Source organism: Mycetocola zhadangensis (genome assembly GCF_003668565.1).
Taxonomy (GTDB): domain Bacteria; phylum Actinomycetota; class Actinomycetes; order Actinomycetales; family Microbacteriaceae; genus Mycetocola_A; species Mycetocola_A zhadangensis.
Genome location: NZ_RCWJ01000002.1, coordinates 114240 through 171910, shown reverse-complemented (window position 1 = coordinate 171910; position 57671 = coordinate 114240). Strand labels below are relative to the sequence as shown.

General features: G+C 62.2%; 52 protein-coding genes and 1 tRNA gene (1 of these 53 only partly in view). 22 read left to right on the top strand and 31 right to left on the bottom strand.

Translation table 11 applies throughout. The features are described 5' to 3' along the window. Positions 1-191 precede the first annotated feature (191 nt). Genes D9V28_RS07290 through D9V28_RS07280 form a run of 3 tightly spaced genes read left to right on the top strand, consistent with a single transcriptional unit; the run spans position 192 to position 1941 of the window. Entirely contained in the window at positions 192-860 is a 669-nt protein-coding gene (locus D9V28_RS07290; RefSeq protein ID WP_121659082.1) for a hypothetical protein, read from the top strand. After that, positions 857-1270: a phage holin family protein gene (locus D9V28_RS07285; protein ID WP_121659081.1), complete on the top strand. Its 414-nt coding sequence runs from the start codon at positions 857-859 to the stop codon at positions 1268-1270. The genes D9V28_RS07290 and D9V28_RS07285 overlap by 4 nt, the downstream gene beginning before the upstream one ends. Beyond that, positions 1267-1941 (top strand): DUF3618 domain-containing protein, encoded by a 675-nt coding sequence (locus tag D9V28_RS07280; RefSeq protein ID WP_121659080.1) that lies wholly within the window; start codon positions 1267-1269, stop codon positions 1939-1941. The genes D9V28_RS07285 and D9V28_RS07280 overlap by 4 nt, the downstream gene beginning before the upstream one ends. Positions 1942-2298: 357 nt before the next feature. Here the strand turns inward: D9V28_RS07280 and pknB are convergent, their stop codons facing one another. Genes pknB through D9V28_RS07245 form a run of 7 tightly spaced genes read right to left on the bottom strand, consistent with a single transcriptional unit; the run spans position 2299 to position 11203 of the window. Beyond that, on the bottom strand, positions 2299-3996 hold the full coding sequence (pknB, locus tag D9V28_RS07275) for a Stk1 family PASTA domain-containing Ser/Thr kinase (protein ID WP_121659079.1): 1698 nt from the start codon (positions 3994-3996) through the stop codon (positions 2299-2301). A gap of 59 nt (positions 3997-4055) precedes the next feature. Beyond that, positions 4056-5783 carry a protein kinase domain-containing protein gene (locus D9V28_RS07270; RefSeq protein WP_121659078.1) on the bottom strand — a complete coding sequence of 576 codons (1728 nt, stop codon included), beginning with the start codon at positions 5781-5783 and terminating at the stop codon, positions 4056-4058. Next, positions 5780-7234, bottom strand: coding sequence for a peptidoglycan D,D-transpeptidase FtsI family protein (locus D9V28_RS07265; RefSeq protein ID WP_121659077.1), 1455 nt, complete (start codon positions 7232-7234; stop codon positions 5780-5782). Before D9V28_RS07265 ends, D9V28_RS07270 begins: the two co-directional genes overlap by 4 nt. After that, the gene (locus D9V28_RS07260; RefSeq protein ID WP_121659076.1) at positions 7231-8652 is read right to left on the bottom strand and encodes an FtsW/RodA/SpoVE family cell cycle protein; all 1422 of its coding nucleotides are present in this window, start codon (positions 8650-8652) and stop codon (positions 7231-7233) included. The genes D9V28_RS07265 and D9V28_RS07260 overlap by 4 nt, the downstream gene beginning before the upstream one ends. Continuing rightward, the gene (locus D9V28_RS07255; protein WP_121659075.1) at positions 8649-9911 is read right to left on the bottom strand and encodes a Stp1/IreP family PP2C-type Ser/Thr phosphatase; all 1263 of its coding nucleotides are present in this window, start codon (positions 9909-9911) and stop codon (positions 8649-8651) included. The genes D9V28_RS07260 and D9V28_RS07255 overlap by 4 nt, the downstream gene beginning before the upstream one ends. Before the next feature lie 3 nt (positions 9912-9914). Next, a complete protein-coding gene (locus D9V28_RS07250) occupies positions 9915-10460 on the bottom strand; it encodes an FHA domain-containing protein FhaB/FipA (protein ID WP_121659074.1) in 546 nt (181 codons plus the stop codon). After that, positions 10457-11203 (bottom strand): FHA domain-containing protein, encoded by a 747-nt coding sequence (locus D9V28_RS07245; RefSeq protein WP_121659073.1) that lies wholly within the window; start codon positions 11201-11203, stop codon positions 10457-10459. The genes D9V28_RS07250 and D9V28_RS07245 overlap by 4 nt, the downstream gene beginning before the upstream one ends. Positions 11204-11408: 205 nt before the next feature. Here D9V28_RS07245 and D9V28_RS07240 point away from each other — a divergent pair. After that, positions 11409-11492, top strand: a tRNA-Leu gene (locus D9V28_RS07240). 239 nt (positions 11493-11731) lie between these two features. On the opposite strand, the gene D9V28_RS07235 is transcribed toward D9V28_RS07240, so the two are convergent. Beyond that, the gene (locus D9V28_RS07235; RefSeq protein WP_121659072.1) at positions 11732-12502 is read right to left on the bottom strand and encodes a hypothetical protein; all 771 of its coding nucleotides are present in this window, start codon (positions 12500-12502) and stop codon (positions 11732-11734) included. Between the two features lie 425 nt (positions 12503-12927). Between D9V28_RS07235 and D9V28_RS07225 the strand changes: the two genes are divergently transcribed. The 4 genes from D9V28_RS07225 (at position 12928) to D9V28_RS07205 (ending at position 22908) form a co-directional block, all read left to right on the top strand. Then, on the top strand, positions 12928-13362 hold the full coding sequence (locus tag D9V28_RS07225; RefSeq protein WP_121659071.1) for a hypothetical protein: 435 nt from the start codon (positions 12928-12930) through the stop codon (positions 13360-13362). A gap of 493 nt (positions 13363-13855) precedes the next feature. After that, the gene (locus D9V28_RS07220; RefSeq protein WP_147440937.1) at positions 13856-20659 is read left to right on the top strand and encodes a PA14 domain-containing protein; all 6804 of its coding nucleotides are present in this window, start codon (positions 13856-13858) and stop codon (positions 20657-20659) included. A 1230-nt stretch (positions 20660-21889) separates the two neighbouring features. Then, the gene (locus tag D9V28_RS15930; RefSeq protein WP_147440936.1) at positions 21890-22270 is read left to right on the top strand and encodes a hypothetical protein; all 381 of its coding nucleotides are present in this window, start codon (positions 21890-21892) and stop codon (positions 22268-22270) included. Between the two features lie 269 nt (positions 22271-22539). Then, the gene (locus D9V28_RS07205) at positions 22540-22908 is read left to right on the top strand and encodes a hypothetical protein (RefSeq protein ID WP_121659067.1); all 369 of its coding nucleotides are present in this window, start codon (positions 22540-22542) and stop codon (positions 22906-22908) included. A 197-nt stretch (positions 22909-23105) separates the two neighbouring features. Here D9V28_RS07205 and D9V28_RS07200 read toward each other — a convergent pair whose 3' ends face one another. Then, complete coding sequence (locus D9V28_RS07200) at positions 23106-23408, bottom strand: hypothetical protein (RefSeq protein WP_147440935.1); 303 nt, start codon at positions 23406-23408, stop codon at positions 23106-23108. A 283-nt stretch (positions 23409-23691) separates the two neighbouring features. Here D9V28_RS07200 and D9V28_RS07195 point away from each other — a divergent pair, with 283 nt between their 5' ends. Beyond that, positions 23692-23886, top strand: coding sequence for a hypothetical protein (locus tag D9V28_RS07195; RefSeq protein WP_147440934.1), 195 nt, complete (start codon positions 23692-23694; stop codon positions 23884-23886). Positions 23887-23928: 42 nt separating this feature from the next. Here the strand turns inward: D9V28_RS07195 and D9V28_RS07190 are convergent, their stop codons facing one another. Continuing rightward, entirely contained in the window at positions 23929-25272 is a 1344-nt protein-coding gene (locus D9V28_RS07190) for an ice-binding family protein (protein ID WP_147440933.1), read from the bottom strand. A gap of 554 nt (positions 25273-25826) precedes the next feature. After that, positions 25827-26855: a LacI family DNA-binding transcriptional regulator gene (locus D9V28_RS07185; protein WP_121659063.1), complete on the bottom strand. Its 1029-nt coding sequence runs from the start codon at positions 26853-26855 to the stop codon at positions 25827-25829. A 122-nt stretch (positions 26856-26977) separates the two neighbouring features. Here D9V28_RS07185 and D9V28_RS07180 point away from each other — a divergent pair, with 122 nt between their 5' ends. Then, positions 26978-28744 carry a glycoside hydrolase family 35 protein gene (locus D9V28_RS07180; protein WP_121659062.1) on the top strand — a complete coding sequence of 589 codons (1767 nt, stop codon included), beginning with the start codon at positions 26978-26980 and terminating at the stop codon, positions 28742-28744. Between the two features lie 66 nt (positions 28745-28810). Here the strand turns inward: D9V28_RS07180 and D9V28_RS07175 are convergent, their stop codons facing one another. The 10 genes from D9V28_RS07175 to D9V28_RS07130 form a co-directional block, all read right to left on the bottom strand. Continuing rightward, positions 28811-29731 (bottom strand): carbohydrate ABC transporter permease, encoded by a 921-nt coding sequence (locus tag D9V28_RS07175; protein ID WP_121659061.1) that lies wholly within the window; start codon positions 29729-29731, stop codon positions 28811-28813. Next, a complete protein-coding gene (locus D9V28_RS07170; RefSeq protein WP_229727927.1) occupies positions 29728-30720 on the bottom strand; it encodes a carbohydrate ABC transporter permease in 993 nt (330 codons plus the stop codon). The genes D9V28_RS07175 and D9V28_RS07170 overlap by 4 nt, the downstream gene beginning before the upstream one ends. A 92-nt stretch (positions 30721-30812) precedes the next feature. Continuing rightward, a complete protein-coding gene (locus D9V28_RS07165; RefSeq protein ID WP_121659059.1) occupies positions 30813-32120 on the bottom strand; it encodes an ABC transporter substrate-binding protein in 1308 nt (435 codons plus the stop codon). 346 nt (positions 32121-32466) lie between these two features. After that, the gene (locus tag D9V28_RS07160) at positions 32467-34857 is read right to left on the bottom strand and encodes an ATP-binding cassette domain-containing protein (RefSeq protein ID WP_121659058.1); all 2391 of its coding nucleotides are present in this window, start codon (positions 34855-34857) and stop codon (positions 32467-32469) included. 81 nt (positions 34858-34938) lie between these two features. Further along, entirely contained in the window at positions 34939-35349 is a 411-nt protein-coding gene (locus tag D9V28_RS07155) for a VOC family protein (protein ID WP_121659677.1), read from the bottom strand. A gap of 5 nt (positions 35350-35354) precedes the next feature. Next, positions 35355-35804 (bottom strand): helix-turn-helix transcriptional regulator, encoded by a 450-nt coding sequence (locus tag D9V28_RS07150; RefSeq protein ID WP_121659057.1) that lies wholly within the window; start codon positions 35802-35804, stop codon positions 35355-35357. Next, positions 35801-36658 carry a cytochrome c oxidase assembly protein gene (locus tag D9V28_RS07145; RefSeq protein ID WP_121659056.1) on the bottom strand — a complete coding sequence of 286 codons (858 nt, stop codon included), beginning with the start codon at positions 36656-36658 and terminating at the stop codon, positions 35801-35803. The genes D9V28_RS07150 and D9V28_RS07145 overlap by 4 nt, the downstream gene beginning before the upstream one ends. Before the next feature lie 5 nt (positions 36659-36663). Further along, a complete protein-coding gene (locus D9V28_RS07140; RefSeq protein WP_121659055.1) occupies positions 36664-37164 on the bottom strand; it encodes a DUF2243 domain-containing protein in 501 nt (166 codons plus the stop codon). Between the two features lie 111 nt (positions 37165-37275). Continuing rightward, a complete protein-coding gene (locus D9V28_RS07135) occupies positions 37276-37971 on the bottom strand; it encodes a hypothetical protein (protein WP_121659054.1) in 696 nt (231 codons plus the stop codon). A gap of 106 nt (positions 37972-38077) precedes the next feature. Further along, a complete protein-coding gene (locus D9V28_RS07130; protein ID WP_121659053.1) occupies positions 38078-39157 on the bottom strand; it encodes an SDR family NAD(P)-dependent oxidoreductase in 1080 nt (359 codons plus the stop codon). Between the two features lie 56 nt (positions 39158-39213). On the opposite strand from D9V28_RS07130, the gene D9V28_RS16410 reads away from it, so the two are divergent. The 6 genes from D9V28_RS16410 to D9V28_RS07095 all read left to right on the top strand — a co-directional run bounded on the left by D9V28_RS16410 (position 39214) and on the right by D9V28_RS07095 (position 44054). Further along, positions 39214-39771 carry a TetR/AcrR family transcriptional regulator gene (locus D9V28_RS16410; RefSeq protein WP_121659052.1) on the top strand — a complete coding sequence of 186 codons (558 nt, stop codon included), beginning with the start codon at positions 39214-39216 and terminating at the stop codon, positions 39769-39771. 178 nt (positions 39772-39949) lie between these two features. Continuing rightward, positions 39950-41059, top strand: coding sequence for an SDR family oxidoreductase (locus D9V28_RS07120; protein ID WP_121659051.1), 1110 nt, complete (start codon positions 39950-39952; stop codon positions 41057-41059). Positions 41060-42013: 954 nt separating this feature from the next. Continuing rightward, positions 42014-42169, top strand: a complete 156-nt coding sequence (locus D9V28_RS16070) for a hypothetical protein (protein WP_183086458.1) — start codon at positions 42014-42016, stop codon at positions 42167-42169. A gap of 189 nt (positions 42170-42358) precedes the next feature. After that, complete coding sequence (locus D9V28_RS07110; RefSeq protein WP_147440932.1) at positions 42359-42562, top strand: hypothetical protein; 204 nt, start codon at positions 42359-42361, stop codon at positions 42560-42562. A gap of 769 nt (positions 42563-43331) precedes the next feature. Next, on the top strand, positions 43332-43841 hold the full coding sequence (locus tag D9V28_RS07100; protein ID WP_147440931.1) for a hypothetical protein: 510 nt from the start codon (positions 43332-43334) through the stop codon (positions 43839-43841). Positions 43842-43868: 27 nt separating this feature from the next. Continuing rightward, positions 43869-44054 carry a hypothetical protein gene (locus tag D9V28_RS07095; RefSeq protein WP_121659046.1) on the top strand — a complete coding sequence of 62 codons (186 nt, stop codon included), beginning with the start codon at positions 43869-43871 and terminating at the stop codon, positions 44052-44054. A 147-nt stretch (positions 44055-44201) separates the two neighbouring features. Here the strand turns inward: D9V28_RS07095 and D9V28_RS07090 are convergent, their stop codons facing one another. The 3 genes from D9V28_RS07090 to D9V28_RS07080 all read right to left on the bottom strand — a co-directional run bounded on the left by D9V28_RS07090 (position 44202) and on the right by D9V28_RS07080 (position 46575). Continuing rightward, positions 44202-44630 carry an ACT domain-containing protein gene (locus tag D9V28_RS07090; RefSeq protein WP_121659045.1) on the bottom strand — a complete coding sequence of 143 codons (429 nt, stop codon included), beginning with the start codon at positions 44628-44630 and terminating at the stop codon, positions 44202-44204. Between the two features lie 215 nt (positions 44631-44845). Further along, positions 44846-45412 (bottom strand): hypothetical protein, encoded by a 567-nt coding sequence (locus D9V28_RS07085; RefSeq protein WP_121659044.1) that lies wholly within the window; start codon positions 45410-45412, stop codon positions 44846-44848. Between the two features lie 17 nt (positions 45413-45429). Continuing rightward, positions 45430-46575, bottom strand: a complete 1146-nt coding sequence (locus D9V28_RS07080) for a zinc-dependent alcohol dehydrogenase (protein ID WP_121659043.1) — start codon at positions 46573-46575, stop codon at positions 45430-45432. Positions 46576-46709: 134 nt separating this feature from the next. On the opposite strand from D9V28_RS07080, the gene D9V28_RS07075 reads away from it, so the two are divergent. After that, on the top strand, positions 46710-47171 hold the full coding sequence (locus tag D9V28_RS07075) for a hypothetical protein (RefSeq protein ID WP_121659042.1): 462 nt from the start codon (positions 46710-46712) through the stop codon (positions 47169-47171). Positions 47172-47239: 68 nt separating this feature from the next. Then, a complete protein-coding gene (locus D9V28_RS07070) occupies positions 47240-47893 on the top strand; it encodes a TOPRIM nucleotidyl transferase/hydrolase domain-containing protein (RefSeq protein ID WP_121659676.1) in 654 nt (217 codons plus the stop codon). A 15-nt stretch (positions 47894-47908) separates the two neighbouring features. Here the strand turns inward: D9V28_RS07070 and D9V28_RS07065 are convergent, their stop codons facing one another. Then, positions 47909-48373, bottom strand: a complete 465-nt coding sequence (locus tag D9V28_RS07065) for an iron chaperone (RefSeq protein ID WP_121659041.1) — start codon at positions 48371-48373, stop codon at positions 47909-47911. 181 nt (positions 48374-48554) lie between these two features. Here D9V28_RS07065 and D9V28_RS07060 point away from each other — a divergent pair, with 181 nt between their 5' ends. Then, positions 48555-49775, top strand: a complete 1221-nt coding sequence (locus D9V28_RS07060; RefSeq protein ID WP_229727929.1) for an MFS transporter — start codon at positions 48555-48557, stop codon at positions 49773-49775. Between the two features lie 14 nt (positions 49776-49789). After that, positions 49790-51253 (top strand): YibE/F family protein, encoded by a 1464-nt coding sequence (locus D9V28_RS07055; protein ID WP_121659039.1) that lies wholly within the window; start codon positions 49790-49792, stop codon positions 51251-51253. Between the two features lie 47 nt (positions 51254-51300). On the opposite strand, the gene D9V28_RS07050 is transcribed toward D9V28_RS07055, so the two are convergent. From D9V28_RS07050 to D9V28_RS07030, 5 genes are all read right to left on the bottom strand, one after another. Further along, positions 51301-52680 (bottom strand): FAD-binding oxidoreductase, encoded by a 1380-nt coding sequence (locus tag D9V28_RS07050; RefSeq protein WP_121659038.1) that lies wholly within the window; start codon positions 52678-52680, stop codon positions 51301-51303. Between the two features lie 78 nt (positions 52681-52758). Continuing rightward, on the bottom strand, positions 52759-53919 hold the full coding sequence (locus D9V28_RS07045) for an AI-2E family transporter (RefSeq protein ID WP_121659037.1): 1161 nt from the start codon (positions 53917-53919) through the stop codon (positions 52759-52761). A 146-nt stretch (positions 53920-54065) separates the two neighbouring features. After that, entirely contained in the window at positions 54066-54578 is a 513-nt protein-coding gene (locus D9V28_RS07040; RefSeq protein ID WP_121659036.1) for a CarD family transcriptional regulator, read from the bottom strand. Positions 54579-54663: 85 nt separating this feature from the next. Then, on the bottom strand, positions 54664-55281 hold the full coding sequence (locus D9V28_RS07035) for a TetR/AcrR family transcriptional regulator (protein ID WP_121659035.1): 618 nt from the start codon (positions 55279-55281) through the stop codon (positions 54664-54666). A gap of 75 nt (positions 55282-55356) precedes the next feature. Next, a complete protein-coding gene (locus D9V28_RS07030; RefSeq protein ID WP_121659034.1) occupies positions 55357-55713 on the bottom strand; it encodes a hypothetical protein in 357 nt (118 codons plus the stop codon). A gap of 195 nt (positions 55714-55908) precedes the next feature. On the opposite strand from D9V28_RS07030, the gene D9V28_RS07025 reads away from it, so the two are divergent. Both D9V28_RS07025 and D9V28_RS07020 read left to right on the top strand, forming a co-directional pair. Beyond that, on the top strand, positions 55909-56895 hold the full coding sequence (locus tag D9V28_RS07025) for a M23 family metallopeptidase (RefSeq protein WP_121659033.1): 987 nt from the start codon (positions 55909-55911) through the stop codon (positions 56893-56895). Positions 56896-56957: 62 nt separating this feature from the next. Next, the gene (locus D9V28_RS07020; RefSeq protein WP_121659032.1) at positions 56958-57569 is read left to right on the top strand and encodes a class E sortase; all 612 of its coding nucleotides are present in this window, start codon (positions 56958-56960) and stop codon (positions 57567-57569) included. A gap of 8 nt (positions 57570-57577) precedes the next feature. On the opposite strand, the gene D9V28_RS07015 is transcribed toward D9V28_RS07020, so the two are convergent. Beyond that, positions 57578-57671, bottom strand: the end of a protein-coding gene (locus D9V28_RS07015; protein WP_121659031.1) for a coiled-coil domain-containing protein. 1199 nt of this gene lie beyond the right edge of the window; 94 of the gene's 1293 nt are visible here — the last part of the coding sequence; the start codon falls outside the window, past its right edge; the stop codon is at positions 57578-57580.

The window sequence follows — 57671 nt, the reverse complement described above, 5'->3', positions numbered from 1 at the left end:
GGGTTGTGAGTTCGCCTATTTCTCGGTTCTCGCAGCCGCGCGATACTCCCCTCTTCGCAGGGTGTCAAGCCTTGGTTGAAAGCTTGGCTTAACTTCCGAATCGGGCGAAGATTCTTGACACACGACTCGAGACCATAACGCCACCGTTCACACCGATGCGGTGGCTCGGTCTCCTCCGAGGAGGAAGAATCATGACCCAAACTTCAACAGGTGCAGACGATACATCCACCACCGATCGCGTTCGCGGAGCCGGAAGCCACGTCGCGTCTACTGCGGCAGACGGCGCATCAAACGTCAAGCAGGAAGTCGGCGCGCAGGCGAAGAACCTGTTCGGCGAAGTTCGCTCGCAGCTCAGCGGGCAGGTAACAACCCAGCAGGAACGCGCCGCAAGCGGCGTCCGCACGGTGAGCGACCAGCTGCGCACAATGGCAGACTCGTCCGAGACGCCGGGCATGGCATCCAACCTGGTCTCGCAGGCCGCTTCGCGTGTCGAAGGTGTCGCAGGCTGGCTCGAAGACCGCGACCCGGCAGGGCTGCTCGACGACGTCAAGCGTTTCGCACGTCAGCGTCCCGGCGTTTTCATCGCCATCGCCGCCGGTGCGGGAATCGTCGTTGGTCGGCTGGCAAAGTCGCTGACCGGTGGAGATGACTCGACGAGTACCTCATCGTCGTCAACATCGAACGGGTACGCGGCACCGACCCAGACCTTCGACTCGACGGCCGCTGACCTCGGCTACGTCGCTCCGCCGGCATACGCCGACACAACGACAACCGTCACTGAGCCCGGCTACACGACCGACACCGGTTACGTTGAGCCAGTCACCACTGGCGGTTACACCGAATCCGGTGATCTTCGATGACCGACCCTTATGTACCAGACCCCAATGGGCAGACCGAGTCCCTCGGCCAGCTCCTCGGCGAGGTGTCCAAAGATATCTCGACGCTGTTCCGGCAGGAAGTAGAACTCGCCAAGGCTGAGTTGTCCGAATCGGCCAAGAAGGCCGGTAAGGGTGCCGGGATGTTCGGTGGAGCTGGAATCGCCGGTTTCTTCGTTCTCCTGTTTCTTTCCATCGCACTCTGGTGGGGCCTCGGCTACCTGACAGGCAATGTCTGGTCGGCGATTATCGTCGCCGTCATCTGGGGCATCGTCGCAGCAGTTCTGGCGATGCGCGGAAAGAAGGAAGTCGAAGAGATCAAGGGTGCGCCCAAGACTGCAGAAACACTGAAAAAGGTGCCTGAGGCATTCAAGACAAGTGAGGATCAGAGATGACGAACAACCCCGAAGCAATCCGCCAGGAAATCGAGGAAACACGCCGTGAACTCGGCAACGACGTCGACGCCCTCGCCGACAAGGTAAGCCCGTCGAGCATTGCGCACCGCCAGACCGAAAAGGTCAAGGGCTTCGGCCGTAAGGTTAAGGACAACGTCATGGGCGTCGCGGACAACGCCACGTCTCACCTGAGCGACGCTGCCTCGCACGTCGGTGATAAGGCGTCCCACGTCGGCAACATGCCCTCCTCCGCAGTCAGCAAAGCGAAGGGCAACCCGGTCGCCGTCGGCGTCATCGCCTTCGGCATTGGCCTGCTTGCGGCCTCGCTGATTCCTGCCTCCAGCAAGGAGAGGCAGTTCGCTCAGACCGCGAAGGACAAGGCAGCGCCCCTCGTCGACGACCTCAAGGAGACCGCAAAGGGCTTCGCTGAGGACCTCAAGGAGCCGGCAAAGGAAGCGGCTGAGTCCGTGAAGGGGGCGGCTGCCGAAGCCGTCTCCAACGTCAAGGACGACGCTAAGTCCCAGTCTGACGACATCCGCGGTGGCGGAGACGACTCGTCGTCCGACACCACGTCTGGCACGGACACGTACTCCACCGAGGGTTATGTTTCCCCGGACGGCGGCGGACTGCCTAGCACGACCGACTACTCGAGCGACAACACGCTCCGGTAATCAGTTCAGACAAGAAGCGGTGGCCGCGACTCACGTCGCGGTCACCGCTTTTCTTGTGTCGTGGCATCCGCTCGCAAAATCACCTCGGCGCTGCGAGAACCCCGAGGCGGAACATCACCGATGCGCGGGAGCACAGTCGGCGATAGGCGCGGGCCTCGTAGACCGCATAGCTGCTTGTGGGGCGCCAGCGATGCGGGCGACGGCTTACGGTGTCAGCCGGTCGGCGCTGGTGTCGAGAGCGAGCGCGCCGACCCCGATTGCAAAAAGCTTGTCGCACGCCGAGACGACCAACACGAGGCGCGTGACGCCCCCGCACTCAGTCGAGCATGGCGGTACCCGCGGGTTCGCGCCGGAGGACTAGCCGGTGCAGTAAGTGAGTTCGATTTCCGACTGCTGGGGGACGTCGCCGGGGGCCAGGGACTGGTTCGTGACGGGGTTACCCGGTTCGGTCACACAGGCGGGGTCTGGCTTCGGCAGGACGCTGAGGCCCACTGTCGGGTCCTCCAGAAGGTCGGTGGCCACGTTGAGGCTCTGACCGCGAACATCCTGGATGGTGACGAGACCGCTCGAGACGAGCAGGTTCACAGTTGTACCCTCGGCGACCTCTGTTGCGGCGACGGGGTCTGTGCTGATGACGGTCCCCGCAGCTTTGTCCGGAGAGTTCTCGCGGTTGATGGCGCCGACGGACAGTCCGGCACCCGTGAGATCCGTTTGCGCCTGCTCAGTCGACTTATTCGATACATCGGGAACCGCCACGGTCGGGGCGCCAGTGGAAACAACAACACGAACAACGGTCTTCGGCGGGACCTTGCTTCCCTCACCAGGATCGGTGCGGATGACGGTGCCCTGTGCAACATCGGGGCTGATCTCGTTGACGACGCTCGCCACGAGGTCGAGCTCGCTCAGGGTATCGACTGCGCTTTGTTCGCTCACGCCAGCGAGATCGGGAACGGCGCGTGATGCTGCCGGAAGGGGCTGCGCCGAGCCCAGCGAGAGAACCCAGATCATGACGGCGATCATCACAACGGCGACAGAGGCGATGCCCGCCCAGATCCACACCACTGGTGGGCGGCGCTGCGTGCGAGTGACAGAGTCGTCGCTGGTGAGCTGGCGAAGCGCCTGCTCGGTGCTCGAAGCGGCGGTCGGCGACGGGCCGAAGAGGGCTGTGGCAACTTCGTCGTTGTCCCGGTGCACCGGGATCTTGCCGCTACCGGCAAGTTCGACATCGTCACGGAATTCAGCCGCAGTCTGGTAGCGCTCGTACCTGTCCTTCTTGAGCGCGCGCATGACAACGCTGTCGAGGGCCGGTGAGACCTTGGAGTTCACACTCGACGGCTTCACCGCTGTTTCGCTCACGTGCTGATAGGCAACGGCCACAGCGGTGTCGCCACGGAAGGGCGCGCGACCCGTGAGCATCTCGAAGAGGACCACACCGGTTGAGTACAGGTCGGTTCGTGCGTCGACGGTCTCACCCTTCGCCTGTTCCGGCGAGAAGTACGAGGCTGTGCCGAGGATCGCGGTGGTCTGTGCGACGGTCGATGACGAGTCGGAAACGGCGCGGGCGATGCCGAAGTCCATGACTTTGACGTTGCCCTCAGTCGTGATCATCACGTTGCCGGGTTTGATGTCGCGGTGGACGACGCCGGCACGGTGCGAGTACTCGAGTGCCGTGAGGATGCCTTCTGCGATCGTGACGGCGCGTGAGGCCTCGATCGGCCCTTCGGCGATGACCGTTTTCAGGGTTTCACCGTGGACGTACTCCATCACGATGAACGGTTCGCGCGTCACGCGACCGTCGTCACTCTTGACGGTTTCCTCGCCGGCGTCGAAGACCCGCACAATCGTGGGGTGCGCCATGCGTGACGCCGCCTGTGCTTCCTGGCGGAAGCGCGTACGGAACGCGGGATCCGTTGCCAGATCGGCCTTGAGGATTTTGATCGCGACTGTACGTCCGAGCTTGGTGTCTGTCCCGCGGTAAACGTTGGCCATTCCACCGCGACCGATCAGGTCGCCGACGAGATAGCGCCCCGCGAGCAGGCGTTGTTCGTCAGCCACTCATGAACTCCTTCAGCAGTCACATTTCACTGGGTACAGCTTAGTCGGGTGGAAAAGCGTCAGTTACTTGGCTCCGTTGCGGGCGCAGCCTGCACAGTCGCGTTCGCTGCCGGTGACTGGCCGGTCTCTTCGGAGCCGCAGAACGCACTGTAGGTCACGCTGAACGGACCTTCGGTTGCGCCGACGGTGACCTTGGCGGTGTTGGACTGCACTGCGCCGCCAGCGGCCTGTGACGTTCCGCCTGTGACCGTGATGCGGTAGCCGAGCTGCTGCATTCCGGCCGGGCAACGAGTGAATGCGGCCCAGTTGACGGTGACTTCTGCACCTGGCTTGAGAGTGGTGCAGCTGGTGTCTGTGCACGCGTCGCCAGACAGGGTCGGCGTTGCGGTTGGTGTCGGAATCTCCGCCATCGCGCTGTACACGGTGACTTTGACGATGTGGCCCTTCTCGAGGTTTCCCTCCGGGTTGATCGCGTAGACGATTCCGACCTCATCCTGCGAGCTCGCGGCGTTCCCGTCGACCCGTTCAGACGCGAGTCCGAGCGAGGAAAGTTTTGCCGCGGCTTCATCGTAAGAGAGACCGACGAAATCACCCTGGCTGACCGAAATCAGGTTCGACGTCGGTTCAGGCGTCGGTGTCTCTGACGGGGGAGGAGTCGCTCGTGTTGGTGCGCTCGACGTGGTCTCGACCGGAGGCTCGTTGCCATTCTGATTGACGAGAGCGATCACCGTGCCAGTGAGGACCACGGCAAGGATGGCGATGAGAGCGATGAGCGGCCAGGTCCACGGGCTTCGCTTCTTCTTCTCAGTGACCGGGACCTCGGCTGTCGAGGTCGTGACCTCGGTTGAGTCGAGGCTCGACGTCCCGAGCAGTGTTGTTTCAGCATCCGAGTTCGCGCCGAGAAGAGTGGTTGCCGCTGTCGGCAGGTCTCCAGCGACGGCGGGGACGGCCACAGTGGCCGCCGAGACGTCACCACGACGCAGTGCCTGCGCCGCACGGGCTACGTGGGCAGCGGATGCCGGACGATCAGCGGGGTTCTTCGCGATCATCGAAAGCACGAAGTTGCGAACAGGCTCGGACACCGTCACGGGGAGTGGTGGTGGAGTCTCATTGATCTGCGCCATGGCGATCGCGACCTGCGACTCACCGGTGAACGGGCGCTTACCTGCGAGGCACTCGTACGCAACGATGCCGAGGGAGTAGATGTCGGTGGTCGGCGACGCGGCGTGACCTGAGGCCTGCTCCGGCGAGAGGTACTGGACGGTGCCCATGACCTGTCCGGTTGCCGTCAGCGGAACCTGGTCCGCGATGCGGGCGATTCCGAAGTCGGTGATTTTGACCCGACCGTCTGGCGTGATGAGCAGGTTTCCCGGCTTGATGTCGCGGTGAACGAGCCCGGCCGCGTGGGCAGCCTGAAGAGCGGCGGCGGTCTGGGCGGTGAAGTCGAGGACCTTGTCGGTCGACAGCACGTGTTCGCGTTCGAGCATGGTGGACAGCGCTTCGCCAGGAACGAGTTCCATGACGAGGAATGCACTGCCTTCTTCTTCGCCGTAGTCGAAGACGTTGGCGATGCCCTCGTGGTTTACAAGGGCGGCGTGACGCGCCTCGGTTCGGAACCGTTCGAGGAAGTTCGGATCGCCCAGGTACTCGTCCTTGAGGATCTTGATGGCAACACTGCGTCCGATGACGAGGTCTGTGGCATTCCACACTTCACCCATGCCACCGATGGCAATACGGGACTCGAGCTCGTAGCGCCCCCCGAAGGTGACCCCAGCTGTGGGTCTCATTTGTTCAGCACCGCCTCTATGACTTTCTTGGCTATGGGAGCGGCCACGATGTTGCCCGAGCTGTGATGCCCAAGGTTTCCATCATTTTCGACGACGACCGCGACCGCGACTTCCGGGTTCTCCGCTGGCGCAAAACCAGTGAACCACAGTGAGTATGGTTCGTCCGTGCCGTTCTGCGCTGTTCCGGTCTTTCCAGCCACATCGACCCCCTCTATTCTTGCACCGTTGGATTGCCCGTCTGAGACACTGTTGACCATCATTTGGGTCAGCTCGACGCAGCTCTCCTCATCGAGAGTTTCCGCCATGACTTCCGGCTCGAAGCTCGAGAGGACCTCAAGGTTTCGGCCGGTCACCCTATCGACCAGGGTGGGAGCCATCAGTTCGCCGTCGTTGCCGATGGCTGCTGATGTCATCGCCATCTGCAGCGGTGTCGTGCGCACCTCGTACTGTCCGAAACCGGTCAGACCGGTTTTGGCGTCGTCGAGACCTGACGGGTAGATGCTTTTGCCAGCGGGGAATGGCACTGAGACCTCCGAGTTGAAGCCGAACTTCTCTGCCTGCTCGCGGATGGCGTCGTCGCCGAGCTGGATCGCGAGCTCGGCCATCGGAACGTTGCAGCTCTGGCGGAGTGCTTCGCGAAGAGTGACAGTTTCGCCGGGGCCGCAGGCGGCACGGGTCCAGTTAAAGACCTCGGAACTGCTTCCAGGGAGCTGGAGGCTGACCGGGTTGGGGAACTCACTGTCTGCTGTGTACTTCCCGCTCGCGAGGGCAGCGGCGGCGACGATGATCTTGAAGGAGGAACCCGGCGGGTTCATGTCTCCGCTCGTTGCGCGGTTGGACAGCGGCTTGAGGTCATCCGCCTGAAGCGCCTTGTATTCGTCGATGACCGCCTGCGAGTCGTGGCTTGCCAGCACATTCGGGTCGTAGGTGGGTGTGCTCACCATGGCGAGGATGCGGCCGGTCGACGGCTCGATGGCGACGACACCGCCCTGGCGATCACCGAGCGCGTCGAACGCGACCTGCTGGACCACCGGGTCGATGGTCACTTCAACGGCAGCGCCCTTGGGGGCCTGGCCGGCAATGATGCGGTTTATGGTGTCCAGGAACTGGGAGTTCGAGGTGCCGGAGAGGTAGTCGTTCATGTACCGCTCGATGCCAGCCGAACCCTGAGTCGGGTTGAAGTAGCCGGTGACGGGTGCGTACAACTCGCCCTGCGGGTATTGCCGCTGGAACGCGTACTGGTCACCGGTTGGGACCGACTGGGCGATGACCGTTCCTCCGGCGAGGATGGGCCCCCGCTCGGTGTCGTAGCTGTCGTAGAGGGCACGGGTGTTCCGCGAGTCGAGGCGAAGCGCGTCGGCCTGCGCCACCTGGATGACTGTGGTGGAGAGGAACAGGGCTGCGAACATCGCGAGCACCACGATGCTCACCCGTCTGAGTTCTCGGTTCACGCTGACACCTCCGATGCTGGCCCGGTTTTCACACTGTCACTCACTCGGAGGAGCAGGGCGACGATGATCCAGTTAGCCACGAGTGATGAACCGCCGGCAGCCAGGAACGGGGTGGTCAAACCGGTGAGCGGGATGACCCGGGTGACTCCACCGACCATGATGAACACCTGCAGCGCGACGGTGAACGCCAGGCCGATCGCGAAGAGCTTGCCAAAGTCATCCTGTCCGGCGAATCCAATGCGAAGGCCGCGCGAGACGAACAGCAAATACAGTCCGAGAATCGCGAACAGGCCGGCCAGGCCGAGCTCCTCGCCGAGGCTCGCGATGATGTAGTCGCTCTGGGACAGGGGCGTGAGCTGGGGGCGTCCCTGTCCGAGTCCTGTGCCAATCAGCCCACCCTGGGCAAGCCCGAAGATTCCCTGAACGAGTTGGTAGCTCCCGCCGGTGGCGTCGTAGACAGCCGGGCTGAAAGCATCCAGCCAGTTCTGAAAACGTCCCTGCACGTAGGTAAGCGTTTGCGCCGCGAAGAAGGCGCCGGTGCCGAAGAGGCCGAATCCGATGAGGATCCAACTGAGGCGCCCAGTTGCAATGTAGAGCATGACCGTGAACAGGCCGAAGTAGAGCAGCGCTGTCCCCATGTCGTGCTGGAACACGATGATGAGCATCGACAGGGCCCAGACCACGAGGATCGGGCCGAGGTCGCGCAGCCGGGGGAAGCGAACGCCGAGGAACTTCTTGCCGACCATCGACAGGCTGTCACGGGTGCGCACGAGGTATCCGGCGAAGAACACAGCCAGTGCGATCTTCGCGATCTCACCGGGCTGGAAGCTGCCGAAACCGCCGAGGCTGATCCAGACACGGGCGCCGCTGACCTCGCGGCCGAGCCCGGGCACCAGGGGCAGGAGCAGGAGGACGAAGGCCAGCGCACCGAAGACGTAGGTGTAGCGGAAGAGCACGCGGTAGTTGCGAATGACGAGGATCACGACGATGGCCGCGAGAATCGCGACAGCTGACCAGGTGATCTGTCGCGTGGACGCCGCGGCCCAGCCGGAGAGGCTCTTGGCCAGGTCGATCCGGTAGATCATGGCGATGCCGAGGCCGTTGAGCACGGTGGCGATGGGCAGGAGGAGCGGGTCGGCTCGCGGCGCCACGTACCTCAGGCAGATGTGCAGCCCGATGACGAGCACAGACAAACCGGCGCCGAGGTAAAGGAGATTGAGGTCGATCGCTCCGGTTGCGCCGAGCTGGACAAGGAGGATGGCGACCGAGTTAATGGCGCAGGCGAAGAGCAGGAGGGCCAGTTCGCGGTTGCGAAGCTTCTGGGGCAAATGCAGTTTGCGCATGGTGCGCAGCACGCCGGTGTCGGGAGCGAAGGAGGGCTTGACCGTTGCGGCCGTCGGGTTGGTGGTGTTCGTCATTCGCCTCCCTCTCCTTCCTTGGACGTTGTCGTTCTCAACCGCGACACGATCTCTTCAGCTTCCTCGAGCGATGAGGCGCTGAGGGTTTGCTCCACCTGCTGGCGGTCATAGGTAGAGAGGAGAGACACGGGAATGCCGGTGTCCTTGAACTCATGCGACAGGCTGAACGGTCCGATGTCCTGCTGGATGCCCTGGTAGATGACAACTGTGTTGCTGTCTTCTCCGACGAAGTAACGCGACTGCGTCCAGGCGTAGCCGAGGAGCCCGGCGAGAAGCAGCGCGAGCACGAGCGCGATGGTTCCGACCAGCCAGGTCAGCCGCCGGCGGCGCGCGCGGCGGGCATCTTCTTCGATGAGCTCGTCGAGGTAATCCTCAGACGCCGGTTCGAAGTGGCTCGAGGCGAGCGGGTTCGGGCGTGCCGAGTGCAGGCGCAGTGACGGCAGCAGGCCCGATCGCTTCGGCGCTTCGTTCTGATAGGCGAGCGGGCGAGATGCTGACCCGACGATAACCGGGGTCTGAGCGTTCGCCGACCGCTCAACACCGACGTCGTAGATGACGACCGTGACGTTGTCTGGTGCGCCACCGTCGAGCGCTTTGCGGACGAGCTGCTCGCCCACCTGCCGCGCCGGCAGTTCCTGGGCGAGGGTGGCCTCGATGGCATCCTTGTCGACGACACCTGACAGCCCGTCGGAGCAGAGCAGCCATCGGTCGCCCGGGTGGGTTCCCATCACCATGGTGTCGATCTCGGGATTCGAGTCGACGTCGCCGAGCACGCGCATCAGCACCGAGCGGCGGGGGTGGACCATGGCTTCTTCCTCGGTGATGCGGCCCGAGTCAACGAGTCGCTGCACGAAGGTGTGGTCTGTGGTGATCTGGCTCAGTTCGCCGTCACGGAGCAGGTAGATGCGTGAATCGCCGATGTGCGCAATGGCGATCTCGTTACCGACCGCGGCGATCGCGTCGACCGTTGTTCCCATTCCGCCGAGCTCCGGGTGCTCGAACACGGCATCAGCGAGCTCGTTGTTTGCGGCGATAATCGCGGATTGCAGGGCCGCTTCGGCGTCTTGCGCGCTGGTGTAAACAGCATCCGCTTCAATAATTCTTTTCAGTGCAATAGCGGATGCCACGTCGCCGCCTGCGTGCCCACCCATGCCGTCGGCAACAATAAACAGGTGCGAACCGGCGTAGCCGGAGTCCTGATTGTTGGACCGAATCTTCCCGACATGGGAGAGGGCCGCGGAGTCGCCCGCCTTCGTCATCGCCTACCGCCGCAGTTCGAAACTGGTCGCGCCGACTTTGATCGGGGTGCCGAGTGTGATCTGCGTTGGTGAACTGATGCGCTTGCCGCCGAGGAAGGTGCCGTTGGTGGAGTCCAGGTCCTGAACCATCCACTCCTCGTTCCACAGCAGGAGCTTGGCGTGGTGGGTCGAGGTGTAGTCGTCGCGGATGACGAGGCCGGAGTCTGGGGCACGACCGATGGTCAGCGGGTCGCGGCCGAGTGAGACCTCGAGGCCTTCCTTAGGACCGGCCGTGATGACGAGACGGCTGACGTTGTGGATCGTCGCCTTCTCGTGCTTGCGCGGTGGCACAGGGAGCGAGGGCGGTGGAGCGGCGGCGTGCGGCGGAACGATCGGAGCGCGCGGCGCCGCGTTGGGCGCCGATGGCGTTGCTGCAGCGGCGGCAGCAGGGGTCTTGCGGGTCGATTGACCGAAGAGGTCAGAGCGCAACGCATAGACGATGGCGAAGACAAAGAACCACAGCAAAAGGAGGAAGCCGATCCGAAGGACCAGCAGAGTGAGTTCACTCACCGGGCGGGCCCCCAAAATCCGTCGCCGGCTTCGTAAGCGCGGGTCGAATCATCGGGTTCCGCCGGAGAGTTTCGGGTCGTAGCCTGTGCCAACACTCGGAATACAATACGCGTCCGACCGATCTGTACGACCGAATCGGGGTCAAGGGCCGCTTGGCTGAAGGCCTGACCGTTGAGTGTCGAACCGTTCGTCGAACCCAGGTCGCGGGCCTGTGCGCGCTCGCCATCCCAGAGGATTTCGACGTGCTTGCGGCTCGTGCCTGAGTCGTCGACGGTGATGTCTGCGTCGCTGCCCCGACCAATGATCGTGCGGCTTTTGGTCAGCGGGTGGCGTTTGCCACCGATGTCGAGAACCGGTGTCCAGGACACCTGTCCCTTGACGTTGACCGAGTCAACCGACAGCATCCCGTCACTGAGTGACGAATCCTGTTTCAGACGGATGCTGATTCCTCCGGCAAACGAATAACCCTGGTTTTTCGCGTGCTTCTGAAGAACTCCGGTGATCTCGTCGATGAGGGCCGGCCCGATGGCTGACATCCGTTCGTGGTCGGACGCCGACATGTGTACTACGAACTGATTGGGGGCGAGGATTCGCTCGCGGCTGACGACAGCCGCTTTCGTGTCGACTTCGCGTTTGAGAGCCGAGGTGATTTCGACCGGTTGCAGCCCCGAACGGAAGGTCTTGGCGAACGCACCGTTTACGGCACGTTCGAGACCCTTCTCGAAGTTGTCCAGAATGCCCACAGGTCTCCCGATCGCGTCAAATGGCTATGCACATGTTAGTAGGCGGGGCTGTGAGTGACACTCAAAAGGGTGAGGAGACGCCTGTGAAGCGCGGAATCGCGCCGTTTTTCCGTTCGTTTGCTCAAGAGTGGGTAGCTCTCGAATGGCGAATGGGCTCGCGCCATGCTAATCTCGCTGAGTTGACACGCACGCGTGTCGCAACACTGCGCGAGTGGCGGAATTGGCAGACGCGCTGGCTTCAGGTGCCAGTGCTCGAAAGGGCGTGGGGGTTCAAGTCCCCCCTCGCGCACAGTGGGTAGTTCAGCTTTCTTGATCGGTTAGTTCAGGAAACTCTGGAAAAGCAAAAAGGCCACCGAATTTCGGTGGCCTTTTGTGTTTGTTAGCGGCTCTTTGTAGCCCGTTTCGCGTCGTCCGGGACGTCACGCTCATCAGCATGACCCGAGGACGGGGATATTGGCGCGACGATTAGTCCGTATAAAAGGTGAAGGGCTCGAGGCGAGCTATGAGATTTGAGACGCCGGCTGAACGTTAGCCCGGTGGTGCCTTGGCCTTCGTGCGAGGAGCGGTTGCCCAGGGAGATAACGGGGTAAGTTCACGTCGCCGGGCGCGCTTTTGGACCTTCTTCTCTGGCGTTATCGCGGAATTGATACCGTCGAGGAAGGTGCTGATTTTCCGGAGGTTGGCGGCGGCGACGAGAAGTGTTGTCAGAAAGTACTGTACGGTCACGCCGCGGAGTCGCCGTCGGGCTGCAGCGTCGAGCGCTTCGCGGCCGGGGTCCTTCACGAAGGCGTTAAACCCTTCAATGGTGTTCCGTGCGGTTGAATACATGGCTCGCCAATCCTCTGTGCCGTACTGAAGGTGCTGAAAGTATTTCGCTCCGGCCTTCGGCGGAAATTTCACCGATGTCTTGTTCGTGCAGATGGAGTTGCCCTTTAGCTGTCGGGGCATATTTATGACCGGCATCAGGCTCTTCCTTCTGCCGATGTTGTAGGGAGAAGCTGGGTCGTTGACTCCCATGTTGGTTTTGATGTCGCAAGTGAGGGTCGGGTTGCGGCTGCCTGCAGGGCACATCCATGTGCTGTAGCCGTCGGTGTCTTCGCTTCCGTTCCTTTTTAGTAGGTATGGCGTACGCGCGTCGACCCGCTTGTTGTACAGCTCGAAGTCACCGTACTCTCGGTGGCTGCTGTCGCGGAATATTCCATCTTCATCTAGTCCGAGTTCCGCCGATAGGTAGGTCAGCGCTCGGATGAGGTCATTTGCAGCCGTCATGGTGCGATAGACGGCCGCGGCGATGTCCACCCGCGAACTACGTTTCGACTCATTGAGCTCGACTCGAAGATGCGCAATCGCGTCCCCGATGTGAACTCTGTGTGACAGTGGAGGAGGCGCGTGCTTTGTCGTGTGTTGCTCAATGCGGTGAGCAACCACGGCAAGCAGTGGGCGGCGAATTGATCGTTTACGAAGTGCGGGAGACACAGAAGGCGGCTACCGTGCGGGCCGACGTCGGGCGATTCGACGAAGCGTGCGAAGTCTTTTGCGGAGCGCTGTGATCACGGCCATAACCCATTCAGCATTTCGGTTTCTTGTTGAAGCCGCGCGGCAGGCCGCAGAAGAATTCAACCACCCACTCCAACTGCCGTCGGCGCTGGAGCGCTGACGTACGAGGTGCGACCTGGAGCCCACATGCGCTGAGTCGCTCCGACCAACAGCCATACACTACAAAAGTGATTAACAATAGCCAGATTGGCCGCATACTCAACAGCGGAATGACGATAATCGGCGCCGTAGCCGCATGGAGCATTGCGAACGCGTCGGTTGAGCTGGTACTGAACAGTGATCCTGCGTCGCTATCTCTAGGCCCGCTTATCTGGGGTTCGGCACTGATCGCATTCGCAGTTGCCGTCTCGCGAGCTTTCCCCGGATTCTTTATGCCAGCGACCCGTCGGCGCTGGCCGCTCGATCTCCTCTGCATCATAATCGGTGCGGGGGTGGGATCAATCGGCGTGTTGGTGAATAATGTCTCGCCCTGGGTTCTTGCTGCAGCAGCATTTGCCGGAGTTGGGCTGATAGTGCAAGACGTGATGACGCCTGATCAGCCGACTGGCCCGGCGGCGGTTGCGGAGTTCGGCGACGATACAGAGCTGGTAGCTTCGGCCTGAAATTTTAGGCCGCACGGTGACAGGACGCTTAGGGTGTCGCGGTTTGTCGAGCGGGGATTCCATCGCGCCCACTCAGCCGGGTGGAGTGTTATACCAACGCAGTTTCGGCAAGCGGGCATCGCTGGTTCGCGAGCTCGCGCAGAACGAGGACTTAGTCTGAGCGTCAGGCTTCGTTCGACCTCGTTGCCACCCGGCAGTTGTTGGCCGCGTCGCCTCGGGCAGCCAACGGCGCCCATCGCCTCTTACCATTCGCGAACTCTTCCCCGTCGCGGCGACGGTTCCTCCACCGCAGGTCTGCACTGAGGCCCCAACGCCCAGAAGGTTGCTGAGCGACGAAAAAGGCTCCGCATGGGCCCGTACACGGAGGCTGGCGAGTGGCCCTCCTTTGGGGATGGAGACAATGTGAGTTGCCCCTGTGTAACCTTCGAATCAGCTGAGTCCTGGGGGATTCACGGCGTGTGTCGGTGCGATATCGTGCCCAGCGTCCAACCGAGTGGCGGTATTTGTGCTGGGCAAAAAGTGGTTCGCTCCGGGTATCGGAGTATTGATGGCAGCTGTTCTTGCTGTCCTTCCTGTCGATCCCACCGCTGCGAGCGTGATGGCTGGGTGGCGAACAGTCGAAGAGGTCAAGAACGACGATCTTAAGGTTCCGGGCAACGGTCAGCTCACCACCGGCGATGTCGAGCTTCTCGGACTTCCTGACACGGAAGGCGACGAGGGGTCACCAGATATGCCGGCCGGCTCGTTCGACACCATTCTTTCGGCGGACGAGATTGACGCTGCCCATGACGAGCAACCAGCCGCTGTGGAGGACCTGCCGAACCAGAAGGAACTGGCTACGGAAACTGACAAGCTACCCGTTGCCGAACAGGACGAGTTCTCGACCACGTTCGAGCGGGAGGATGGATCACAGATCCGCCAAATGTCCACCGACCCCATCAACGTCGAAACTAAAACCGGATGGGAGGCGATCTCGACGGAACTCAAGAACGTCAAAGCTGGCGGTTGGAAAGTTGACGCCCACCCGCTTGCCCCCAGATTCGCGAAGAACGCGAACGCCCCCAACGCGGTTACGGTAACCAGCGAAGGACACAAGGTCGGGTTCACGCTAGAAGGCGTGGCCAAGGGGTCCGCGAAAGTGCTCTCGACGGACGAGAACGAGTCCCCGGATGACACTCTCATCTACGAGGAAGTGGAACCGGACGTTGACCTGCAGTACATCGTGGAGAACGCTGGCGTCAAAGAAGCTCTCGTCCTCCATGACGTCCCCTCAGCGACGTCATGGTCCTGGCTGGTCGATGCAGGTTCGCTCACCCCAGAAACACGGGAAGGCGGACTCGTCGAATTCCTCGACGACGACGGAACAGTTGTGATGACGATTCCTGCACCCGTTGCATGGGACTCCTCTGGTAAGGATGAAAAATCCTCTGACACCCTGATCAATCCCGCAATGACTCTGGAACGGATCAACGATTCCGAGTGGAAATACACTCTCAAAATGGAGCGCGAGTGGCTCGCCGCCCCTGAACGAGTGTTCCCCATTTATGTGGACCCCACCATCCAGCACGGACCGTCCTACAACAACTCATTCAAATCTGACGGCGCGACGTACAGCGGGCAGCTGCACGTCGGTAACACCCGGCAGAACAACCAGAACGTCTTCTGGCGGGCTCTCGCGAGCTACAACTACGCCGACGTTCCCGGCAAGTTCATTAACTATGCGCAGCTCGGCATTGCTTTCAACGGAGTGGGTACCACCACGCTTCAGAACGGTGAAATCAGCCACGCCAATTGCCTCGGCTACAACTGCGTTGGCACAGGCCTGACCAGCTACGCAATCAGCAATAACTCCACGTGGACGTCTGGAGACGCAATCCGTGGGCGCCTCGCGTCAGCGTTCGCCCAAGGCGATACCGGAGTCACCTTCATGTTCCGCGGCAACGAAAGCGCGGCATACACCCACAAGAAGATCGCAACGGAAATCTTCATCGAGTACTGGCCGTATCCGACAGTCGGCCAGACGTCACCGAGCAACGGCACCACCGGAGCCTCTCTCACACCGACTCTCTCGCTCACCGGGCAGGGATACTCGCCGTATTCCACTCCGAGCTACTTCTTCCGGGTCTCACCGAACGCCGACATGAGCGGACCCGTGTGGGACTCCGGTTGGCTCGATGCTAAGCAAGCCACTGTCCCGGAAGGTCGGCTTCGACCGGACACCACCTATTACTGGCAAGTTCGAACGGTCGACGGGCACAACGGACAAGCAGGGCAAACCACGGAACGCGTGAGCAGCACTTGGAACCTGAAAACAGAGAAGGTGCCGGTAACGCCGCCAGAAGTGTCCGCAACACCGGGGAACACTACAGGGCTGCCAGAAACGCTGACCACGCTGACGCCCACTCTTCAGGTAGACGCCGTCACCGACCCGGACGCCATCCCGGCGGGCGGCCAAGTGACGTACGAGTTCAAGCTGGCAACCGGGCAGGACGGAAAAACCGGCGCCGTCTACACCTCTGGTCTTATACCGGCCAGCGCGGACGGCAAAGCCCGCTGGACGGTGCCTGATGGCACACTCCAGGATGGCGGTCTCTATTCCTGGATTGTGCAGCCCCACGACGGGCTGAGTAAGAACGTGTACCCGACCTGGACGAAGAAGTTCAAGGTCGACATGCGCCTCGGATCGACAGGCCCATCGCCCTTTGACTCCGCGGGCCCCGTCACCGTGAATATGGCTAACGGCAACGCGAACGTGTCATTCACTTCTCCGACGGTGGAGACGTTGGGCGGCCCTATGGGAATGTCCTTCGTCTACAACTCTCAATCAGTTCGTGCATCAACCCACGGCTTGACGGGTTCCTACTTCGACGCCCGGGACGCTGCGGGGAACATACCTACATCCGCTGCCGGGTACACCTTCGACGGTAAGACTCCACTGATTGTCCGCAACGACCCCACTGTGTCCTTCGATTGGGGGACCGGTTCCCCGGGCGGGGCGGTGCCCGCCGATCAATTCCTTGCGCGCTGGACCGGGTTCATCCGCGTGCCCCATGACTCCACCAAGTGGCGATTCGGAGTGAAACACGACGACGGGGTTCGGCTTCGCGTCAACAACCAGTTGATCCTCGACAAGTGGGCGCACGGTGCTGTCCCTGTTGAATGGACCGGCGGAACGAACATGACCACATCTCAGGTCCCGATTCAACTCGATTTCTTCGAAGGTGTTGGCGGGGCTGGGGTCGAATTGTGGGCCGATGACCTCAACGATTCCGAAGGTCCAGTACCCGTCCCCGCGAACTGGTTAAGCCGAAAACCCACCATCCTTCCCGAAGGGTGGTCCGCCTCAATGCCCATCGCGGGTGACGCCACCACTTGGTCCAGCGCATCAATCACCGAGTCCGCCATTATTCTTACCGACGCAAGTGGGGCGACCCACACCTACACGAAGACCTCCACGGGCGGGTACACGCCACCCACCGGAGAATATGGAATCGCCAGCCTCGACGGACGCGGCCGAGTGGTCTTCACAGACGAAGACGGAACGGTGTACCAGTTCGCGAACGACGGCCGGATCGAATCTGCGACACCCGCGGCCGACGGTCAACGCCCCGCCACACCGATCACAATTCGCGACAGCGCTGGTCGGGTCTCTCAAATCGTTGATCCTGCGTCAAAAGACGGCGCCACCTATCACCGGAAAGTAGAACTCATCTACTTCAACGGTGAAGAGTCATACGACGCGCAGAACTGCCACGGCCTAGCACCAAGCTATTGGTCTCCACCGGAGGGCATGTTGTGCAAAATTAAATACCCAAACGGTGATGAGACCAACCTGTACTACGGCCCCAACGAATCCCTGTGGTTAATCGAAGACCCCGGCGCGGAACGAACCTGGTTCGGATACAACAACCGCATTCTCACTCAAATACAGGACACCGTCGCCAGTGACTACTTGCTCAGCCTCGCGGAACCGGCGTCGTTCGATCCTCCCTTCCTAGAAATCGAATACGCCGACGGTCGCGTTAGCTCCGTCATCCAGCCGTCGCCTGACGGGCAGGAAGCCCGGATGAGCAAGACTTACGCCTACAACATGGCCGCTCGGACAAGCACCGTAGCGTTAGGCGGAGTACCCAACTCGACATCGACAGTGACGTATGACGCGGGGTGGAAGCAACTCTCTTCGACTAGTCCGATGGGTGTGGCAACAACCAATGAATGGCATCCAACGAAAGATCTGTTGCTCTCGACCACCGCATCTACCGGCGTTAGAGAGACAACGGTTTACGACCCCATCACAGACCGACCTCTCCACACATACGGGCCGGCGCCAGCGGCGTGCTTCACTGCCGGGGGGACGCCCGTGGCCAACCCGGTCGCCACGAATGGGTGCGGGGTGGTTCCGGGCCACGCCGCCACCATTTACGACGGTGGACTACAGGGCCTCCATGCTGCCTACTACACCGACACCCAACAACTCGCCGGTCAGCCGCGTCTATACAATCTCGGCTTAGCAGGTGCGGTAGGAGGTGCGGTCGACCGTGACTGGGGTACAAGTGCGCCAGCCACCGGTATCAGCGCAGACAACTTCTCCATTCGTCTGACCGGCCTCATCACTTTTCCTGAGACGGGAACCTATCGACTGCGCACGACCAGCGATGACGGAATCCGGCTGTGGTTGAACGACGCCCTCACCCTCGACCAGTGGATTCCCCAGGCGCCTACGGACGTTACCTCGCAAGGCTTCACCGTCACGGCCGGAGAGACCCGCCGGATACGACTCGAATACCATGATGTCTCCGGCGGGGCGAGCCTACAGCTGAAATGGTCTACGCCGGCGAGCTCAGCGTTCGTCCTTGTCCCAGGCGTCGCACTCCGCCCTGACTACGGGGCCGTTACTTCGAGGACCGTTGACGATTCCGCACCCGGCGGCGTCGCGGGTATCTCCGACAGCCTCGCTCCGGGTATCCACACCACCTTTCAGTACTCACACCCCTGGCTCGGTCAAACGTCCACCGCAAATATCGATCCCGGGGGTTTGAGCCTCACAACGAGCACCACGTATGAGCAGCCCGGCGCGGGAGGATGGTTACGTCGCCTTAGCCGCACGCTCCCGGCCGCGAACACAACCGCGGCCCCCAGCACAGCGAGGACGACCGCTTCATACTGGGGTGAACTTGAAACGGCGCCGAACGTCTGCGAAGCAGGCGGAGTTCGGCAATTTGGGTTCCTTAGAACGTCAACCAGTCCAACACCCGCCAGCGGGAACGCAGTTGTCACGGAATACGTGTACGACGTTATGGGACGGATCGCGGGAACGAGGTCCAGCGGGGACACCGACTGGTCCTGCACGAAGTACGACGCTCGCGGACAAAAGATCAAAGAAACTGCCTTTGGTGGTTCAGGGGTGCCGCCGCGCACCGTCGTTACCAATTCGACTCCAGCAACCGAGGTTGGGGAAAAAGTCACCGTTTCAGACGGGGCCGTGTCGGGATCGCCCAATGGATCCACAATCACGACCATCACGAACCTCATCGGCCAGACCATCAAGTATGAAGACGTCTGGGGCACAGTCACCACAGCCTCCTATGACCCGCGAACGGGTCGATTGGTTAGCAGCACGACTACGCCCGTTGGCGGAATTCCGGTTGTTACCGAATACACCTACGACCGTGATGGCAAGGTCACTGCGATCGAAGTCGACGGCGAGATCCTGGCATCGCCCATATACGACGGCGCTCAGCAGCTGACATCGGTCGCCTACGCCGGCGGGAGCAAATTGGCTTCCATCAGTCGTGATGCTGCGTCCAGACTGAAGGGAATGGACTGGACCTTTCCCTCGTCCGCCGCCATCAGCGATACTGTCATTCGATCCCAGACCGGCCGGATCATTCGTGACGTGGTCACCCGTTCCGCGGTTACCCATAGCTCAACATACGGGTATGACGCGGCTGGGCGATTGGTGTCGGCCGATATTCCATCTCACAGTCTCCTCTACGGTTATGGGAGCACGGGGGGCTGCGGTCTCAATCAGTCCGCTGGCGCCTCAAGCAGTCGTTCGACCGTGAGGGATGCGTACACAGCTCCGGGAACAACCGCGGCCGTCACTACAATGTCAACGTATTGCTATGACTGGGCCGATCGACTCACTTCCAGCATGGTAACTAATCCGATTGCGGGCTCGCATGCTGTCGCAGACGGCCTCAGCTCGAGCGAGATTGCCTACGGCGTCACTGGCAACGTCACCCGGCTCGCTGACATGACGTTCACGTATGACGCAACAAATCAACACAGGAGCATCACCTACGCCAACGGAGCCACGGTCAACCTCACCAGGGACTCACTCGGTCGGGTCGTTGGCAGGACGATCACCGCAACCGGCGGGGCGAGCTCAACCACAAAATATCTCTACGGGGGCGACGGTGATCAACCATGGGCCACGATCGATGGATCCACCGTCACAAGGCACATCAACCTCCCTGGTGGTGCGACAGTGGCAATTACCGGTGCTGCGAAACAATGGGCGTACGCAGGAATTCTCGGACACACTATTGCGACAGGCCAAGGCACTTCGACAGGCGAACTGAAAGTGTTTGACCCCTACGGTCAACCGCTCGACCCGACTACTCAATCAATTGGGACTACGGTCGCCGACGACAGCAATCGGACAGCAGACCGTTCAGGTTGGCATCAGGAGAGTCTCAAGCTCCCGCATACGACGGGAAGCGTAACGCTGCTAGAGATGGGTGCCAGGCTATACGTGCCGGCTCTCGGCAGGTTTTTGCAGATGGACCCTATCGAGGGTGGCGTCGACAACGACTATGTCTGGCCAACGGACCCGATAGGTTCTTCGGACTTGGATGGTCGATTCGACTGGCTCCTCGCGGTCGACATCGCTTCCACAGCGATCATGTTCGTACCCGGCGTTGGCACGGCGGCAGGTCTTGCGATCAAGGGCGCTGTGTTAGCGACGAGGGGAGTAATATTCGCAGCGCGTTATGTAAAAATTGCTGCCGGAATCAATAAGGCACAATACCGCTCGCATGCTGTGATCAAGTTTGCAGCCTCGTCCAAGAACTACCGAGCAATAAAAAAGACCTGGGACAAGGGCTCATTTCGCAGCCCGCAATCCAGTTTTGTCTACCACTATCAGAAACACGGAGCTCGAGACGGTGGACCGATGCGCTACTTGGCTAAGTCAATAGAAGGCCAGCGGAGGTACGGGAATCAGCCAGGCAAGCACTACGGACGGTTCGGCGGGAAAATGGGTCCGAACGGAAAGTGGTTGACCAAGTGGTGAGATCTTGGATCGAAAGACTAATCGCTCGTACCGAGGCCGAGAGGGCGATCCTGCCGATAAGTGACACGCTACTAGACGAGATCGGTCCGGTTGATCTCGCGGAGGACAGGCATGAGTCTGAAGAGCGCTGGCAAGTAGCGTCGGAGCTTAGCATCTTGGAATCGCAAATGGCGGGGCACCACTTTTGGAGTCTAAACACGGAAGGTGAAGGTCATCGGGCCGAGGCGCTCGAACGCATCCGAGACGTGATGCCAGGAGTTCTCCGTCTTCATCTCACTAAGACCGCCCATATCTTGGATGAGATGGTCATTCTTTTAGAGAGGATAGACGAACGGTAGCCGCGGTGGCATCGATTGTTGCAAGGGCGCAATAGCAACCAGAGGCGAGACGCTTGCCCCGAGTACCCGCGACGCACTCACGAACAGCCCGGTTTCTCGCGGCACGTAACGGATTCAGTGCCGGTTTATTCGGAAATAGAGGCCCTTTTCCATAGTGAGGCGTTCGTTGAAACGTGCAGAGACATGTCGGCGACCCCTCGTATCCGGAAACCCCCGATTGCCAGGTTTTCGGCTGGACGAATGGTCCGTTCAAATGTTAAGCGGCGTGGATCGAACGCTGAGCTCGGTGGCAGCGGGTGAACGTTAGCCCGGTGGCGCCTTGGCCTTGGTGCGGAACGGCGCAACTAATCGCTAGCTTCGGAGTCGGACTGCTGGTCGGCGCAACCTGGGCCGGTGTAACGGCCGCCGGAGTGGCTACGTTTGGTGGGAGTGCCAAGCTCACCTCAACGACCCGCGACTTGCTGAGGCCAAATGATGGTTTGCCTGTTAGAAAATGATGACTTCTGCATGAGTAGAAATGGGCCCAGCAAATACGCGGACTATCGAGATAGCTGAATAGCCCACAGTGTGGGTTGGCCTAAGTTCTAATCCGAAGAACAAGCCTCCGAGAAATCGGAGGCTTTTTCGCGTCCAGGCGGCGAATCGGGGTTTAGGGGGTTATAGGCAAGAACGTGCGGATACGCTCGGGCGTGTCATGACCGTCCTGCCCAGCCCGAGCTTGCTCAGTAGCCCTCCTCGGCGCTGATTGCCCACCCTTGCGGAGCCGGTCCTCGGTGAACCACCAGCTGCGCCTGTCCGTGCTGCGCTCCTTCGTGAAATGTCCGTAGGCCTGCCACCAGGCTTCGAGCTTCAACCGCCATTCGATGACGTCCTCTTTCGTACACTCTCCCTCATGACCTACCGATTCTTGTACGAGCTGAGCCACGATGAAGCCCTTCGATATCGTGACGAATTCGAGGCACAGCATTCAGCGAAACTGCGCGAACTCCGGCAGGTGATCGAACGCTCCGGAGGTGATACCGGACCAATGGACGGATCTTTTGAATCTCTGGTGCCGCTCTGGAAGTGGGCCAAACTTCGTTTGGATGCCGGACTACCGGAGCTACCTCCCACATCGAGAAGCCTGGCGACGCGGTTTCAACGGCAGGACGAGGAAGCCAATGGTCCAGTCTCATACCTGGGTGAGCTTCTCGAGCACTATGTCTTTGACGTCGTCGCACATCTTCGCCCGATGCGAGGCTGGCGGTGTACTTCCAGAAGCCGTCGTCTGTAACGGATCTTCAACATCAAGAAACAGTGATTGAGGTTCCCGGGAATGGGATCATGCACATCACCGGGAGATTCCAGCGATTGGCTTCTTCTTACTTGAGAGGGCGAGCATCGAGAGCGGAAGATGCGGCTCTTCAACGACTGGTCGAGCAAATGCTCCCCCCTTCCCGGTCAAGTTCCATCGCACCCGCGCCTCCGGACAATTCGGCACCTTCCCGCCCCGACGGAATTGAACACGCTTTCCATGATTTGAGCGGGACCGGCGATAGCTCCTTGCTGCTGGAGTCTGAGCTGGTCTTCGCTGCGGTCGGGGCCGACACCGAGAACCTCGAGAGTGCTCCCGCATTGGATGCCGCTGTGATCGCGGAGTTGATGAACCGGTACGACTTCGTCACGGCCGAGGGCATCCCGGCGACGGTCGGCGGACTTACGCGTGATGGTATCCACGAATTCGCGAGTTCCGAAACCCCTGCAGCAATCTCAGCTCTGTCCGATGGAGGGGCGCTGCGTGCGCTCTTCATCGAACTCTTGCATCCGGACGATCAACGTGTGCACTCGCTGGTCATGGCATTCGATGCGCTCGGGTCATCGTCCGGATACCGACTTGCGTCGGAGGACGCGATGACCGAGCACGATTCGTGACTCCGAAGTATGGTGACAGGTTTGAAGCCTGCACGGGTGATCCTGGAGCACTTCGCGATTACGAGTTGGGCACTCCTTACTCTCGGCTAGCCGATGCGAGCCGAGTGCGTGTTTTCTGCGGTTGACGCGGGATTTCCGCACGCAGTGACTCAAGAGGCGGAGCGGTCGGCACGAGACCTCCGTGTATTAAGCGGGCTTCATCTCGAGACCCGCGCCAGCTGCGAGGTGCGCACGTGCCTGTTGTGTAGCGCTATGACCATCAGGCGAGGCGCAAACACGAAACTGATGAAGAAGACGGCTGGGGTCCCCCAAGCGATGACGAGGAAAACCGCTCCCGCTAAGACGAGGAGGCTGGCCGCCAGTCCCACGACGACGTTGGCCAGCGGTTGTCCATAACCACGGTTGCGTTTCCGCAGGGATATTTGCTCACGGCCCGCAGTCTGCGATTCCAACATGCCGGCTGCCGTGGACACGGTGAGGCCGACGGCGAGAAGAGTCACGCCAACGACGATTACCAAGGCAACACCGCCGCAAACCCCAAGTCCACGTTGACTCCCCTCTATGGTCCTCAGTGAAACGGACGGCGGCGTGCGTGAATAGTCTCCAGTTTGGGGCGGGCGGGATCGCATCGAAGACACCGTCGGAGTACCGGTTTTGCACATTGCGGATGCCGCTGCCCTGATCGTTTGAGAGACGGGTCCGAGGCGCGTCGCATCCCTGGGCACCGCTTTCACGATGGAGCGCGATTTTTCTCGGGACCGCCTCGCAACGCGAGGAATCGACGTGATCGTGCCGACGGCATCCGCTCGTGAATTCGTGCACCGGGTCATGATCGAGGAACTTGTGCTCGGAGTAGCAGGCATCACCCTGGGTTGCTCCGAGATCGAGTTGTTGATCGAAGCGACCGACAGCGGTACCGGTGTTTCCGACGATGCGCATCCAGGCGCAGGCGGCCGTCGAACTAGCTCTCTCAGGTGACTAGCGCCGACGCCGAGGACCCGCTGACTGCGTCTTCGAAGCTCAGCGACCCGCGGGGCTCTCGACGCGGCCACGTGCACGCTTCGTTCGACGACCGATCAAGAGGAACACTCCGACCAGCATCAACGCTGCGGCCCAGGAGAGGACCGCGGGCATCTCGGTTTCGGTACCTGTAGCCGCGAGCTCATCAATGGACGTCGCCCCGTTTGTCACGCGTTCAGCAGAGAACGGGGTTTCGTTGATGGGTAACTCTGCTGTTGGAGCCGCTTCGTTCGTCGGCGGAACGATTCCACGAGAACCGGGTCCCGCCGTCGGCGGAACAATTCCACGAGAACCGGGTCCCGTCGCCGCCGGTGCATCGGCGGCGGACGTTTCAAAGGTGACGATGGAAGAGACGACGGGCGTGACACCGTTGCTCGCCGTGATCGTTACGGTTGTTTGGCCTGGGGCCGTGGGCGTTCCCGAGATGACGCCGGTTGCGCTGTCGAGTTCCAGTCCGGTTGGCAGTTCGCCGCCCGTCACGCTGTAGGTCGGGGCGGGTGTGCCCGTTGCCGTTACGGTGTGGGTATAAGGCGTCCCAACCGTCGCACTCGCCGGCGGAGTCGATGTGAACGCTGGACTGTCAGTTTCGACGGGCGTTGAAGCTGGCTCGCAACCGGTCGGCGCCGTGATGAAGTTGTTGTCCAGAGTGACGGCGGCTGTGCTGGCCAGGAGGCGACCACGAATCGTCGCCCCGGTGTTCGCCGTGACTGCCGTGTTTGCCATGACCGTTCCTACGAAATCTGCATTGGTGCCGATTGTTGCCGAGCTCCCGACCTCCCAGAAGACGTTGCAAGACGATGCGCCTCCTGTCATCTGAATCTGTGACCCGGACCCGACCGTGAGCGTGCTCGACGCTTGGAATACCCAGATTGATTCAGCGGTTCCGGCGAGGGTCAAGAGTCCGCCGCTGTTGAGCGACAACTCGCCGCCCGAATACACTCCAGGCGTCAAGGACATGCCCGACAGATTCGCCAACCCAGAGGTCGTGGGGGTCAGGCTTGCGGCGGCATTGATGGCAGTGGTGAGGTCAAGCTGCGCCTCACTCGCCACCTCATCTGCGCGGTGAATGGTGCCAGTAGCCAAACCGGCCGGTGGTCCCTCGAATCCGGTGATGGATGAGCCTGCGCTGACCCCGACGTCCCCGTTGACGACGGTCAGGCCGGTGTTTGTCACAGTACTTCCACCCAGGACGCCGAAGGTGGTCGCCGTGCCCAGGTCGATTGGCCCATCAATTGTGGTCGCGGCTACAGCTGCAGATTCGGACGCTACGCTGACCCCGATCGCGATGCAGCCTGCCAGCAATACCTGACCCAGGTGTTTGGTGAACGATTTTTCAGATACCACGACAGCCCCCAGACTGTACGAAAAGGGCCGGTACACACGAGATTGCAGCGCCGCTTACCTCTATTAGTCGTAAGGAATAGCACGACATCCGCGCCAACCCTAATCCTGGCCCCTGGTCGGGGGGTGCGCCATTTCGCGCCACGGGGAGCTTATGAAGCCACGATCGGCGGGAAGATGTTGGCCAAGATCTGTTGGGGTTAAGCGTGCGAAGCGTTAGTACTCCCGATGATCAGGTTCGCCCTGACCTCACCGCGCCGGATTGTTCGCGAACGTTGTCCCGATGAGAGGATAAAAACCCCGCTCTCGATGATGCCGACCGTGAGTGCGAGCGGTGTGAAGAGGTCAGTGGTTTGTGGTTCACCACGCGAGACCAACCCTGATCAGGTGGTTGCTGCACGCTCACAGAACATTCTCAGCAGCCGACGCCAGCACGCGCCGGAGCTCGCGGCAGATGGCAGGCACGACCTCGTGAGGTGCGGGACTGCGTTCGCGAAGAAGGCGCTGGGGAGCGCAGCAATGGCGTGTCCGACAAATAGTCATTCACAGTCCCCGTTTTACGTGGACGGCGCAGGGGGCCGCGCCGTCGAAGCACGCACAATGAGTTGCGGGTGCAGCGGCTCCACCGGGCTCGGTTCGCGCTTCTCAATCATGTCGATTACTCGTGTCGCGGCTGCGCGCCCGACCTTCTCGAACGGTTGCCCCACCGTCGTCAGCGCCGGTGCTGCGTATGCGGCAAGCGCGATGTCGTCCACGCTCACCACCGACACCTCATCCGGCACAATGCGGCCAGCCTCGTGCAGAGCCCGGATGACGCCAAAGGCCATCTCGTCACTGGACACGAAGACGGCAGTTGCGTCCGGAATTGCCGCGAGCGTCCGGCCGGCGCGATAGCCCGACTCGGGCGACCAGTCGCCTGGAAGGACCGGCGGTGGAGTTGCACCGTGCTCGCGGAGGACAGCTTCCCATTCCTCGCGCCGTGCCTTCGATTCCTGCCAGAAATCATCTCCTGACACGTGCCACACGGAGCGGTGGCCCAGCTCGAGCAGATGCTCGGTTGCCGCCCGCGCGATGGCTCGTTGGTCCACGAGCGCATCGATGCCCATGCTGTCTGCCTGCCGATGCCCGACCGTCGGAGTTCGCTCGGTTCGAGTACCCAGCGCCTCGGCGAGGTAACCGACAGGGGCGAGGATGACGATCCCCTCACATCCCTGGCGTTCCAGTCGCTCGAAAGCCTCGATGAAGGAAGCCGGGGTGGAGTGGTGCGGCACGCTGGCCGTTGTGACGGTGTACCGGGACTCCGCGGCGACGGACTCAACCCCGAGCAGGATTGCACTGGTCGAGTACCGGTCGGACGAGACCAGGATCACCCCAAGCGTTCTGGTGCGACCGGAGGCGAGTGATGCCGCTGCGGCATGCAGACGGTAACCGACCGCATCGACCGCGGTCATGACGCGGCGCGCCGTCTCCGGGCGGACGTTCGATTGGCCGGAGATCACCCGAGACACTGTCTGGGCTGAGACACCAGCAGCCCTCGCGACATCTACCTGACTTGGCGACCTATCTTCGGGCGAGCGACGTGGCATTCCCCCATCGTAGTGAGCGTTCACTCAATTCCCTCATGAAAGCCCCCCGTGGCCCGAAATCACGGTAATGTTATCGCAAACATACTTGCGCAAGCCGCGCTTGATCGGAGGACTGAACCAAGATGAGTGTCACGACTACTCGGGAGACTGGCGTCCCGCTCGCAGCCCTCTCGTACGACGACGATGTCCTGCGACGCGCGGGTCGCGAGCACCGGATGCTTTCCGGTTCGGTGCACTACTTCCGCGTGCATCCCGACCAGTGGGAAGACCGACTTCGACGTCTTGCGGCTATGGGGGCCAACACGGTCGACACGTACATTCCGTGGAACTTTCACGAGGAGACCGAAGGTGAGCCGCGATTTGATGGGTGGCGTGACGTCGAAGCCTATATTCGCCTCGCCGGCGAGCTCGGGCTCGATGTTTATGTGCGCCCGAGCCCTTACATCTGTGCAGAGTGGACCAATGGTGGTCTCCCAACATGGCTGACTGGACGGACTTCAGGAGTGCGGACCAGTGACCCGGAATTCTTGCGGGCAGTCGACGCCTGGTACGAAGAGTTGTTGCCGCGATTGGCGCCCCTGCAGGCAGTGCATGGTGGCCCGATCGTTGCCTTCCAGGTTGAGAACGAATACGGCTCGTTCGGATCGGACCGTGCGTATCTGGAACACCTCCGTGACCTCGTTCGGGCTCACGGGATCGTCGAACTCCTCACCACAGCGGATGGAACCACCGCGGACATGGTCAGGAATGGGTCGATTGACGGCGCCATGCCGACGTTCACCTTCGGTACCGGCGTGGAGGCGGCTCAGGAGCTTCTTCCCGACGCGACCCCGCTTCTCTGCAGTGAACTGTGGGGTGGATGGTTTGACCACTGGGGTGAACGCCACCACGTTCGACACGCGTCCAGCACGGCAGGCACCGTCGAAGAACTTCTCGCCGCCGGCGGTTCGGTAAGCCTCTACATGGCGCACGGCGGAACGAACTTCGGACTCTGGAACGGAGCAAACTGGGACGGAGTGCTTCAGCCGACGATCACGAGCTATGACTCAGACGCCCCCATCGCCGAAGATGGCCGCCTTACTGCGAAATTCGAGGCCCTCCGCGAGTTGTTCGCTCCGTTCCACGATGGACCGCTGCCCGAGCTGCCCGCTGCACCCCGCTTCCAGGAATCGCGAACCGCTCCGTTGACTCCCGAGGTGTCGCTGATTGATGCTGTGCGTTCCCTGCCAGCCGGCCCGAAGCATCCGCTGCCCCTCACATTTGAGGAACTGGGCGTCTCAGACGGAATCGTTGCTTACGAGAGTGTCGTCGACCTTCCGGGTTCAACGACTCTGGCGATCGATGGGCTCCACGATCGGGCCATCGTCTTCGTCGATGGTGAACGTCTCGGCACGCTCGAGCGGGATGGCCAGACCAGCCTGGAGATCGCCGGCCCCGCCCGTTCCGGCATCCTCACCATCGTGGTGGAGAGCCTCGGCCGCATCAACTACGGCGCGAAGCTGGGCGAACGCAAGGGAATTCTCGGCGGCGTACTGCTTGGCCGACGGTTGGCACATGGGTGGACCCACCGCGTTCTTCCGCTCGACGGTCAACCGCTTATCGGAGAAGTTGGCACCGACGGATTCGCGAGTGCGGAATTCGACCTTCCCGCTGCCGCCGATGCGTGGCTCGCGTTCCCTGGCGGTGTTAAGGGGATGGTCTGGGTGAACGGCTTCCTCATCGGCCGCTACTGGAGCGTTGGTCCTCAGGAGACGCTCTACGCGCCGGCGCCGCTGTGGCGCGAAGGACGCAATGAGGTGCGTGTTCTCGACCTTGAACAACTGGGTGGTGCAATCGAGGTTCGCGATCGAGCGGAGCTCGGCGAGGTCGAAGAGTTCATCGGCTCCTAACCGACTTAACGACGAAGGCTCCGTGGCGAATGCCACGGAGCCTTCGTCGTTAACGAGGGTAGGTATCTAGCCCTTGACCGCTCCCGCGGCGAGGCCGGACTGGAAGTACCGCTGCAGGGTGAAGAAGAGCAGGATGAGCGGCACAACGCCGAGCAACGCTCCGAGCATGACCGCACCCTTGTCGGGGGCGAAGTAGCTGACCATGCCGAACAGACCCAGCGTGACGGGCTTCAGCTCCTGCGACGAGACCATCAGCAATGGCAGCAGGAAGTTGTTCCAGGTGGCAACGAAAACGAACAGGAAGATCGTCACCATAGCGGGCGCCAGAAGGCGAAGCACGATGGTGAAGAAAATGCGCGTCTCCCCGGCCCCGTCGATGCGGGCGGCCTCGAGCAGTTCGCTTGGCACCGATGACTCCGCGTAAACCATGGCCAGGAAGACACCGAACGGCGAAACCGCCGATGGAATGATGATCGCCCAGACGGTGTCAACGAGGCCAAGCGCCTGGAACTCGAGGTAGAGGGGAACCGTCAACAACGCCACTGGGAGGAGCAGCCCCGCCATGATCACGCCGACCGCAATTTGCTTTCCGGGGAAGTCAAACTTCGCGATAGCGTAACCCGCCATGACCGCGAACAGCGTGCCGATCAGTCCGGCGGTCAGCGAATAAAAGATGGAGTTGCCGACCCATTGCCAGAACAGGCCCTGGGTCCAGCTCATCAGACTCTCGTAGTTGGTGACGAGGTTCCAATCAGCAAACCAGAAGCCGAACGTCGACGACAGGTCGCGGTTGTTCTTCGTCGCAGCGAACATCACCCACACCACAGGAGCGACGAAGTACAGCGTCGCGACAACGAGGGCGCCGATACCTGCTACCCGGGCGACCGGTCCAGGGAGAACAGACTTGGGTGGGAGATCGGCAGCGGGTGCCTTCTGGCGACGTTCTTTTTGAGGACGCTTAGGGACGGTGACGAGGTCGACGCTCACGCGCTTGCTCCCTTCCGGCGCTGCAGCAGCGCGTAGACAATTGCCAGGGCACCAGCGATCGCTGCCATCAGCAGAGAGTATGCCGAGGCGGGGCCGGTTCCTGACGGTGAAATCGCACCCATCATCGAGTTGTATGTGAGCATCATCGGCGTGTATGCCTTACCCATCCATGGGTTAGCGGCTTCCATGACGACCGGTTCGTTGAAGAGCTGCACAGTGCCGATGATGGAAAGCAGAACGGCCAGCAGTGCTGCCGAACGCACAAGAGGCACCTTGATCTTCATCGCGATCTGCCAGCCGGATGCGCCGTCGAGGCGAGCAGCCTCGTAGAGTTCGCGCGGCACGGTCTGAAGGGCGGCAAGGAAGATGAGCATGTTGTAGCCCGTGTAAGTCCAGGTGGTCATATTCGACATCGAGAGCAGAACTGTGCCCGGGCCCATAAGGTCCGTTCCCTCGGGCAGCAGTTGCATGAAGGGAGACACCTCGGGCGTGTAGAGGTAGAGCCACATCATTGCGGCGATAACGCCCGGGATGGCATACGGCAGGAAGAAGGCCAGACGGAACACCGTTGGACGGCGCACGAGGAAGGAATCGAGCAGGAGAGCGAGGCCTAGTGCTGCAACGATCATGACCGGAATCTGGAAGAGCGCGTAGAGCGTCACCCGGCCCATGCCAAGCCAGAAGACGTCGCTACCCAGGGCGAGAGCGAAATTGTCGAACCCGACGAAGGTGTCAACGATTTCACCGCCACCGTAGAGACCGTCGCCGGCGGGCTTCTGGGCGAAGAGCGCTGATCGGATGGACACTCCGATGGGAACAACGAAGACGACGATGAACAGGATGGCGAATGGCGCCATGAACAGCCAACCGGTCGCCGCCTGAGAGCCGAAGCGACGCTTACGTTTTGCGTTCACTGGACGCGCCGGTGGGGCAGCGGGTTTCCGCTCAGGCGGAGCGCTCTCGGGGAGTGCGTTGGTGGTCATAGTCATGAACGTTCTGTCTCCTTCAACCGTGAATGGCCGGCGGGCCACACGTGCTGAGCGTGTGGGCCGCCGGCCCGGTAATTATTTTGCGTTTAGCGTCACTTGTTGGTCGGCAGTCCGAGGTCCTCGAGGGTTTCGAGTGCCGTCGTGCCTGCTGTCGTGAAGATGTCAGCGACAGTGGCGGAGCCGCCCGCAACGTTTGAAGCCGTTTCATTCATCTTGGTCAGCGAGGCAAAGCCCGGTGCGTAGACGAAGTCCGGGTTCAGGTTGGCGGATGCCGTTGCCAGCTCAGCGAGGACGTCCTGGCCTCCGAACTGGCGGAGCATCTTCTCGCTCGTCTCAGGTGTGCCGTTTGCGGCGATAACGAGGCCCTGCGAAGCGAGGTCGTCGGTCTGGGTGTTGAACCAGGCGTTGAACTTCATCGCTTCGGCCGGGTGTTCGCAACCCTTCATCACCGCGACGCCGGAACCGCCGTCGGGGCCGGTGACTGCACCTGCGCCGAAGTCGGGCAGCTGCGCGACGCGCCACTGGCCTTCAGCAGGTGTTCCGTCGAGCGAGTCGAGGAGGAAGCCGGCTTCCCATGCTGCGCCGACGTGGCCGATGAGGGCTCCGTCATTGAGCGCCTGAGTGAAGCCTTCGCCCCAACGCTCTGTCACCAGAGTCTGCTTGTTGTCGACAAGACCCTGCCAGAATGCGGCAACCTTCTGGCTTCCGGGTCCTTCGGTCTCAACGGTCCAGCCATCGTCGGTCGACCCGAACCAAACATCGCCTGCTGCGGCAGACTGGGCGGACAACCAGGACAGTGCTTCGTCAGGTGTGAACGCCGCTGCGTACTTTCCGGCAGCTGCTGCTGTTGCCGCGTGGGTACCCAGTTCTTCGAGCGTCGCTGGGACGCTGAGTCCAAGCTCCTTGAATGCCGTGTCGTTGTAGTAGTACACGAGGGGGCCGGTGTCCTGCGGCAGGCCGACGACCGCGTCGCCAACGGTCATCATCGCGTAGGCGCCTTCGGAGAAGTCATCGGCGTACTTGGCTGCTTCGTCAGCTACGTCTTCGACCAGCCCCTTGACGAACATCTGCGGCACTTCGGAGTATCCGAGCTGCGCGAGGCAGGAAGCCTTGCCAGCCTTCACGTCAGTTTCGAGCTTCAGGATCATGTCGGTGGCAGCACCGTCGAACTTGGTTGCCTTGACCTGGATGTCCGGGTTCTCCTCATTCCACCTGTCAACGATTTCGTTGACCGGTGTCATGCCCTCGCCATCGGGAAGACGGTGAAGGTACTCGATCTCGACGGCGTCGCCGTTCGAGTTAGCTGAACCGCCGCTGCTGCAGGCCGCAAGCCCGAACGCGGAAATCGCCGCCACAGCCGTGACGGCTGTGAAACGCGCGAAGCGAGTCCTTGATGTCATCTGTCGCTCCTCTTTGAGAGATTCCGCCTCGACCGGCGAGGCGAATCCGTTGTCGGCCCCGAGCGTTATGGTGCACCGCGTCGCTGCCGAACTAATGAATGTTTGCGCTCACACTATCGTGATATCGCGGAAACGCCAACAGGATTGAGCGGATTCACACCCGCAAAAGATAGCGCAAACACCGAGCGAATTTTCGAACGGATGCTCCGCGCGGGTTTCGAACGAAACATCAGTTTGAGAAGTGCTCGGCAGCGGCTTCACGGAGGCAGAGCTCGGCGACCGTTCCCGGTCGCCCCGCCTCGCGCGGTCCGCGGCTGCGGTTGTTCGCAGCAGCGTGAGGTGAAAGCTACGCGCCGACGTATGTGGCGAGGTGCTCGCCCGTCAGGGTCTTGCGTTGGGCGACGAGGTCGACAGGGCTTCCCTCGAAAACGATGCGCCCGCCGTCGTGGCCGGCGCCGGGGCCGAGGTCGATAATCCAGTCGGCGTGTGCCATAACCGCCTGGTGGTGCTCCACAACGATGACCGATTTGCCGGAGTCGACGAGCCTGTCGAGCAGCCCAAGCAGGTTCTCGACATCAGCCAGGTGCAATCCCGTGGTCGGTTCATCGAGGATGTAAACGCCGCCCTTCTCACCCATCTGTGTGGCCAGTTTCAGCCGCTGACGCTCGCCACCGGACAGCGTCGTGAGAGGCTGCCCCAGACTCAGATAGCCGAGTCCGACATCAGCCAGCCGGTCGAGAATCGCATGGGCAGCCGGCGTGCGTGCATCCCCGCTTCGAAAGAACTCCTCCGCCTCAATCACAGACATCCCGAGCACCTCGCTGACATCGCGGCCACCGAGACGATATTCGAGAACGGATGCCTGGAATCGCTTGCCTTCGCAAACCTCGCATGGCGATTCGACAGTCGCCATCATTCCTAGGTCGGTATAGATCACCCCGGCACCATTGCAGTTGGGGCATGCACCTTCTGAGTTGGAACTGAACAGAGCAGGCTTCACTCCGTTGGCCTTCGCAAAAGCCTTGCGAATCGGCTCGAGCATGCCGGTGTATGTGGCCGGGTTGCTCCGCCGTGATCCGCGAATGGCGCCCTGGTCAATGGACACGACCCCGGCGCCCGCTGGGATTGATCCGTGCAGAAGAGAACTCTTGCCCGAGCCCGCCACTCCGGTGACGACGACGAGTTGGCCGAGTGGAATGTCCACGTCGACGTTCTTCAGGTTGTGAGCGGTCGCACCACGGATCTCGAGTTTGCCGGTTGGTTGGCGAACCGTGGGTTTGAGAGCCACTCGATCGGCGAGGTGGCGACCGGTCAGCGTGTCGCTCAAGCGCAGCTCGTTCAGATCCCCCTCAAAGCAGATGGTGCCGCCCGCCGTGCCTGCGCCGGGCCCAATGTCTACGACGTGGTCGGCGATGGCAATCATTTCCGGCTTGTGTTCGACAACGAGCACGGTGTTTCCCTTGTCGCGAAGCCGCAGCAGGAGTTCGTTCATCCGCTGGATGTCGTGCGGGTGCAGGCCGATGGTGGGTTCGTCAAAGACGTAGGTGACGTCGGTCAGCGAAGAGCCGAGGTGACGGATCATCTTGGTTCGCTGCGCTTCACCACCGGAGAGAGTGCCAGCTGGTCGGTCGAGCGACAGGTAGCCGAGGCCGATCGTCACAAACGAGTCGAGGGTTTCCTGCAGGGCCACGAGAAGGGGTGCGACGGATGGCTCGTGAAGTCCGCGTACCCACTCGGCCAGATCACTGATCTGCATGGCACATGCCTCGGCGATGTTGATTCCGGCGACGCGGGAGGACCGGGCGCCCTCGTTCAGTCGGGTTCCGTTGCACTCGGGGCAGACGGTAAAGGTGACAGCGCGATCGACAAAAGCCCGGATGTGCGGCTGCATCGCTTCCCTGTCCTTGGATAGGAAGGATTTCTGGACCTTGGGAATCAGCCCTTCGTAGGTCATGTTGATGTCGCCGACCTTCACCTTGACCGGCTCCTTGTAGAGGAAGTCGTTCAGTTCCCTCTTGGAGTAATCGCGAATCGGTTTGTCCGCATCAAGGAAACCGGAGCCGGTGAAGATCTTCACGCCCCACCCGTCGGCCGTGTAGCCGGGAATCGTCATCGCTCCCTCGGCAAGGGACTTGGAATCGTCATAGAGCTGCGTCAAGTCGATGTCGTTGACGGTTCCCATGCCTTCGCAGCGGGGGCACATTCCGCCGGTGATCTCGAAGCTGCGACGTTCCTTCGTCGTCTTGCCGCCGCGCTCAACAGTGACGGCGCCTGCTCCGCTGATGGAAGCGACGTTGAACGAGAACGCCTGCGGTGATCCGACGTGTGGCTGGCCGAGGCGGCTGAAGACAATACGCAGCATGGCATTGACGTCAGTCGCCGTGCCAACCGTAGACCGAGAGTTGGCTCCCATTCGCTCCTGGTCCACGATGATTGCCGTGGTCAGGCCTTCCAGGACATCGACGTCAGGGCGCGCCAGGTTGGGCATGAAGCCCTGAACGAATGCGCTGTATGTCTCGTTGATCATCCTCTGGGACTCGGCGGCAATGGTGCCAAAGACCAGCGAGCTCTTGCCGGATCCCGAGACCCCGGTGAACACCGTCAATCGACGTTTCGGGATGTCGATGCTGACGTCCTTGAGGTTATTGACCCGGGCTCCCTGAACGCGGATCAGATCGTGCGTGTCAGCGGGGTGCGATCCAGTCGGCTGCTTGTTCTCGTCGGTCGCGATGCTCATCGTGTCTCTTTCCGTCATTGGGCGGCCGGCTGTATCACCGCAGGCGACTGCCCGTCCCGAGCATACGACCCGTCGGGTAAGTCAGGACAGCTCCTGCAGGCGAATCATGTTGCCTGCGGGGTCGCGGAAGGCGCAGTCACGGATGCCGTATGGCTGGTCTGTCGGTTCCTGCACCACCTCGACGCCGCTGGCCTCCAACTTGGCGAAGGTGTCGTCGAGGTCGGGTGTCGCGAGGTTCACGCCGAAGTAGCTTCCCTTGGCGATCAATTCAAGCAGGGTTCGACCCTCCTCCTCGGTGATTCCGGGCGCTGCGGTCGGTGGCATCAGCACGATTGAGGTGTCCGGCTGGTTAGGCGGCCCAACGGTGATCCAGCGCATCTCCTTGTAGCCAACGTCATTGCGAATCTCGAACCCGAGGACATCGCGATAGAAAGCGAGGGATGCGTCTGCGTCGGTGTGCGGCAGGAACGATTGGTGGATTGTGATTGTCATGTGGGTCACGCTAGTTCCGGCTGCAGCGCCCGCGCTTCTCGATTCCTGACCGGTTTCGTGACCTGCTTTGCCACACACGGGGCCATCGTTATCGGTGAGCCAGCGTTCTGTTTTCGGTACACGCTCGGCGGCACGCCGACAAGCTCGGTGAAGCGGGTGCTGAACGTGCCGAGTGATGAGCACCCGACGGCGAAGCAGATGTCGGTCACGCTAAGGTCGCTGCCACGCAATAACGCCATTGCTCGCTCAATGCGTCGCGTCATCAGGTAGGAGTATGGCGACTCGCTGTAGGCGAGCCGGAACTGGCGGCTCAGGTGACCGGCAGACATATTGGCGCCGCGTGCGAGCGCCTCGACGTCGAGCGGCTGGGCGTACTCCCGGTCGATTCGGTCTTTCACTCGCCGCAGCTGGGCCAGGTCGAGCAGGCGCTGTGCGTCAACGGATCTGCTTGTCACACGCCCGATCGTGCCACTCGACGTGCGCGTTGTCCAGCGTTTTGCGGCCGCGGAGCTGGTGAACTGACAGGGAGAGCATCGGTCGTTCGGGCCAATTGCCTGCCGGCTGAGCGATACCACTGGAGGCACAGGACCCCGATCAGGATGGCGTCGGCCAGGTCACCCCCGTAGTACATCAGCATGCTGCCAGACTGAGCCTGGGCGACCGGGATCCCCGTCGGCGGGTGCGCGTACAGGTACTTCGCCAGAATGCCGTGGCCGGCGAGGGCCGCGACCAGCACGCCGGCCCGTATCGGGAAGCTCGCTCGGTGTGGGTTGGGATCCCATCCGACCAGCGAAGCGACGAACAGGTAACCGGCGAGCAGGAAGTGCACGTTGACGAGCAGATGGAAGAACGGACTGCCGGTCATTAGGTCGAACAGGGGCGTCGTGTAGAGAATCCAGAGGCTCGCGACGTTGAGAACCGCGGCGCTGACCGGATGGGAGACGACCATTACCGGCACGCTCCGGAGCACTCGGGACAGACGGCGGGCCTGGCGGGGCTCGAGTGCTCGCAGGGCCAGGGTGACCGGCGCCCCGGCGACCAGAAGCAGGGGTGCAAGCATGCCGATGAGCAGATGGCCGGCCATATGGGCGGGGAAGTTGTCGTGGGCGGCCTCGGCGAGGGGTCCGAGCAACGCGGCCGCCCCAACGCCCAGTCCGGCCACCCAGGCGGCCGCATGGACCCCCGGCCAGCCGCGTCCCCTTCGTCGCGCTGCGACGACCCCGCCGAAGTAGAGGCACGCGACCGCTACCACCCCGGCCCCGGCCAGCAGATCGAGCGAGAGCAAACCCGTGTTTCCGTGACCGTGCATGTCGGCTAGCTTGACGAGATCGCGCTGCGCCGGGTGATGGTGAGGAGAATCGCGCCAGCCACAAGCATGACGACGGCCGTGATGTTCCACACGAGGTCGTATGTCAGGAGGTCAGGGACGTACCGAATCTGGTGAATCCCCAACAGTTTGTGCTGGACGGTTCCGTCGTAAAGCTGAAACGCGCCAGCGCCAACGAGAACGCCGCCCCACCAGCGTTTGGCCCATAGCGCGCCCCGCCTTCGCAGATCAGCGAAGAGGAAGAGCCCCGCTATTGTGGCGAACCAACTAATCGCGTGGAAGATGCCGTCTGACACCAGTCCAATGTCTGGCGTGGACAGGTCGTAGAAGTGGTGCCAGTGGAGAAGCTGGTGAAACACCGCCTCATCCACGAAGGCGACGATGCCGACTCCGAAGAGAATTCCGGACCAGGCGTTCTGGGCTGAGCGTGCGGCGCGAGCCGAAGCGAGTTCCTGCAGGTTCGGCTCTGATGAAGAGGTGGTGGCCATGAAACTCTGTCCGTTCGCGAAAAGTACCGGGATTCCACTCTCGGTTCTCTGGCGCGAAAAAAGATAGGCGTTCCTATCGGCACCGCGATCTGTTAGCGGTCGGCTGAAGCGTCAGTAAACGAAGCGAAGCGCGAGTGCACAGCCGATGGACTGGCCCTCGATCTCGGCATAGTCGAGGACTTCGCCCGTCAACACTTCTTCGCGTCCGTTGAAGAGCTCGGCGGCGCGGTGGGCGATCAGAGCGGCGTCAACGTCACCCGTGATGTCGACGGCGTTGATGCTGAGGTTCATGCCGTACTCGTTCGTGGCCTGGCTGCTGGTGCGGGTGATCACAGACACCACTTCGCGATCCAGGCGCGACTTGAGGGAAACATCCGTTCCGCGTGCGAGCACAAGAACCTGCGCTGGCTGGGCCAGCAGGGGGAGGAGGTCGTGCAGTGTGCTCGAGAGTGTCGTCGCGAACTCCTTGCGCGTGCGACGGTCGGAGAGGCTTGTCGTGTCAACGGTCAGGACGACACCCGTTGCCTCGTTTTCCTTGAGTGAGGCGGCGCAGCTTGAGATCTCACTGGCGCGGACCGTGTCGACTCCGTGGTCGGACAGCTCCGTCACGATCGCGTCGAACGTGCCACCGCCCTCGCCGAGCACGAGAACCCGCGGCGTCGCTTCAGCGTAGGACGAGCCCGCGCGGGCGCGAGGCGGAGCCTCCGTGTTGACCCGGAAGGCGTCCCAATCGACTGCGGGCAACTCCCGGTCGATGACCGCGGAGCCTGTCTGCGCTGAGGCAGTTGTCTTGACTTTGCCGAACACGAGGGTCGAGCTTACACACCGGGTATCAAAATGCCTATGCAGCGCTCACTGAATACTCAGGGAGCGAGTGTGCCGGCCCACAAATGACCGCGGGCCGGCTCTCGTTTTATGCCGCTGACCAGCCACCATCGCTGGCGAGAACGATACCGTTGACGTTCACGCCATCGTCGCTGAGCAGGAAGGTGATCGACGCGGCCAGGGCGTCGCTCTCGACGGCGTCTGGCATCACCGCCATGCCGGCGCGAACCCGTTGCGCGCCGAGTTCCGACGCAAACGTTGCCTCGATGTTCGTGATGGTCGGGCCAGGGGCAACGGCGTTGACCCGTAGTCCACTCGGTCCGTACATGAACGCACTGCTCTTGGTGAGCCCGATAACGGCGTGCTTTGACGCCGTGTACGCGGCACCGGCAGCCGAGCCTCGGAGACCGGCCTCGGACGCTACGTTGACGATCGAGCCGTATCCGCGAGTGAGCATCGACGGAACGACCGCGCGCATGAGCTTCATGGTGCCGTCGACGTTGATGGCGAACACGCGCTTCCAGACCGAGTCGGAAATCTCGTGCACCGGGGTCATGTCGTCCATAATTCCGGCGACGTTCGCCAGGGCATCGATGGTTCCGCCTGCCGCATCAACGATCGACGCGATAGCGGCGTCATCGGTGATGTCTGCGACCACTGGCACGATCTCGGCCTCCGGCAGTTCAGCCGCGAACTCCTCGAGGCGTTCGCGGGAGATGTCAACGGCGATGACGCGTCCACCCTCACGGGCAACACGAGACGCGGTCGCGCGTCCGATTCCCGAGCCGGCACCGGTCACGACGACGGTCTTGCCGGTGAAGCGGCCAGCGCTGATGCGCTCGACCCACTGCGGGCGTTCGACCGGTACGTTCGCGACGTTCGATGAAACGGATGCTTCGCCACCGGCATCCGTTTCGGCAATCGTTTCCGAGGTTGGAACGTGTCCCTCTGCCGCACGCGCAACGAGTGCATCGAGCATCTCCTGGGAGAAGGAGCCCTTGCTGAGCTTCACGAGGCGCTTGATCGCGAGGCCGCGAACTGGGCGCATCACCTCGGGGCTCTGGCCACCCTGCGCGAGCATGTTGCGGAGGATGAGGCCTCCGACGGGGTGGTCGATCCAGGTGCCAATCGAGGAGTCTGCGGTGAGGGTCTGGGGTGCTGGAGCCATGGGATTCCTTCGTTTGGGGTGAACCGGACAACATTGTCCGGTTGTAGGCTACACCCGTGCCATCGAGTCCGAAAATAAATCGTGGTCCCAGTGCTGGGCCCGAGAATCGGCGGGCCCTGATTGCCGCTGCGCGCGAGGTCTTCGAATCGGAAGGGTTGAGCGCCCCGCTCAGTGCTGTTGCCCGCAAGGCCGGTGTCGGTCAGGGCAGCCTGTACCGGCACTTCCCCGATCGAACGGCGCTCGCCGTTGCCGTGTTCGACGAAAACCTTACGCAGCTCGAGGAATTTGTCGATCGTCCGGACAGCACCATCTACGACCTGCTCGACCGGGTCATCGATCAGGCCGTTGTCTCAACGGCGCTGATCGACCTGATCTGGGCGCACTCGCACGATGAGCGGGTGACGCATCTCGGTGAGCGGCTGCGAGGACTGATCGAACGCGAGGTCTCCCGAGCGCGAAGCGCAGGCGACATCGGCACCCACGTCACTGTCGACGATGTGCTGCTTGCCGTCTCTATGCTCGCCGGTGTGCTCGCCAGAAGCGACGCCGCCGAGCGCCGCGCGGCCGGCAGCCGTGCCATGACATTGTTCTCGCTCGCCTTCGCCCCGCGGTAGCGCCTAGGCCCGTTCCTTCGCCACCTGGTCACGGACGCCCTCAGCCACCTCGACAAACAGGTCGGGTGTCGGCTCGTCGGGTGGGCCGACGAGGAGCCCTTGGCCCGCGGTGGTGCCCGGAGATATTGAGCAGAGCGCCTGAAGGAATTTCTCACTGCATCGAGTGTTGCATTGCTGAATGACGTCCAATACCGCCCAGTCCACTCGTTCGAATCCTTCCGAAGGCCGCAGCGCGCTCGTCGTTGGAGCGACCGGTATCGGGGGCTCCGCTCTGGTCGACCTGCTCACCGAACAGGGTTGGCAGGTCACGGCGTTGTCTCGGCGTCCCGGTGCGGAGCGCGACGGTGTTCGTCCGCTCGCGGCTGACCTCCGCTCGGCCGAAGACCTCGCTCGAGTGCTCGCCGACGAGCGACCGACCCACGTGTTCTTCACCGCCTGGTCCCGTCAGGCGACCGAGGAAGAGAACATCGCCGTCAACGGCGGAATGGTCCGCGATCTGCTTGCGGCCCTTTCACACGCGCCACTCCAGCACGTCGCGCTCGTCACCGGCCTCAAGCACTACCTAGGCCCGTTCGAGGCGTATGGGCAGGGCAACATGCCAGACACTCCTTTCCATGAGGAAGAGGCACGGCTGGATGCCCCGAACTTCTACTATGCGCAGGAAGACGAGCTCTTTGCCGCAGCTGAACGTGACGGCTTCACCTGGTCGGTGCACCGCTCGCACACCGTTATCGGCCACGCCGTCGGCAACGCGATGAACATGGGGCTCACCCTGGCCGTCTACGCGTCGATCTGCCGGAAACTCGGCACCCCGTTCATTTTCCCTGGCTCGCTCACGCAGTGGAACGGACTCACCGACATGACTGACGCTACGGTGCTCGCCGAGCAGATGTTCTGGGCGTCGACGTCAGAAGCAGGGCGCGATCAGGCCTTCAACGTCGTCAACGGTGACGTGTTTCGCTGGCGCTGGATGTGGACACGCCTCGCCGAGTACTTCGGAGTCGAGCCGGTTGGCCCCGGTGCGGAGCCGCAGCCGCTTGAGCAGCAGATGGTCGGCGCAGAAAAGGTCTGGCAGCAGATCGTGCAGGAGCACGACCTCCTTGAGTCCGACTTGAGCCGGGTGGCATCCTGGTGGCACACCGACGCAGACCTCGGGCGCGAGATCGAGGTCGTCACCGACATCAGCAAGTCCCGGCTCGCAGGGTTCTCTGTGCACCACCGCACGGTGGACTCGTTCACCACGCTCTTCGACCGCTATCGCGCCGATCGGCTCATTCCGGGCGCGTAGATGTGAGACCCGTCCGGCCCATAGCGTCAGGTCGGTCGGGTCGCACCGCGACTACAAGTGGTTTCGATCACAAGCGAACGCTAACAAGGGCGCTTTGGCGCTTAAAATGGCGTTCTGGTCGAGTGAACGTTGCGTTGCCACGCCCCTGTAGAGGTGAAACACTTCGCTACATGCTTGCCGCAGTCATTGTCGTTCTCGTCACGGGCTTCTCGTTTGTTGGTTTGTGCCTGGTGCTATCTGCCGAGCAAAAGGCGCGTCGTCAAGACAGACGCCAACTAACCCGCGGCTGGCACCGTCACGTTTTATGAAGCGTTGAGCCGCGACAGCGAACGCCCAAGTAACCCATCGTGTCCGCATGCGGCTGGTGTCTCACGGTTCTGGTCCCGCTCGGCCAGCTACGGGGCCCGAACGGCCCTGTTGTGCATCGCTATAACCACGACCGGCGGAAAGAACACCAAACCGGTTAGAAGTATCGCGACTGGTCCCCAGGCAATAAGAAATAGGACCCCGCCGATGCCGATGAAAAGCACCGCGGTGAGCTGCAAAATCGTGCTGGCACGCGGACGCCGGTGCGCTGTTCCGTTTAGCCATAGCGGTATTGGCCGGTCACCTGCGGCGCGTACCTCAAGGATTGCGGATCGCGTAGCCAAAGTAAGCCCACCGACGAAGAAAAGAACGCCGAAGATGGTGACCAATTTATTCTCCCGTCGAAGGTGAGCCCAGCATCGCACGGAAAGCATGAATTCAGCACGATCCGAGTGCGGTGCGCTTCGATCGAGTGAAACAGCCGGATCGATCGCTCGGAAGTACTTCACGGGGTGTGTGATGTCCTTGCTACCTTGGTCGGAAAGCACGTGATTGACACTGGTTGCGGATCGGAGCACTGGGGTGGGCGAAGAGCGAAAAAGGTTCGGGATGTACCCGCAAGAGATCGCTGGCTTGGGGAGTTCGCTCGTGGGCGGAATCGGTATCGTGCTTTGTTTTCTCCAGCTTTGGGTGATTGGGGCTGCGCTGATTGCTGGCGGGGTGGCGCTGTTCATCTACGCGCAACGCTTGCGCCGCTTGCCCTACCAGACTCCTTCCGATTCGGACGACCGCGAGGTGTCATAGCCGCCGCTCCGCTGTGAGTCGCGCAGTCACCGAATCCAGGCTGGGTGCTTTCGAGACTGCGCAACTTCGACGGGTCCGGCTCATGTCGCACGGCGGGACGGAACCGACGGCATCGCGAGCACGCGGTAGGCGCTATCGTTCGACACAACGCCTCAGGTTGCACTCATGTCGAGAAGGAGCTTCATGCCGATGAGCGACGAAGAAGTGCCACCTTCGGACAAGCCTTCAAATCGAACGTGGTTATGGGTCGGCGTTGTTGTGCTCGTCCTTCACGCTGTCGTAACGGTCGCTGCCGCAGCCCTCCAAGACTGGTTGCTGGTCGGCGCTTCTGTGATCGTCGCTGTGGCGTGGATCTCATGGTGGGTGCACAACCTCCGCCGACTTGCGAAATAGCTGCGTGGCAATTGGATTCCGAGCAAACTCAATTTCAAGGCTCAGGTTCACCTCACCGAAAGCCGCTTCAACGGCTGATCCGAGACGCATCTGGGGCGGGCCCTAGGGGTCGCTGTGCGCCGTGAACTGGGACGCTCAGAGCCGTGGCCAGCGATGGGATCTGAGAGAACGAAGCTGGGGACCAGCTGGCTTTAAGCAACATTCCTACATTCCGTCAGCGGCGCTTTCTTCTCCGCACGGTTTGCCCAATTCCCCAATAGAACATGAGAGCGCTTAGCGCAAGTAACGCGATGCCCAGGCCCCAGTTAGGGACCCCGAGGACAGAGAACACCCCACTTCCCTCAGTTGACTCTCGGTTGGGCAGCAGGACCGCCACGACGCCCACAATCAAGGCGACAGATCCAAACCCAAGCGGAAAGCCTGGGTGCTTGAAATGCTCTTTGCGTTCGCTCATACGGTTCCCAACTTTTTCGGTAATCGGTGCGGGGTGCGACACAGACACTACTCGGCACCCAAGGGCACAACTTTCGCTGACTGGTGCTTCCGGAGCAGGAAAATTCCAAGGCATGTGAGCTCAGTGCAGGGGTGGAACCGGCACCTGTATATGTTGATCAGGCAACAGCCCCATTCATAGAAAGGCTGACCATTGCCAAAAATTCACGCTGCAGTGACCCCGTTTGGTCTTTTTGCTTTCGCACTGATGCTCGTCGGGTGCACGGCCACATCTCGGAGTGCGCCCGAAAACGCAGAAGTGGACATCCAGCCCGCCATGGTGATCGAAGACGCTCGCAGCCAGGCTGCGGAGGAAGGGCATTCTTCTCAAGAGGCGCTTCTGAGCGATGGGGCGGTGACGTTCGATGACTATGAGGCGTCGGTCGGGGCCTACATCACGTGCGTCACCGAACGTGGATTTCAAGTTGACGGTCCAGTGCTGAACCCGGCGGACAATGAGCTTCTTCTGCTTCAGGTGCTTGACGGAAACACAACCAACGCCGCGTCTGCTCAAGCAGACACGGACTGCCGGTCGAGGCACGTGAATCTGGTTGAGGGCGCCTATAGGGCGCTGACTGAACCGAGGATGGAACCGGCGCTCATCGAGGAGACCAATCGGTGTCTGGACAGTGAAGGGCTCGACTACAGCGGAGACGAGTTCAAGTTTGAAGACTATTTCCCGGCCGGAGTCGAGGATTCCAAGAGGCTAGAGATGGTTAGTTCGTGTGTGTCTCAGTCGCTGTACGAGCTTCACCCAAACCTTCCGTTCGTCGCGCTAGGTTTCTAGCGCGTTGCCGACCCCAGAACACCCGAAATGAAGAACGTCCCACTCGGTAAGGTGACTGCGCAAAATGGGTTCTGGATTGTTCTGGGCATTCTGATGGCAATATTCGCACCGCCCATTGGACTCCAGTTGGCCGGGATCGCGCTAGCTGCGTTCGGCGCGCTGGCGATGGCACGGCATATCCTCCTGCTGCGCAAATCCCGTTTTCGCGAGTAACCGTTCAGAGCGGTTATCGATCGCTGCTACTCGGTGGGTAAGGCCCGCTATTGGCTCCCGGCCATGTTTCACCGAAGGACGAACCTGCCCGCGTCCTTTAGTGAGGCACCGAGGTCCTCGTCCCTGACACGCTTGACCTGGTGATGGCTAGCGTGTGGGCGTCCGAACATCAGAGGCTGAGGTAAACGTGTGGCCCGCCTCCTTCAGGAGCGTTCGAGCTCTATCGCTGTCCGCGGATTGAACCATCAGCACGTCCCCGTCGAACGTCGAGGTGACGAATACGGCGCACCCCGCCGCAGATAGCGGGGCGACGAGTGAAGTGACGACGCCTGTGAGTCCGAAAGGGATCGGACCACTTGCGTACAGAGCTTTCCACGTGCCGTCGATCTTCGCGCTTGCGGGGGCTTGCTCGGAGAGGCACACGATCGACAGCTCCTGGGGAGTGCGCGTTATTGAGACATATCCGTCGCCTGGCGAGTGTCTCAGGAGTTCGTCCGGGACCTGGGCGGACGCGGGCAGGCGGGCGATGACGTAGTCACCGGTCAGCGGGTGGAGCTCGACAGAAGGGGTGGGCATCCGAGTGTCCTGTTTCTGCTCACGCGGAAGGCCTCAGATGGAAGCCACTATCGTCGCGTTGCCACCATCATGCAGGATCTCAGCCAACCGCCGAAATTCAGCAGGGTCCGGTCGATCGCTTCTGGCGTAACGGTCCCGAGCATTCCAGCCGATGTACGGGGTGCGTCTTGCAATCCATGGAGAACAGAAACGTCGCGCCCTGGAGCCCGTTCCGCTTAGCGCTTCGCGATCGCCCTCACTCCGAGCACCACCGCACCGACGGCTGCGATCCACGGGCCGGCGATGAGGATCGGGTCGATCCACTGGTGGTTCAGGTCAACGCGCTTCTTGCCGAAGCGCGATGAGATGCCGCCGCGGCTGAACTCGCTGAGCACCCCGGTCTCGGTGATCGGGTTGTCGGGCCGCGTGGTCGCGAAGGAGCGCAGATGGCTTTCGATGGCGTCGACCCGATCGGCGCCGAGCAGGATCAGCCAGTGCGCCGCGCGGCCCTCGCTGTATTTCGCGTAGGCGAACTTGCGGAGAACCCCTGACAATCCGTGCGGCGGCGATGACGTGCCGAAAACCGGAGTGAGGAATTTGTGCTCGATCGACCGTTCCCGTGGCCATTTCTCCTCCTGGCGCTCGGGAAAGTCCCAGTGCGCACCTGTCGCGCTCGGGTCGAATCGCTCGCGTGGAACCGACGGTCGGTCCTTCGGGTCGAGGTCGGCACCCCACCCGGGGATGCGGGCACGAAGCTCGTCATTCGACTCGGCGCGAGGCGGGTGGTTCGCTGTGTACGGCATAGTCTTCCCTCTTCCTGTCAGGCGCCTGGAACGATGACCGGTTTGATGCAGTCATCGAGCTTCGCCGAGAACATGTGGTACCCCTCGGCGATGTGCTCGAGCGGGATACGGTGCGTGACGATATCGTTCGGCTTGAGGTAGCCGTTCTGGATGTGTTCGAACAACCGCGGCCACTGGCGCTTCGCCGGCGCCTGGTTCATTCGGAGCGTCAGGCCCTTGTTCATGGCATCGCCGAACTTCACGGCGCTGAACATGGGTCCGTATGCGCCCATCACAGAAACGGTGCCGCCCTTGCGGACCGAGTCGATGGCCCAGTTGAGGGCGATGGGTGATCCGCCCTGCAGCTTGAACTTCGCGGCCGTCACGTGCTGGGTGAAGTTGCCGTCGGCCTCGGCCCCGACCGCATCGATCACGACGTCGGCGCCGAGGTAGTCTGTGGCCTTCTTCATTTCGACCACGATGTCGTCGTACTCGGCGAAGTTGTACGTCTCCGCGTGCGCGAAGGTGCGGGCCTTCTCGAGTCGGTACTCGAGGTGGTCGATGACGATCACTCGACCGGCGCCCATAAGCCAAGATGACTTGGCGGCGAAGAGCCCGACAGGGCCTGCTCCAAACACGACAACGGTGTCGCCCTCCGAGATGTCGCCGAGCTGAGCGCCAAAGTATCCGGTGGCGAGGGCATCGGTGCACATGAGCGCGTCTTCGTCCTCGAGCCAGTCGGGGATGATCGACGGGCCGACGTCGGCAAATGGCACCCGCACGTACTCGGACTGCCCGCCGTCATATCCACCGCAGGTGTGTGAGTAGCCGTAGATCCCGCCGACCGCCGTTGCGTTGGGGTTCACGTTGTGGCAGTTCGAGTAGAGGCCGCGCACACAGAAGTAGCACGAGCCGCAGTACACGTTGAATGGGACCATGACGCGGTCACCGACCTTGAGGTTCTGGACCGATGAGCCAACCTGCTCGACAACACCGATGAACTCATGCCCGAAGGTCATGCCCACCCGGGTGTCTGGCATCATGCCGTGATACAGGTGCAGGTCAGAGCCACAAATCGCGGCAAGGGTGACTCGCACGATCGCATCGTTCGGGTGCTCGATCGGCGGCATCACCTTTTCTTCGACGCGGACCTTGTACGGTCCGCGGTACACCATCGCTCGCATTTGCACTCCCGTCGTCATTCCGTGTCAGCTAGGTTCACACTGTCCGGGGATGAGTGACAGGGGGTTGTTTCGACGGTGAACCGGGGTTATAGCCCCCGCTAATTGGTCGGTTCTCGATCGCTAGGCTGGGCAGCATGAGCCGATTCGGACCCCTCGAAGCCCGCGGCACCACTCTCGTTCTCGGGGACGCTGGCGGCCATCATGCCGAACTGACGGCATCCGCTCTCGTGCTTCGCGAGTATCGGGAGCAACCGCTCAGTCTCGAGTGGTTCCGTGTTGAGAGTGTCACGCTGGAGGTGCCGGAAACGCGGTTTCGGCTGCCAGGTCTGGTGTCGACCGTTGCGCTCGGTGTTCTCGGCTCGCTCTTCGGTGATTGGAATATCGCCGATGACATTCAGGATGGCACTCTGACGGTGTCTGTTGTCGGTGCTGAACCGATGGTGATGCCGATCACCCGCCACCACGTCGGCGGCTACTGGGCCAAGAGCGTCAGGGCCGCGTCGGCGCTTCTCGCCCGGCTTGTGGCGGACCCGGCGTCGCGGCAGCTTCTGCACTCGCCGGAGAGGGTTGTGAAGCTTCTCGCCTCCGGCCGGTGACGTGATCGCTCGACGTGCGGGATGGCATCCCTCTGGTGTTGATCGACGGGCAGCGCCAGAATGAGGCGATGGACGACCTCGCCGACTTTCGCAATGCGGTTCAAACGTGGGTGACCGGACCGACGGAGTCGATGCCCTCCGGACTCTCGAAGCGTGCCGACGACGTTGCACTGGTCGTTCTGGTTGAGGGAGACAGCGACCGGGTGGCGATCGAGGCGCTCGCCGAAGCGCGCGGCCGCGACCTCGAAAGCGAGCGGGTGGTGCTGCTGCCGATCGGGGGAGCGATGAACATTCGGGCGTACCTCTCCCGTCTTGGACCCGCCGGTCTCGGCATGGACGTTGCCGGGCTGTGTGACGCCAACGAGCTGGGCTACTTCCGTCGAGCGATGGAGCACTCCGGCCTGGGCGCCGAGCTCGACGTGAGCGGGATGGAGGAGCTCGGGTTCTTCTCCTGCGACGCCGACCTCGAGGACGAGTTGATCCGAGCGCTCGGCATCGACGGGGTTGAACGTGCTCTCGCTGCAGAGGGGGACCTTCGGGCGTTCCGCACCTTTCAGAATCAGCCAGCGCAGCGCGGGCGGGAGACCCCAGCTCAGCTGCGCCGTTTTCTCGGAACGATTGGCGGTCGCAAGAGCAGGTACGCCCGGGTGCTCACCGGGGCACTCGGGAGTGCGCCAGCCCCGCGTCCACTCGAACGCCTGCTTGAGTACACGGCATCCTGAGCAGGTGCGTGTGCGTCAGCCGATCGCCTTGCGGATCAGGGCGGCGATCGTCTTCTCGTCCTTTTCGGTCAGCTCGGTCAGCGCGAATGACGTCGGCCACATGGTGCCGTCGTCGAGCATCGCCGGATCGTTGAAACCGAGGGTCGAGTACCGCGTGTTGAACTTGTCTGCCGGCTGGAGGAAGCAGAGCACCTCGCCGTTCTTCGCATAGGCAGGCATGCCGTACCAGGTCTTCGGGAAAAGTTCGGGTGCAGTTCTCGAGATCAGGGCATGCAACTGTTCAGCGATCGCACGGTCGGAGTCCGACATCTCGGCGACCTTCGCCAACAGGTCGGCCTCGCCCTTCTCACGCGCCTTGGCGTCTCGTTCGTCTCGTCGAGCTTCGGCTTTGAGTTCGCGGGCGCGCTCCTTCATGGCCTCGCGTTCCTCGGCGGAGAATCCGTCCTGTGTGCCGGAGACCCTGGTGTCCTTGGTGCTCATTGCTTTGTCCTTCGTCTCGATGCCTGGATGTTTCGGGAGGTGGCTTCCATGTTAGAAACTGGCGCGTGGCATCCGCTTCTTGAAAACTGATCGATCCCGCAGGCAGGTCGCATAGGCTTGTCAGTCTCGCGCCGCGCATGCCGGCACTTCCCTCCTTCTTTCCTTCCGAATGGCAACGCCTGTGTCTTCTCCAACGACCACAACGACCGAGACCTCAGCCTTCCCGTGGATCGGTCTGCTCACCCTGGCCGGTGCTATTTTCATCTCGGTCACCAGTGAGTTTCTGCCCACCGGGCTGCTGCCGGAGATGGCAAGCGAGCTCGATGTCAGCCTGTCGACGGCTGGCTTCCTCGTCACCGTCTTCGCAGGCACCGTCGTTCTCGCCACAACGCCGCTCGCTGCCCTGACGCGCAGATACTCGCGCAAGGGCCTCGTCGTTGTCGTGTTGGGTGTGCTGGCGCTGGCTAACGTGCTTGCCGCTGTCGCCCCGACTTACGAGGTGCTCGTCGGCGCTCGGGTGCTGGGCGGTCTCGCGCACGGACTCTTCTGGGCGGTCGTCGCTGCATACTCGGCCCACCTGGTTCCGAAACAGCAGCTTGGGAAGGCCATCGCGATCACCGCTGGCGGCGGGTCAGCGGCGTTTGTACTCGGTGTTCCTGTGGGCACAGCGCTCGGGCATGCTTTGGGCTGGCGCGTCGCATTCGGCATCATCGCGGTGGTCATCGTGCTGCTGGCGCTCGCCGTGATCAAGTTCCTGCCGCCGGTCAACCACCACGTTGTGCTGAAAACCGGCGAGATCCCGCTGCCCCTGCGCAAGGACCGCAGCATGAGGGGCATCGGTTTTCTCTGCCTCATCATCGTGATTCTCATCACAGGCCAGAACATTTATTACACCTACATCGCGCCGTGGCTCATTGAAGCGGCCGGCTTCTCCGAAGACAGCGTGCCGTTCCTGCTGTTCCTCTACGGTGGCGCCGGGGCCGTTGGTCTCGTCCTCGCCGGTTTCGCCTCCGACCGCTTCCCGAAACGAGGGTTCGCCATCGCGCTCCTGTCCGTGATGGCCGCGGTTGTTGCGCTCGCTCTCTGGTCGGCAAACCCCGTTGTGGTTGTTGTGGCGATCGTGGTCTGGGGAACGTCATTCGGCGGCATCCCTGCAATGCTTCAGACACGGATGCTGCACACCGCGTCATTCCGGACGCGCGACCTTGCGGCGGCGCTGCAGACCACCGCATTCAACGTGGGGATCGGCGGAGGGGCACTGGTGGGTGGCCTCCTGCTCGACGGCAGCGGAATCACCTCCCTTCCCGGCACACTCGTGCTCTTCGTCGCGGTTGCCTTCGTGCTCATGGTCGGCTCCGACGCGCTTCGAACGGCTCGGGCCCGCCGGGCCCTCGCGAGCTAGGATTTGTCGGGCCCATGGGACATTCACACGCGCACTCCACCGCCGAACCCTCGGTGGACGCACTGGCGACCCGGCGACGAGCGAACCGCCTTCTTGCCGCGATCCTGATTCCGCTGACCCTGGCCACTGTGCTCGGGATGGCCTTGCTGTGGCCGAGTGGTTCGAGCGACGACGTCCAGGTCGGCAATCCATACTCGGTGGCCGGCGGCATGAGCTTCCAGACCGGCACTGTGGAGAACACGACAGTTGCTCCCTGCCTGTATCCATCTGCCAACGCGCCAGAGGGGCAGGAGTGCACCGTCACCGAGCTCGTCCCCGACGGTGGCGACGGCCGTGTCTCGGTCGAGATCCCGCCGGAAATCAGCCGCGAGGTGACTGTTGTCGCTGGCGACCGCATCCGTTTCATTGATCTGGGTGACCGCGCTGACAATCCGGCCGCGCGCTACTCGTTCATCGATTTCGTGCGCACCGCGCCCATGGCGCTCCTCGCGGCGGTCTACGCGCTCGTCGTGGTTCTTGTCGCCCGGTGGCGTGGTCTGCGGGCGCTCCTCGGTCTGCTTGGCGCCTATCTGGTCGTCGCGAACTTCATCCTCCCCGGTCTCGTCGAGGGCAAACCGCCGCTCCTGCTCGGGCTCGTCGGATCGAGTGTGATCATGATCGCTGTGCTGTACTTCGCACACGGGTTCTCGGCCCGCACCTCAACGGCGCTGCTCGGCACGATTTTCGGGCTCGTGATTACCTCCCTGGTGGCGGCATGGGCGACCGGGGCAGCGAACCTCACCGGGCTCAACGACGACGCGGACTACACCCTGTCGTACGCGACCGGGTCGATCTCGATCTCAGGCATCCTGCTCTGCGGGCTCATCATCTCGGGGTTGGGTGTGCTCAACGACGTGACGATCACCCAGTCGTCTGCGGTGTGGGAAATGCACGAGCTCGCTCCCGAATCGAGCGCGCGACGCTTATTCGCCGGTGCCATGCGGGTCGGTCGCGACCACATCGCCTCGACCGTCTACACGATAGTTTTCGCCTACGCCGGTGCGGCGCTTCCGCTGCTCATCCTGCTCTCCCTGCAGGATCGGCCGTTTCTCGAAACCATCTCGAGCGGCGAGCTGGCCGAAGAAATCGTGCGCACCCTGGTCGGTTCCATCGGACTCGTGCTCGCCATCCCCGTCACAACGGGCATCGCCGTGCTCGTCGTGAAGGCGGTCGGCTCCGGCCCGGCTCTCCCCGAGGACTCCGAGGTCGAGACCTCACCTTCTTCTGCACAGACGGATGCCGTCAGTGCGATCAATCGCCCGCCTCGCGTTTCGTGGGCGGCTGGCCTCAATCACTCGGCCGCGCCACGGCCTGCAGCGACGAAACCGCAGGCCTCGGTCCCGGGAACATCGCTCGAATCTCACCCCGGAGTGTCGTCGGATGGGCTGACCCGTCGCTCTCGCCGACAGCATGACGCCGGAGCTGACGTCGAGTCCTGAGGTCTTCCCGCCCGTTTCCGGGCGGGAGCTCTGCGCGTAGCTTGGCGCTAAGTCGCGAGGGCTGGACTGATGTTGTGGTTGCGCCGAAACAGGTTTTCCGGGTCGTAGGTGCGCTTGATCTCGGCCAGGCGGGCCAGGGTGGTTGGTGAGTAGAGCAGGGCGGGGTCCTCGCCAGCCGGCGCATTTGAGAAGCCGGCGTATATGCCCTGGAGGTACGGCGCGAGGTTTCCCCAGAGCGCATGCACGCGGTCCGAAGCTTCTGCCGGTGCATCCGGTGGCAGGAACGCCACCGAGATCACGAGCGCTTCACTGTCGCGGAACCCGAACGCCGTCGCGTCGTTCGGCACCCGGTTGAACGCGCCGACCAGGCTCCGAATCATCAACACAGATCCGCCAAGCTCGCCGTACATGCCCGAGAGCGCGCCAATCATCTCGTCACTCATTTCACGAGCAAACGCGTTATGCCCGACGAACGTCATTCCCTCCGGCGGATGAGCCTCCTCCAGAACATCGGCGTACGGCTGGGCCGTGATGGCGTCACCCGTGAGGCCCGGCAGGGCGCGGAGAGGAGCAAACGCCGCGTCAGCCGCTTCCGAGTCGTCCCCGGCGTAACAGACGAGGATCTGCACACCACCCGGCATCCCCGGGAACTCGGGCATCGCGAGGAACGTCGTGTTGAGTTCCTCTGGCGCATCACGCATGACGTCCCGCCATCCCGCGAGAAGTTCGGCGAGGTCTGCCTTGCCGTACAGAAGTGACCCGGCGAAAACACGCGTCAGGTGATGCGCCTGGAAGGTGAAGTCCGTGATGACACCGAAGTTTCCGCCTCCACCACGGATGGCCCAGAACAGGTCAGCGTGTTCGGTCGCACTGACACGGAGCTGCTCGCTTCCCGCCGTGACCACGGTTGCACCGACCAGGCTGTCGAGTGCGAGCCCGTACTTTCGAACCATCCACCCGATGCCGCCGCCAAGGGTGAGCCCGCCAACACCAACCGAGACGGTGTCGCCTGAAGAGAGTGCCAGCTGCTCGCCGCCGAGTGTTGCGGCCACCTGTCCCCAGGTTGCGCCTGCCCCGATCCGCACGATGCCCTCAACCGGATCGATGACGCTGACGTCGTTCAGTGCGCGGAGGTCGATCACGAGGCCGCCGATATTGGTGCTGAAACCACTGCCGCTGTGCCCGCCACTCCGCACCGACAGCTCGAGGCCATGTGAGCGAGCGAAAGCGACGGCAACGCCAACGTCGTCACCATCGGCCGGCCGCAGCACGAGCGCCGGCGCGCTGACCACGCCGTAGACGCTGCCGTAAATGGCGCTGACCGCTTCATATTCAGGATCGCTCGGGAGAACGACGGCGCCAGCGACTGACTGTCTGAGGTCGGCGATGGCGTCGGGGTGCAGGAAGGAAGATTCGACGGTGGTCATGGTTTTTCACTCCGCGGTTGTCCGGTCAGGATTCCCGCACGAGTTTTCTCCGCCACCGGCCGGAGGTCAAGGGGGCCGCTAGCGTGCGGTCGCTCCCGGACCGGCCGGAGTCTCCTTGGCGTCCTGCAGGGGGAAGACCACCTTCTGCACGATGATGATCGCCGATGCCGCCACCGGGATGGCGACGAGGGCGCCCAGAATTCCGCCGATCGCTCCACCAGCGACAGCGGCGATGACCACGATGGCTCCGGGAACGGCAACGGCCCGGTTCATGATTCGGGGGCTCAACACGTAGGCCTCGATCTGCATGTATACGAGGTAGTAGATACCGGCGAGAAGAGCGGTGAACGGCGAGACGAAGAGGCAAATGAGCGTGTTGATGATCGACGCCGTCAGTGTTCCGACCAGGGGGATCAGCGAGCCAAGGAAGGCAATCACCGCGAGCAGGAACGGCAGGGGCGCCCCGATGATAGACAGGAAAATCAGGCTGAGGATTCCGTTGCACAGCGCGAGCGAGACCTGACCGACGACGTAGCGTCCGACCGCGCCGGTGATCTCCTCGGTGATCTGCGCGAAGCGCACACGGCGATACGCGGGCACAAATCGATACGTGATGCCCTTCATCGAGCGAAGCGACGCGAGGAAGTACAGGGTGAGGATGACAACGATGGTCGCACCGGTGACTCCGCTGGCGACGCCAGCGCCGACTGCCGCAAGTCCTCCGCCGATAGCGAGGAGGTTCTTCGGGTCACTGACGAAGTCGACGCCGCCGCTGATCGCATCGTCGATGCTGATGACGCCACCGAGCGCGTTCTGAACGTCTTCAATCAGAGTGCTTCTGGTGAGCTCCTGCTCGAGCCGCGGGAGGTCCTCGACCAGGTTGGTGATTTGTGTGACGAGCACGGGAATCACAGCGAAGAGCAGGCCGGCGAAGACACCGAGAACGGCAATGACCACAAGCAGGATCGCGAGCGTCCGTGGCATCCGCTTCTCGAGCCAGGTGACGAGCGGATCGAGTCCGAGTGCCAGGAAGAGGGCGACACCGATGTAGATGAAGACGGTGCCGAGCTGGGTGACGATGCCGCCGATGACGAGGGCGGTGAGGACACCGAGTGCTCCGACGAGGCCGATGCGGAAGGCGTTGACGCTGAAGCCAGGTGCGTCACTTCCGGTCTGAATGGCGATGTCAGGTTTGAGGTTCTTTGCGTCCTCGACCACCTGTTTGCGATTTCTGCGCATCGTTCCCTGCTTGCATGTCGGTGAACCGGCTGACGCCGGAAGACGAAGACCGTCTCAGGTCAATCGTGCCTCACCCTACGCACTGATCCGGTCGGCTCGCCGCATGGTTGCGGTGGGCCGACCGGATCAGGTAGGTGTTTCGAAAGTTACGCCTGCGGAACGGACGCGGTCGCGTGGGCGCTCGCGAGAACTTCCTCGAGGGCAGCTGAGGCTTCCTCAGGGGTGAACTTCTGGGCGAGGGCCAGCTCGGACTCGAGGATCTGGCGAGCCTTCATCAGTAGTCGCTTCTCGCCAGCGGAGACGCCGTGGTCCTGGTCGCGACGCCACAGGTCGCGGACAACCTCGGCGACGCGGTAGACACTTCCGCTTGCCATCTTCTCCTGGTTGGCCTTGTACCGGCGTGACCAGTTGCCCGGCTCCTCGACGAACGGCTCACGCAGCACGTCCGACACGGCCTGGACGCCAGCGGCGTCGATGACGTCGCGAACTCCGACGAGTTCGGTGTTGTCGATCGGCAGCTTGATGACCAGTTCACTCGTGTGAGCGCTGAGCGTCATGATCTTCTTCTCGACGCCCTTGATCAACCGCGTTGAGATTTCGGTGATGGTGACCGCGCCGTGGTGAGGGTAGACGAGTGTTTCTCCGACGGTGAAATTCATTTCCGGTGTACCTCTTTTTTCAATCGGTCCTTCAACGAAGGACAACGTGGATGCCGGTCGGCGCGGGAAGCGGCCGGTCGGGGATTTAGCAAAACTGGGTTTCGAGCAGGGTGGCTGGCAGGAGTCTGGTGAGCTCGTCCACGAGATCCTCGTCTGACACCGAAACACGACCCTTGAGGGTCGATCCGATCAGGGTGAGGGCACCGCCAGCGACGAACGTCGCCGTGAGTTCCGGGCGCGGACCGATCGGCAATCCGCCGAGGGTGTCGATCGAGTCGAGCCACAGACTCGCGTAGCCGTGCACGACTTCGTCATACGCCCCGCGTGAGAGCGACAGGTCGAGCACCGTCTCGTAAACCGGATAGTGCTTGACCATGTGTGTGAGCAGGCCACGGTAGCTGTCGTGTGCCGCGTCGCGCCGGTCGGCGGCATCTGTGCTGACAAGAAGGGCGACGGATGCTCGCACTTCAGCCAACTGGACGTGCAGGTACTCGCGGGCCAGGTCATCGAGGCCGCTGAAGTGGGCGTAGAACGAACTGCGGCTGATCGCTGCCGTGCGGACGATGTCGCTCACCGTGATGGGAGTGGTCTTCGCAGAGGTCAGTGACTCAACCGCCGAAAAGATTGCCCGCCGGGTTTTCTCCGCACGCGGGTCTGATTTGAGAGAGCGCTCCGAATCCACGGGGGCTTCTGAGCGCAACATCAGACCAGTCTACCACTTCTCGGACAGGTGTCCGACAACAGCCGACCGCTTCCGTGGTAATGCAGAAAAGAAGACCTATTCGTCGACGATTCCGATGAATCCGCTGCCGACGCCATCGACCTCGGTGCGGCTCTTTCCTGCCGCCGGGTCAGGCAACTCGTCAGGGTCGTGGTGGGAGCAGGTGAGATATGTGAAGTCCGGCCACCACTTCTTCGGGCGGGTGGTCTCGGTGAAGCCGCAGACGTCACAGCTGAGCTCGACCCACACCGCCTTCTTGCCGGTGCGGTTGGCGCGGGACTGGATGAGCCAGGCGGGAGGCGCGCTGTCGAGTTCCGCGAGTTCTGCTTCGCTCAGTCGCGACGGGATGCCGTGTCGCGCCGCCATTTCCAGCGGAATGTCCAGTCGTTGTGCGGCTTCTCGTCTCGTAACCATGTCGCTTAATGATAGGCGCCGCCGTTCTCCACAGGCGCGACTTTATGCACAGTCCCTCACTCGGGGAATGGAATTCCCAGCCAAAGCGGCTAATCTCGAAGAATCCTGTCCGACGCTCGGCGCACCTCGCCAGTGTCACCCGCTGAGAAACGATGCCATCGGAGAGCCAACGCGCTCCCGCCAGGCCGGAGATATATGTCTGAGAACCTCGCCCGAGAGAGCGGTTCCATCGACCCAACAGCAGCGACGCCTTTCCCAACTCGCGCGAGCCTTCGCCGGGCGGCCCAGCCGTCCACGAGCGGCCATGCCCGTCGCAGTGTCACGGCCCAGAGTGCGGGAGTCAGCGCACCGCCCGTCAAACGCGCGACAGGCGAATCGCGGTGGCGCAGCATCCGTTCAATGCTCATCATGGCGCTCGTCGTTCCCGGCATTTTTGGCACGATCGCCCTGCCCGCGTACGCGTTCGAAACCACTCCGGCAGCGACAACCTCTCCCGTCTACGACACCGGAGCGCAGTCGCTCATCGTGAATAACTGGCAGGGCGAGAGCGTCAGTCGAGACGCTTACTCGGCGACGACCCCGGAGGAGCTGTCTGCGACAAAGGCAGCGCTCGCCGCTGCGGCTGCCAAGGCCGCTGCAGCAGCTCGGGCAGCGGAGGCCAAGGCATCGAGCGGTTCCGGGAGCTCCGGGAGCTCCGGCGGATCAGGTGGGTACCCCTACAGCACCTCCGACCCCGAACTCGCCGCCTTCCTCGCCGGAAAGAGTGACACCTGGATTCGACCCGTCGCCGCTTCGATCTCCTCGCCGTACGGCCCCCGAGGTCTCATCTGCAACGGCGCCGGCTGCTCCAATAACTTCCACGACGGCATCGACTTCGGCACAAGCTGTGGCACTCCGGTGAAGGCCATCTCGGCCGGCCGGGTGACGTTCACCGGCAATGCAGGCAGCTACGGTCAGCGGGTCGTTGTCGACCACGGCAACGGAGTGGCTTCGATCTACGGGCACCTGCAGACCGGCTCATTCAAGGTTTCCGTTGGCGACCTCATCGAAGCCGGAACCGTTGTGGCCGGCGTCGGAGCGACCGGAGTTGTGACGGCCTGCCACCTCGACCTGAAGATCGGCATCAACGGCAGCTTCACCAGCCCTGTGCCCTACCTCGCCAGCCGAGGGCTGTCACTGTAGCCTCGCGCTGCCGGCGGCTGTCGCCTAACCTGAAACCCGGGGAACGTTTTCGGGGGACGAAGATGGCACAACAGGCCACGCTGCGATCGGTCAAGCGTCTGTTCGCCGCGCTTGCGGTGGTTTCGGCTGTCGTTTTCTGGCCAGCGGATGCCCCGGCATCGCACGCGGGAACGCTCCCGCCGGTTGCGACAGCGGTCTCTGCCGCACCCGCAACAGGAGCGGTCATCGCGACGCTGCGCATTCCGCGGTTCGGTGCGGAGTACGCCGAGCCGATTGGTGAGGGCATCGGTGAGGCCGCCGTCCTCAATCACATGATCGGGCATTTCCCTGGAACGGCAATGCCTGGGGAGCCGGGCAATTTCGCGCTCGCCGGGCACCGGGTGACCCATGGTAAACCGTTCAACCTCATCGGCAGCCTCGTTGTCGGTGATCCGATCGTTGTTGAGACCGCCGACGGACAGTACCTGTATCGGTTCCGCGCCTCTGAGTACGTTCAGCCGTCCGCCATCGACGTCACGTACCCGGTGCCGAGGCAGGACGTGTCTGTGAACCCGGAGAAGGTCATCACCTTTGTGGCCTGCAACCCGCTCTTCTCGACAGCGGAGCGGATCATCGCCTACGGCGTCTTCGAATCGTTCACCCCCGCTGGGTCGGCAGAGCCGCGCGTCGGATAGTGCGGTGATCAGCCCGCTGAGCGCTTGAGCGGCGCCGTTCGTGGCCCGGCGTCGTAGCGCGCGAGTGCGTCGGCGTCCTGCGCAAGCCTGGACACCCGGCGG

Bases quoted from the DNA above. Each gene is read 5' to 3' on its own strand.
- D9V28_RS07290 (WP_121659082.1), top strand. From the start codon at position 192: ATGACCCAAACTTCAACAGGTGCAGACGATACATCCACCACCGATCGC.
- D9V28_RS07285 (WP_121659081.1), top strand. From the start codon at position 857: ATGACCGACCCTTATGTACCAGACCCCAATGGGCAGACCGAGTCCCTC.
- D9V28_RS07280 (WP_121659080.1), top strand. From the start codon at position 1,267: ATGACGAACAACCCCGAAGCAATCCGCCAGGAAATCGAGGAAACACGC.
- D9V28_RS07270 (WP_121659078.1), bottom strand. From the start codon at position 5,783: ATGAGACCCACAGCTGGGGTCACCTTCGGGGGGCGCTACGAGCTCGAG.
- D9V28_RS07260 (WP_121659076.1), bottom strand. From the start codon at position 8,652: ATGACGAACACCACCAACCCGACGGCCGCAACGGTCAAGCCCTCCTTC.
- D9V28_RS07255 (WP_121659075.1), bottom strand. From the start codon at position 9,911: ATGACGAAGGCGGGCGACTCCGCGGCCCTCTCCCATGTCGGGAAGATT.
- D9V28_RS15930 (WP_147440936.1), top strand. From the start codon at position 21,890: ATGACCTACCGATTCTTGTACGAGCTGAGCCACGATGAAGCCCTTCGA.
- D9V28_RS07185 (WP_121659063.1), bottom strand. From the start codon at position 26,855: ATGCCACGTCGCTCGCCCGAAGATAGGTCGCCAAGTCAGGTAGATGTC.
- D9V28_RS07180 (WP_121659062.1), top strand. From the start codon at position 26,978: ATGAGTGTCACGACTACTCGGGAGACTGGCGTCCCGCTCGCAGCCCTC.
- D9V28_RS07170 (WP_229727927.1), bottom strand. From the start codon at position 30,720: ATGACTATGACCACCAACGCACTCCCCGAGAGCGCTCCGCCTGAGCGG.
- D9V28_RS07165 (WP_121659059.1), bottom strand. From the start codon at position 32,120: ATGACATCAAGGACTCGCTTCGCGCGTTTCACAGCCGTCACGGCTGTG.
- D9V28_RS07160 (WP_121659058.1), bottom strand. From the start codon at position 34,857: ATGAGCATCGCGACCGACGAGAACAAGCAGCCGACTGGATCGCACCCC.
- D9V28_RS07155 (WP_121659677.1), bottom strand. From the start codon at position 35,349: ATGACAATCACAATCCACCAATCGTTCCTGCCGCACACCGACGCAGAC.
- D9V28_RS07145 (WP_121659056.1), bottom strand. From the start codon at position 36,658: ATGCACGGTCACGGAAACACGGGTTTGCTCTCGCTCGATCTGCTGGCC.
- D9V28_RS07140 (WP_121659055.1), bottom strand. From the start codon at position 37,164: ATGGCCACCACCTCTTCATCAGAGCCGAACCTGCAGGAACTCGCTTCG.
- D9V28_RS07130 (WP_121659053.1), bottom strand. From the start codon at position 39,157: ATGGCTCCAGCACCCCAGACCCTCACCGCAGACTCCTCGATTGGCACC.
- D9V28_RS07120 (WP_121659051.1), top strand. From the start codon at position 39,950: ATGACGTCCAATACCGCCCAGTCCACTCGTTCGAATCCTTCCGAAGGC.
- D9V28_RS07110 (WP_147440932.1), top strand. From the start codon at position 42,359: ATGAGCGACGAAGAAGTGCCACCTTCGGACAAGCCTTCAAATCGAACG.
- D9V28_RS07100 (WP_147440931.1), top strand. From the start codon at position 43,332: ATGGTGATCGAAGACGCTCGCAGCCAGGCTGCGGAGGAAGGGCATTCT.
- D9V28_RS07095 (WP_121659046.1), top strand. From the start codon at position 43,869: ATGAAGAACGTCCCACTCGGTAAGGTGACTGCGCAAAATGGGTTCTGG.
- D9V28_RS07090 (WP_121659045.1), bottom strand. From the start codon at position 44,630: ATGCCCACCCCTTCTGTCGAGCTCCACCCGCTGACCGGTGACTACGTC.
- D9V28_RS07085 (WP_121659044.1), bottom strand. From the start codon at position 45,412: ATGCCGTACACAGCGAACCACCCGCCTCGCGCCGAGTCGAATGACGAG.
- D9V28_RS07080 (WP_121659043.1), bottom strand. From the start codon at position 46,575: ATGCGAGCGATGGTGTACCGCGGACCGTACAAGGTCCGCGTCGAAGAA.
- D9V28_RS07075 (WP_121659042.1), top strand. From the start codon at position 46,710: ATGAGCCGATTCGGACCCCTCGAAGCCCGCGGCACCACTCTCGTTCTC.
- D9V28_RS07070 (WP_121659676.1), top strand. From the start codon at position 47,240: ATGGACGACCTCGCCGACTTTCGCAATGCGGTTCAAACGTGGGTGACC.
- D9V28_RS07065 (WP_121659041.1), bottom strand. From the start codon at position 48,373: ATGAGCACCAAGGACACCAGGGTCTCCGGCACACAGGACGGATTCTCC.
- D9V28_RS07055 (WP_121659039.1), top strand. From the start codon at position 49,790: ATGGGACATTCACACGCGCACTCCACCGCCGAACCCTCGGTGGACGCA.
- D9V28_RS07050 (WP_121659038.1), bottom strand. From the start codon at position 52,680: ATGACCACCGTCGAATCTTCCTTCCTGCACCCCGACGCCATCGCCGAC.
- D9V28_RS07045 (WP_121659037.1), bottom strand. From the start codon at position 53,919: ATGCGCAGAAATCGCAAACAGGTGGTCGAGGACGCAAAGAACCTCAAA.
- D9V28_RS07040 (WP_121659036.1), bottom strand. From the start codon at position 54,578: ATGAATTTCACCGTCGGAGAAACACTCGTCTACCCTCACCACGGCGCG.
- D9V28_RS07035 (WP_121659035.1), bottom strand. From the start codon at position 55,281: ATGTTGCGCTCAGAAGCCCCCGTGGATTCGGAGCGCTCTCTCAAATCA.
- D9V28_RS07030 (WP_121659034.1), bottom strand. From the start codon at position 55,713: ATGGTTACGAGACGAGAAGCCGCACAACGACTGGACATTCCGCTGGAA.
- D9V28_RS07025 (WP_121659033.1), top strand. From the start codon at position 55,909: ATGTCTGAGAACCTCGCCCGAGAGAGCGGTTCCATCGACCCAACAGCA.
- D9V28_RS07020 (WP_121659032.1), top strand. From the start codon at position 56,958: ATGGCACAACAGGCCACGCTGCGATCGGTCAAGCGTCTGTTCGCCGCG.